The 56,438-nt window shown below is 67.2% G+C and carries 49 protein-coding genes and 4 tRNA genes (2 of these 53 running past the window's edge); 11 read left to right on the forward strand and 42 right to left on the reverse strand.

Features of this window, described 5'->3' with window-relative positions; translation table 11 throughout:
* Both tsf and rpsB read right to left on the reverse strand, forming a co-directional pair.
* Positions 1–152, reverse strand: partial view of a translation elongation factor Ts gene (tsf, locus tag ASC76_RS18800; protein ID WP_056469901.1) — the 5' portion only. It extends 766 nt beyond the left edge of the window; the window shows 152 of its 918 coding nt (coding positions 1–152); the start codon lies at positions 150–152; its stop codon lies off the left edge, out of view.
* Positions 153–247: 95 nt separating this feature from the next.
* A complete protein-coding gene (gene rpsB / locus ASC76_RS18805) occupies positions 248–994 on the reverse strand; it encodes a 30S ribosomal protein S2 (protein WP_056469903.1) in 747 nt (248 codons plus the stop codon).
* Between the two features lie 149 nt (positions 995–1,143).
* Between rpsB and ASC76_RS18810 the strand changes: the two genes are divergently transcribed.
* Genes ASC76_RS18810 through ASC76_RS18820 form a run of 3 tightly spaced genes read left to right on the forward strand, consistent with a single transcriptional unit; the run spans position 1,144 to position 5,317 of the window.
* The gene (locus ASC76_RS18810; protein WP_056469906.1) at positions 1,144–2,469 is read left to right on the forward strand and encodes an amidase; all 1,326 of its coding nucleotides are present in this window, start codon (positions 1,144–1,146) and stop codon (positions 2,467–2,469) included.
* Entirely contained in the window at positions 2,466–3,821 is a 1,356-nt protein-coding gene (locus tag ASC76_RS18815) for an FAD-dependent oxidoreductase (RefSeq protein ID WP_056469909.1), read from the forward strand. Before ASC76_RS18810 ends, ASC76_RS18815 begins: the two co-directional genes overlap by 4 nt.
* 5 nt (positions 3,822–3,826) lie before the next feature.
* The gene (locus ASC76_RS18820; RefSeq protein ID WP_056469912.1) at positions 3,827–5,317 is read left to right on the forward strand and encodes a bifunctional ADP-dependent NAD(P)H-hydrate dehydratase/NAD(P)H-hydrate epimerase; all 1,491 of its coding nucleotides are present in this window, start codon (positions 3,827–3,829) and stop codon (positions 5,315–5,317) included.
* A 19-nt stretch (positions 5,318–5,336) separates the two neighbouring features.
* On the opposite strand, the gene ASC76_RS18825 is transcribed toward ASC76_RS18820, so the two are convergent.
* Positions 5,337–6,245, reverse strand: coding sequence for an SDR family NAD(P)-dependent oxidoreductase (locus ASC76_RS18825; protein ID WP_056469915.1), 909 nt, complete (start codon positions 6,243–6,245; stop codon positions 5,337–5,339).
* Positions 6,246–6,280: 35 nt separating this feature from the next.
* Positions 6,281–8,506, reverse strand: a complete 2,226-nt coding sequence (gene rnr / locus ASC76_RS18830; protein WP_056469916.1) for a ribonuclease R — start codon at positions 8,504–8,506, stop codon at positions 6,281–6,283.
* A 73-nt stretch (positions 8,507–8,579) separates the two neighbouring features.
* Between rnr and ASC76_RS18835 the strand changes: the two genes are divergently transcribed.
* A tRNA-Leu gene (locus ASC76_RS18835) sits at positions 8,580–8,664 on the forward strand.
* A 96-nt stretch (positions 8,665–8,760) separates the two neighbouring features.
* On the opposite strand, the gene ASC76_RS18840 is transcribed toward ASC76_RS18835, so the two are convergent.
* The 20 genes from ASC76_RS18840 to ASC76_RS18935 all read right to left on the reverse strand — a co-directional run bounded on the left by ASC76_RS18840 (position 8,761) and on the right by ASC76_RS18935 (position 29,175).
* Positions 8,761–9,282 carry a phosphoribosyltransferase gene (locus ASC76_RS18840; protein WP_056469919.1) on the reverse strand — a complete coding sequence of 174 codons (522 nt, stop codon included), beginning with the start codon at positions 9,280–9,282 and terminating at the stop codon, positions 8,761–8,763.
* Between the two features lie 53 nt (positions 9,283–9,335).
* On the reverse strand, positions 9,336–10,688 hold the full coding sequence (locus tag ASC76_RS18845) for an adenylosuccinate synthase (RefSeq protein ID WP_235580514.1): 1,353 nt from the start codon (positions 10,686–10,688) through the stop codon (positions 9,336–9,338).
* 49 nt (positions 10,689–10,737) lie between these two features.
* Positions 10,738–11,901, reverse strand: a complete 1,164-nt coding sequence (locus tag ASC76_RS18850; RefSeq protein ID WP_056469925.1) for an ATP phosphoribosyltransferase regulatory subunit — start codon at positions 11,899–11,901, stop codon at positions 10,738–10,740.
* A 64-nt stretch (positions 11,902–11,965) separates the two neighbouring features.
* Positions 11,966–12,169 carry a DUF2065 domain-containing protein gene (locus ASC76_RS18855; protein WP_056469926.1) on the reverse strand — a complete coding sequence of 68 codons (204 nt, stop codon included), beginning with the start codon at positions 12,167–12,169 and terminating at the stop codon, positions 11,966–11,968.
* Between the two features lie 9 nt (positions 12,170–12,178).
* Entirely contained in the window at positions 12,179–13,072 is an 894-nt protein-coding gene (hflC, locus tag ASC76_RS18860; protein ID WP_056469928.1) for a protease modulator HflC, read from the reverse strand.
* Between the two features lie 24 nt (positions 13,073–13,096).
* A complete protein-coding gene (hflK, locus tag ASC76_RS18865) occupies positions 13,097–14,356 on the reverse strand; it encodes an FtsH protease activity modulator HflK (RefSeq protein ID WP_235580515.1) in 1,260 nt (419 codons plus the stop codon).
* A 2-nt stretch (positions 14,357–14,358) separates the two neighbouring features.
* Entirely contained in the window at positions 14,359–15,621 is a 1,263-nt protein-coding gene (gene hflX / locus ASC76_RS18870; RefSeq protein WP_056469936.1) for a GTPase HflX, read from the reverse strand.
* 28 nt (positions 15,622–15,649) lie between these two features.
* Entirely contained in the window at positions 15,650–15,895 is a 246-nt protein-coding gene (hfq, locus tag ASC76_RS18875; protein ID WP_056469939.1) for an RNA chaperone Hfq, read from the reverse strand.
* Positions 15,896–15,989: 94 nt separating this feature from the next.
* Complete coding sequence (gene der, locus ASC76_RS18880; RefSeq protein WP_056469942.1) at positions 15,990–17,321, reverse strand: ribosome biogenesis GTPase Der; 1,332 nt, start codon at positions 17,319–17,321, stop codon at positions 15,990–15,992.
* A 19-nt stretch (positions 17,322–17,340) separates the two neighbouring features.
* Positions 17,341–18,462 carry an outer membrane protein assembly factor BamB gene (gene bamB / locus ASC76_RS18885; protein WP_235580516.1) on the reverse strand — a complete coding sequence of 374 codons (1,122 nt, stop codon included), beginning with the start codon at positions 18,460–18,462 and terminating at the stop codon, positions 17,341–17,343.
* Positions 18,459–19,133, reverse strand: coding sequence for a tetratricopeptide repeat protein (locus tag ASC76_RS18890; protein ID WP_056469945.1), 675 nt, complete (start codon positions 19,131–19,133; stop codon positions 18,459–18,461). The genes bamB and ASC76_RS18890 overlap by 4 nt, the downstream gene beginning before the upstream one ends.
* A gap of 30 nt (positions 19,134–19,163) precedes the next feature.
* Positions 19,164–20,456 carry a histidine--tRNA ligase gene (hisS, locus tag ASC76_RS18895; protein ID WP_056469949.1) on the reverse strand — a complete coding sequence of 431 codons (1,293 nt, stop codon included), beginning with the start codon at positions 20,454–20,456 and terminating at the stop codon, positions 19,164–19,166.
* Between the two features lie 62 nt (positions 20,457–20,518).
* Positions 20,519–21,805 carry a flavodoxin-dependent (E)-4-hydroxy-3-methylbut-2-enyl-diphosphate synthase gene (gene ispG / locus ASC76_RS18900; RefSeq protein WP_056469952.1) on the reverse strand — a complete coding sequence of 429 codons (1,287 nt, stop codon included), beginning with the start codon at positions 21,803–21,805 and terminating at the stop codon, positions 20,519–20,521.
* A 10-nt stretch (positions 21,806–21,815) separates the two neighbouring features.
* Positions 21,816–22,715, reverse strand: coding sequence for a helix-turn-helix domain-containing protein (locus ASC76_RS18905; RefSeq protein ID WP_056469955.1), 900 nt, complete (start codon positions 22,713–22,715; stop codon positions 21,816–21,818).
* Entirely contained in the window at positions 22,708–23,544 is an 837-nt protein-coding gene (pilW, locus tag ASC76_RS18910) for a type IV pilus biogenesis/stability protein PilW (protein WP_056469958.1), read from the reverse strand. Before pilW ends, ASC76_RS18905 begins: the two co-directional genes overlap by 8 nt.
* On the reverse strand, positions 23,541–24,719 hold the full coding sequence (gene rlmN, locus ASC76_RS18915; protein WP_056469961.1) for a 23S rRNA (adenine(2503)-C(2))-methyltransferase RlmN: 1,179 nt from the start codon (positions 24,717–24,719) through the stop codon (positions 23,541–23,543). The genes pilW and rlmN overlap by 4 nt, the downstream gene beginning before the upstream one ends.
* Positions 24,720–24,749: 30 nt before the next feature.
* Positions 24,750–25,175 (reverse strand): nucleoside-diphosphate kinase, encoded by a 426-nt coding sequence (gene ndk, locus ASC76_RS18920; RefSeq protein ID WP_056469964.1) that lies wholly within the window; start codon positions 25,173–25,175, stop codon positions 24,750–24,752.
* 78 nt (positions 25,176–25,253) lie between these two features.
* Positions 25,254–27,221 (reverse strand): pseudouridine synthase, encoded by a 1,968-nt coding sequence (locus ASC76_RS18925; RefSeq protein WP_056469967.1) that lies wholly within the window; start codon positions 27,219–27,221, stop codon positions 25,254–25,256.
* On the reverse strand, positions 27,218–27,895 hold the full coding sequence (gene scpB, locus ASC76_RS18930) for an SMC-Scp complex subunit ScpB (RefSeq protein WP_056469970.1): 678 nt from the start codon (positions 27,893–27,895) through the stop codon (positions 27,218–27,220). The genes ASC76_RS18925 and scpB overlap by 4 nt, the downstream gene beginning before the upstream one ends.
* Positions 27,896–28,194: 299 nt before the next feature.
* Positions 28,195–29,175, reverse strand: a complete 981-nt coding sequence (locus tag ASC76_RS18935; protein ID WP_082549280.1) for an RluA family pseudouridine synthase — start codon at positions 29,173–29,175, stop codon at positions 28,195–28,197.
* A 56-nt stretch (positions 29,176–29,231) separates the two neighbouring features.
* On the opposite strand from ASC76_RS18935, the gene ASC76_RS18940 reads away from it, so the two are divergent.
* Complete coding sequence (locus ASC76_RS18940) at positions 29,232–30,044, forward strand: outer membrane protein assembly factor BamD (RefSeq protein ID WP_371262152.1); 813 nt, start codon at positions 29,232–29,234, stop codon at positions 30,042–30,044.
* A 13-nt stretch (positions 30,045–30,057) separates the two neighbouring features.
* On the opposite strand, the gene ASC76_RS18945 is transcribed toward ASC76_RS18940, so the two are convergent.
* Positions 30,058–31,935 carry an ATP-dependent DNA helicase gene (locus tag ASC76_RS18945; protein ID WP_082549348.1) on the reverse strand — a complete coding sequence of 626 codons (1,878 nt, stop codon included), beginning with the start codon at positions 31,933–31,935 and terminating at the stop codon, positions 30,058–30,060.
* Positions 31,936–32,030: 95 nt separating this feature from the next.
* Positions 32,031–32,234, reverse strand: coding sequence for a DUF465 domain-containing protein (locus ASC76_RS18950; protein ID WP_056469975.1), 204 nt, complete (start codon positions 32,232–32,234; stop codon positions 32,031–32,033).
* 75 nt (positions 32,235–32,309) lie between these two features.
* Between ASC76_RS18950 and ASC76_RS18955 the strand changes: the two genes are divergently transcribed.
* Positions 32,310–33,077: a PP2C family serine/threonine-protein phosphatase gene (locus ASC76_RS18955; RefSeq protein ID WP_056469977.1), complete on the forward strand. Its 768-nt coding sequence runs from the start codon at positions 32,310–32,312 to the stop codon at positions 33,075–33,077.
* Here ASC76_RS18955 and ASC76_RS18960 read toward each other — a convergent pair whose 3' ends face one another.
* The 9 genes from ASC76_RS18960 to ASC76_RS19000 all read right to left on the reverse strand — a co-directional run bounded on the left by ASC76_RS18960 (position 33,078) and on the right by ASC76_RS19000 (position 45,115).
* Positions 33,078–33,656: a hypothetical protein gene (locus tag ASC76_RS18960; protein WP_056469979.1), complete on the reverse strand. Its 579-nt coding sequence runs from the start codon at positions 33,654–33,656 to the stop codon at positions 33,078–33,080.
* On the reverse strand, positions 33,653–34,750 hold the full coding sequence (gene zapE, locus ASC76_RS18965) for a cell division protein ZapE (RefSeq protein ID WP_056469981.1): 1,098 nt from the start codon (positions 34,748–34,750) through the stop codon (positions 33,653–33,655). Before zapE ends, ASC76_RS18960 begins: the two co-directional genes overlap by 4 nt.
* A 12-nt stretch (positions 34,751–34,762) precedes the next feature.
* Positions 34,763–36,190 (reverse strand): dihydrolipoyl dehydrogenase, encoded by a 1,428-nt coding sequence (lpdA, locus tag ASC76_RS18970; RefSeq protein WP_056469983.1) that lies wholly within the window; start codon positions 36,188–36,190, stop codon positions 34,763–34,765.
* Positions 36,191–36,206: 16 nt separating this feature from the next.
* Positions 36,207–37,490: a 2-oxoglutarate dehydrogenase complex dihydrolipoyllysine-residue succinyltransferase gene (odhB, locus tag ASC76_RS18975; protein ID WP_056469984.1), complete on the reverse strand. Its 1,284-nt coding sequence runs from the start codon at positions 37,488–37,490 to the stop codon at positions 36,207–36,209.
* Positions 37,491–37,537: 47 nt separating this feature from the next.
* The gene (locus ASC76_RS18980; protein ID WP_056471132.1) at positions 37,538–40,396 is read right to left on the reverse strand and encodes a 2-oxoglutarate dehydrogenase E1 component; all 2,859 of its coding nucleotides are present in this window, start codon (positions 40,394–40,396) and stop codon (positions 37,538–37,540) included.
* Between the two features lie 171 nt (positions 40,397–40,567).
* Entirely contained in the window at positions 40,568–41,521 is a 954-nt protein-coding gene (locus ASC76_RS18985) for a nitronate monooxygenase family protein (protein WP_056469988.1), read from the reverse strand.
* 35 nt (positions 41,522–41,556) lie between these two features.
* Complete coding sequence (locus ASC76_RS18990; RefSeq protein ID WP_056469991.1) at positions 41,557–43,350, reverse strand: acyl-CoA dehydrogenase; 1,794 nt, start codon at positions 43,348–43,350, stop codon at positions 41,557–41,559.
* A gap of 78 nt (positions 43,351–43,428) precedes the next feature.
* The gene (locus tag ASC76_RS18995; RefSeq protein ID WP_056469994.1) at positions 43,429–44,364 is read right to left on the reverse strand and encodes an electron transfer flavoprotein subunit alpha/FixB family protein; all 936 of its coding nucleotides are present in this window, start codon (positions 44,362–44,364) and stop codon (positions 43,429–43,431) included.
* Between the two features lies 1 nt (position 44,365).
* Complete coding sequence (locus tag ASC76_RS19000) at positions 44,366–45,115, reverse strand: electron transfer flavoprotein subunit beta/FixA family protein (protein ID WP_056469995.1); 750 nt, start codon at positions 45,113–45,115, stop codon at positions 44,366–44,368.
* Between the two features lie 147 nt (positions 45,116–45,262).
* On the opposite strand from ASC76_RS19000, the gene murI reads away from it, so the two are divergent.
* The 4 genes from murI (at position 45,263) to ASC76_RS19015 (ending at position 47,659) form a co-directional block, all read left to right on the forward strand.
* Complete coding sequence (gene murI / locus ASC76_RS24870) at positions 45,263–46,114, forward strand: glutamate racemase (RefSeq protein WP_082549281.1); 852 nt, start codon at positions 45,263–45,265, stop codon at positions 46,112–46,114.
* Positions 46,105–46,189 (forward strand) — tRNA-Leu (locus ASC76_RS19010). Before murI ends, ASC76_RS19010 begins: the two co-directional genes overlap by 10 nt.
* Before the next feature lie 203 nt (positions 46,190–46,392).
* Positions 46,393–47,067: a DUF5343 domain-containing protein gene (locus ASC76_RS25505; RefSeq protein ID WP_157615829.1), complete on the forward strand. Its 675-nt coding sequence runs from the start codon at positions 46,393–46,395 to the stop codon at positions 47,065–47,067.
* Between the two features lie 34 nt (positions 47,068–47,101).
* Entirely contained in the window at positions 47,102–47,659 is a 558-nt protein-coding gene (locus tag ASC76_RS19015; protein ID WP_200947175.1) for a Swt1 family HEPN domain-containing protein, read from the forward strand.
* 14 nt (positions 47,660–47,673) lie between these two features.
* Here the strand turns inward: ASC76_RS19015 and ASC76_RS25510 are convergent, their stop codons facing one another.
* From ASC76_RS25510 to tig, 7 genes are all read right to left on the reverse strand, one after another.
* A complete protein-coding gene (locus ASC76_RS25510; protein ID WP_157615831.1) occupies positions 47,674–48,345 on the reverse strand; it encodes a hypothetical protein in 672 nt (223 codons plus the stop codon).
* 224 nt (positions 48,346–48,569) lie between these two features.
* Positions 48,570–48,643, reverse strand: a tRNA-Cys gene (locus tag ASC76_RS19020).
* A gap of 73 nt (positions 48,644–48,716) precedes the next feature.
* A tRNA-Gly gene (locus ASC76_RS19025) sits at positions 48,717–48,792 on the reverse strand.
* A gap of 82 nt (positions 48,793–48,874) precedes the next feature.
* Entirely contained in the window at positions 48,875–51,298 is a 2,424-nt protein-coding gene (lon, locus tag ASC76_RS19030; RefSeq protein ID WP_056470006.1) for an endopeptidase La, read from the reverse strand.
* Between the two features lie 115 nt (positions 51,299–51,413).
* On the reverse strand, positions 51,414–52,679 hold the full coding sequence (gene clpX, locus ASC76_RS19035) for an ATP-dependent Clp protease ATP-binding subunit ClpX (protein WP_056470009.1): 1,266 nt from the start codon (positions 52,677–52,679) through the stop codon (positions 51,414–51,416).
* A gap of 136 nt (positions 52,680–52,815) precedes the next feature.
* Positions 52,816–53,442, reverse strand: coding sequence for an ATP-dependent Clp endopeptidase proteolytic subunit ClpP (gene clpP, locus ASC76_RS19040; protein ID WP_056470011.1), 627 nt, complete (start codon positions 53,440–53,442; stop codon positions 52,816–52,818).
* Positions 53,443–53,577: 135 nt separating this feature from the next.
* A complete protein-coding gene (tig, locus tag ASC76_RS19045; RefSeq protein WP_056470014.1) occupies positions 53,578–54,885 on the reverse strand; it encodes a trigger factor in 1,308 nt (435 codons plus the stop codon).
* Between the two features lie 294 nt (positions 54,886–55,179).
* On the opposite strand from tig, the gene ASC76_RS19050 reads away from it, so the two are divergent.
* Positions 55,180–56,438: the 5' portion of a tyrosine-type recombinase/integrase gene (locus ASC76_RS19050; protein WP_082549282.1), read on the forward strand. 175 nt of this gene lie beyond the right edge of the window; only the first 1,259 of its 1,434 coding nucleotides appear in the window; the start codon lies at positions 55,180–55,182; the stop codon falls past the right edge of the window.

A 56,438-nucleotide genomic window follows, 5' to 3' on the forward strand; every position in this document is an offset into this window, starting at 1 on the left:
TTCCCGGCCTTGCTCCCGAGCTTGACGCGCAGCAGTTCTTCGGCCTTCTCCATGTCGCCGCCGGCCTCGGTCAGCGCCTTCTTGCATTCCATCATCGGGGCGTCGGTCTTGGCGCGCAGTTCGCCGACCATGCTTGCAGTGATTGCAGCCATCTTCAAAACTCCTTGTGTTCAGTTGGAGAAAAGGGGCCATCGGCCCCTAGTCTCTGGTGCCCGGCGCTCGCGACACGCGAGCCGGGCTCGGGGCATCAGGCGCCTTCGCTGACTTCGACGAACTCGTCGCCCTCGGCGGCCGCGGCTTGCACGACGTCGTTCGTCGCGTTGGCCTTGCCTTCGAGGACCGCGTCGGCCACAGCCTTGGCGTACAGCGCGACGGCCTTCGAAGAGTCGTCGTTGCCCGGGATCACGTAGTCGATGCCTTCAGGCGAGTGGTTCGAGTCGACGATGCCGATGATGGGAATGCCCAGCTTCTTGGCCTCGAGGATCGCGATCTTGTGGTAGCCGACGTCGATCACGAACATCGCATCCGGCAGCGCGTTCATGTCCTGGATGCCGCCGATGTCCTTCTCGAGCTTGACCATCTCGCGCTGGAACATCAGCGCTTCCTTCTTGATGCGGATCTCGGTGCCGGCCTCGACCTGCGCCTTCATGTCCTTCAGCTTCTTCAGCGAACCCTTGACGGTCTTGAAGTTGGTCAGCATGCCGCCGAGCCAGCGCTGATCGACGAAAGGCATGCCGGCGCGCTTGGCTTCGGCGGAGATGACCTCGCGCGCCTGGCGCTTGGTGCCGATCATCAGGATCGTGCCGCGCTTGGCGGCCGTCTGACGAATGAACTTCATCGCGTCGTTGAAGAGCGGCTGCGTCTTCTCGAGGTTGATGATGTGGATCTTGTTGCGATGGCCGTAGATGTACGGGGCCATCTTCGGGTTCCAGAAGCGGGTCTGGTGGCCGAAGTGGACACCGGCTTCCAGCATTTCACGCATGGTGACAGTCATGAGGACTCCAAAGGTTGGTTCTAGAATCCGGCTGGAATCGCTGCAAACCTGCCGCAACACTGCGGCGAGTCTGTCGCAACACCTTTTATCAGCCGGTTCGCGATTAACTTGACTCGGAATGAGCCAAGCCAATCAAGTATAGCACCCCCATGACACCTGACCTGACCGGCTCGCTGGAGCAAGGCAACGCACCCGCCTTGCTGGAATCCTGCATTCACGCGGCGCAATCCGCCGCCAACCGACACACCTTCGTCTCGACGTCCTTCGACGCTGCCCGGCGGGCCTCGGACGCCGCCGACGCGGCCCGCCTCGCGGGTGCCCCGATGCCCGCGCTCGGCGGCCTGGCGGTCAGCATCAAGGACCTGTTCGATGTGCGCGGCGAGATCACCGCCGCCGGTTCGACCGTGCTCGCCTCCGCCGCACCGGCCGCAGCCGACTGCCCGGCCGTCGCCCGCCTGCGCGCGGCCGGCGCCGCGCCAATCGGCCGCACCAACATGTCCGAGTTCGCGTTCTCGGGCGTCGGCATCAACCCGCATTTCGGGACGCCGGCGAATCCGGTGACGCGCCTGCTCGACGACGAACCGCGCATTCCCGGCGGCTCGACCTCCGGCGGCGGCGTGTCGGTTGCCACCGGGGCCGCGTGGGCCGCCCTCGGCTCCGACACCGGCGGGTCGATCCGCATTCCGGCGGCACTGCAAGGCCTGGTCGGCTTCAAGAACACCGCGCGGCTCACGCCGACCGAGGGCGCGATCCCGCTGTCGACGACGCTCGACACCGTCTGCGCGATCACCCGCTCGGTGCGCGATGCGGTGCTGCTGCACGAGGTGCTGGCGGATCGCCGCGTCACGCGGTCGGGTCGGCCCACAGCGTCGCTGCGCTTCGCGGTGCCCACCACATCGATGCTCGACGGACTGGACGCGACGGTGCAACGCGCGTTCGATCGCTCGCTCGCGACGCTGCGAGCGGCCGGCGCACAGATCGAGGAGATCGCCCTGCCCGCGCTCGCCAGTGTGCCGCCGAGCTTTTCGCCGCCCGAGGCCTGGGCCTGGCACCGCCATCTGCTCGCGGCGCGCGAGGCCGAGTACGACCCGCGCGTCGCGGCGCGCATCCGTCGCGGCGAGGCCTTGAGCGCGGCGGACTACATCGACCTGCTTCACGCGCGCCGCGCGTGGATCGCGACGATGGAGACGACGATGCGCGGATTCGATGCGATGCTGAGCCCGACCGTGCCGATCGTCGCCCCGGCGATAGCACCGCTGGTGGCCAGCGACGACGCGTTCTTCGCGACCAACATGCTGCTGCTGCGCAACCCGTCGGTCGTCAACATGCTCGATGGCTGCGCGCTCTCGCTGCCGTGCCACGCCGCCGGCGAGATGCCTGTCGGCCTGATGGTCTGGGCCGGTGCGTTGAAGGACGACACCGTGCTCGACGCTTCGCTCGCGATCGAGGCCGTGCTCGCGGTGGTCGGCGCATGAGGGTCGCGGTGATCGGTGCCGGCGTCATCGGGGTGACCACGGCCTACGAACTGGCTGCCGACGGCCACGAGGTGACGGTGTTCGAGCGCCGCGGCAGCGTCGCCGCGGAAACCAGCTTCGCGAACGCCGGCGTCGTGGCGCCGGGCTATGTCACGCCGTGGGCCGCACCCGGCATGCCCAGGAAGGTGCTCGGCCACCTGCTGAGTCGCCATGCGCCGGTGCGTGTGCACGCCGGCTTGAGTCTCGGCGAGATCGGCTGGATGTGGCGCTGGTGGCGAGCCTGCGAACTGGGCACGTACCAAGCCAATCGCTTGCGGATGCAGCGCCTCGCCTTCTTCAGCCGCGAGCGGTTGCACCGCCTCACGCGGGACCTGAAGCTCGACTACGAGCGTGGCAGCGGCTACCTGGTCCTGCTGCGCACCGCCAAGGACCTGGCAATGGTCCGGCCCGGTCTGGCGTCGTTGACCGAACTCAACACCCGGTACGAGACGCTCGACGCCGCGCAGTGCCGCGCCGTCGAGCCGGGCCTGTGCGACGAGACCCCGCTGCACGGCGGCGTGTACCTGCCGGACGACGAGGTCGGCAACTGCCGCCAGTTCACCACGCTGCTGCGTGCCGAGGCGCAACGCATCGGCGTGCGCTTTCGCTTCCACACCGTGGTCCAGCAGATCCTGGCCGGCGCGGCGCCGCAGGTCGTGCATCGATACGCGCCGCCTGAGGACGCCGCGACCGCGATCACGCACGCGGGAAGTGCCGAGACCGCACCCGTCGACGCGCAGGACACCCAGCCGATGGCGCTCGATCCTGTCACCGAGCGCTTCGACGCGGTGGCCGTGTGCGCGGCGCTCGATTCGGCCCCGCTCCTGCGCCCTCTCGGCCTGGGGCTGCCGATGCAGGCGGTCTACGGCTACTCGCTCACCGTGCCGCTGCGCCGCATCGATGCGCATGGGGACATCGGCCCGCGCGCCGCGCTGATGGACGAACGCTACAAGGTCGCGATCAGCCGGCTCGGGGCGCGGGTTCGCGTCGCGGGGAGCGCCGAGATCGGCGGCCCGGCCGAGCGCCACGATCCGCGTGCGATCGAGACCCTCTACAAAGTGCTGCACGATTGGTTCCCGGGCTGCACGCAACTGAACCAGGCGCAGGTCTGGAAAGGCGCGCGGCCGATGATGCCGGACGGCCCCCCGGTGCTCGGGCGCAGCGGCGTCGAAGGCGTGTGGGTCAACCTGGGCCACGGCTCGAGCGGCTGGGCGCTGTCGTGCGGTTCGGCGCGCGTGCTCGCGGACTCGATCGCCGGACGTGCTCCGGCGATCGATGTCGACGGGCTCGGCATCGATCGCCTGCGAGGCTGAACACGATGCGCCCGGTGCTGCCCCCGACCGGCGAACTCCCGCTGCTCGACGCGCCGCAGACCCGCGTGCTCGAGCAGCAGGCGAGCGCGGTGCTGCCACCGCACACGTTGATGCAGCGGGCGGGTGAGGCCGTCGCGCGGCTCGCGCTGGCGCTCGCGCCGCACGCCTCGCGGATCTGGATCGCGGCCGGCCCCGGCAACAACGGCGGCGATGGCCTGGCGGCCGCGGTCCATTTGCGGCAATGGGGCAAGCAGGTCGTGGTCTCGATGTTCGGCGACGCCGCCACGCTGCCGGCCGATGCGGCGGACGCATTCGCCCGCGCCAGGGCCGCGGGCGTGTCGATCGTGACCTCGCCCACGCCGGACGCACTGCCGCAGCTGGCGATCGATGCCCTGCTGGGCGTCGGTGCGAACCGCGCGCCGGGCGGGCTGGTGGCACAGGGCATCGGCGCGCTGAACCGGCTCGCCTGCCCGGTCCTGGCGGTCGATCTGCCGTCCGGCCTGCACCCGCGCACCGGTCAGCCACTGGGCGACGCGTGCGTCACGGCATCGGCCACGCTCGCGCTGCTGACCCTCAAGCCCGGCCTGTTCACCGGCGCCGGCCGCGACCACGCCGGCTCGGTCTGGCTGGAGACGCTCGGCGTCGATGCCGGCGCGCTCCTGCCCGACGCGTGGCTGTCCGGCGTGACGCCGGTCGCCGCGCGACGCCATGCCCAGCACAAGGGCAGCTTCGGCGATGTGGCGGTGGTCGGCGGCGCACCCGGCATGGGTGGGGCGGCGCTGCTCGCGGCGCGCGCCGCGCACGCGGCCGGCGCAGGACGGGTCTACGTGCAATTGCTCGACCGCTCCGCGGGCGCGCTGCGCGTCGATGGCGCGTACCCCGAACTGATGTTCCGCACCGACTGGCTCGCCGGCGGGGCCGACGTCCTCGCCCGCACGACCGTCGTGTGCGGCTGCGGCGGCGGCGATGCGGCGCGCGCCCCGCTGCCGCGCCTGCTGAGCGGCGCGCGCCGGCTCGTGCTCGACGCCGATGCATTGAACGCCCTGGCCAACGATGCGACGCTCGAAGCCCTGCTCGTGGCACGGGACCGCCGGGGCCTGGCCACGGTGCTGACTCCGCACCCGCTCGAGGCGGCGCGCCTGCTGCGCGCAACGGCCGCCGAGGTGCAGGCGGACCGGCTGCAGGCCGCTCGCGAACTCGCGCGCCGCTTCGCCTGCGTCGTCGTGCTGAAAGGTTCGGGCAGCGTGATCGCAGCGCCGGGCGAGACGCCGCGCATCAACGGGACCGGCAATGCGGCGCTCGCCACGGCCGGAACCGGCGATGTGCTGGCCGGCTGGCTCGGCGGCCGATGGGCGCAGCGACCGACGGGGGCCGAAGCGGCGACGGCGTTCGCGGTCGCGCGCCAGGCCGTCGCGGAGCATGGTGCCGCTGCGGAGCCGGCCCCCGCGGGCGCGCTGCGCGCCGCCGCCTTGATCGAGCGCCTCGGCGCCCGCTGACCCGGCGGTTCGACGCGGCTCAGCCGAGCGCGCGCATGGCCTTGCCGGTCTCGAGCGTGCCCTGCGCGTTGCCGCTGGCCGGCACCGTCTCGTCGCCGCGATCGGACAGCGCGTCGAACTGCGCCGCGACCTGCTCGGCGGCGTCGTCCGGCAGGCCGACGAACACGCCCTGCGTCAGCGTGACGTGCGCGCGCTCGAAAGACCCCGCGCCAGCGCACAGGATCGCGCGGGTCGGCGCGTCCTCGGCGACGAGCGCGAGCAGCCCTGGCGTGACGGCTTCCGGCTTCAGCAGGTTGAGCACCGCCTCGGGCATCAGGTTCTCGGTCATGCGCGTAGCCGCCGTCGGCGCGAGGCAGTTGACGCGGATGTCGTTCTTCGCACCCTCGATCGACAGCGTCTGCATCAGGCCCACCAGCGCCATCTTCGCGGCGCCGTAGTTCGACTGGCCGAAGTTGCCGTACAGGCCGCTCGACGACGTCGTCATCACGATGCGGCCGTAGTTTTGCGCGCGCATCACGTCCCACACCGCCTTGGTGCAGTTGACCGCGCCCATCAGATGGACCTCGACGACGAGGCGGAAATCGTCGAGCGCCATCTTCGTGAAGCTCTTGTCGCGCAGGATGCCGGCGTTGTTGACCAAGATGTCGACGCGGCCCCAGGCCTTCACCGTCTCGTCGACCATGGCCTGCACCGCGGCGAAGTCGGTCACCGACGCGCCGCTGGCAATGGCTTCGCCACCGGCGGCGCGGATCTCGTCGACCACCGCCTGCGCGGCCTTGGGCGTGCCGCCGGTGCCGTCGAGCGTGCCGCCCAGGTCGTTCACGACCACCTTGGCGCCGCGCGCCGCGAGCGCCAGGGCATGTTGCCGGCCCAGGCCGCCACCGGCGCCGGTCACGATGGCCACGCGGCCGTCAAATCGAATCGTCATCTGTCTTCTCGGTTGTGGATGGATCGCGGATGGGGTCAGCGGCGCGTCGACGACTTGCCGCCGGAAGCACGCCCGCCCGACTTGCGCGCCACGGCCTTGGCCGCACGCACCGGATGCGTCGCCGGGCCGCCGCGCGCCTTCTGCGCCTTTTTCTTGGTCACCGCCTTGACGGCGCGATCGGTCTCCTTGACGTGGGCCAGTTCGCTGGCGGCCGTCGCATTGGCCTTGTCGCGCTTGGAGCGCAGCAGGGTGGCGTCGTCATCGCCATCGCGGACCATGCGGAAGTCGATCTTGCGCCCGTCGAGATCGACGCGGCTGACCTGCACCCGCACGCGCGAGCCGACCACGTAGCGCACGCCGCTGCGCTCGCCGCGCAGCTCCTGGCGCACCTCGTCGAAGCGGTAGTACTCGCCGCCGAGCTCGGTGATGTGGACCAGGCCTTCGACGTACAGCCCGTCGAGCTGCACGAACAGGCCGAAGCTCGCCACGGCGCTGACGGTGCCGCCGTATTCCTCGCCGAGATGCTCGCGCATGTAGCGGCACTTCAGCCAGGCTTCGACGTCGCGAGAAGCCTCGTCGGCACGGCGCTCGTTGACGCTGCAATGCACGCCGGCGACTTCCCACTTTTCTTCTTCGGCGGTGGCCTGGCGCGCGGGCTTGGTCGTCTTGCGGTTGCTCGGCGCCGGGTTGCTGGCGCCGGTGACGAGGTGGTAGCGCTTGCCGCCCAGCAGCGCCTTGATCACGCGGTGCACCAGCAGGTCGGGATAGCGCCGGATCGGGCTCGTGAAGTGGGTGTAGGCCTCGTACGCGAGACCGAAGTGGCCGCTGTTGATCCCGGTGTAGATCGCCTGCTGCATCGAGCGCAGCAGCATGGTGTGGATCTGCATCGCGTCGGGGCGGTCCTTGGTCGCGTGCGCGATCGCCTGGAACTCGCCGGGCTTCGGGTCGTCGCCGATGGACAGGCCCAGGCCGAGCGCGCGCAGGTAGTTCTGCAGCAGCGTCTTCTTTTCCGGCGTCGGCCCTTCGTGCACGCGGTACAGCGACGGGTGCTTGGAGCGCTCGATGAAATCGGCCGAGCAGACGTTGGCCGCAAGCATCGCCTCTTCGATCAGCTTGTGGGCCTCGGTGCGGGTGCGCGGGACGATCTTCTCGATCCGGCCGTTCTCGTCGCAGACGATCTGCGTCTCGGTGGTCTCGAAATCGATCGCTCCCCGCTTGTTGCGCTCCTTGAGGAGTGCACGGTAGACCTCGTGCAGGTTCAGCAGGTCGGGCACCAGCTCCTTGCGCTTCGCGGCTTCGGGGCCGCGGGTGTTCGCAAGGATCGCGGCGACCTCGTTGTAGGTGAAGCGGGCGTGCGAGCAGATGATCGACGGATAGAACTGGTACGCATGGATCTCGCCGCTGGCGGTGATCAGCATGTCGCAGACCATCGCGAGGCGGTCTTCGTACGGGTTCAGCGAACACAGGCCGTTGCTCAGCTTTTCAGGCAGCATCGGGATCACGCGGCGCGGGAAGTAGACCGACGTGGCGCGCTCGTAGGCGTCGTCGTCGATCGGCTCGCCGGGCTTCACGTAGTGGCTCACGTCGGCGATCGCGACGATCAGGCGCCAGCCGTTGTTGTTCTTGACCCGGCCGATCTTGGCGGGCTCGCAGTACACGGCGTCGTCGAAGTCGCGTGCGTCCTCGCCGTCGATCGTGACCAGCGCGACGTCGGTCAGGTCGATCCGGCCCTTGCGGTCGACCGCACGGATCTTGTCCGGCAAGCCGGCCGCCTGCGCCAGCGTGGCCGGCGAGAACTGGTGCGGCACCTCGTACTTGCGCACCGCGATCTCGATCTCCATGCCGGGGTCGTCGATCTCGCCGAGCACCTCGGTCACGCGGCCCACAGGCTGCGAGTACATCGAGGGCGACTCGGTCAGCTCGATGGCGACCACCTGCCCCGCGGTTGCATTCGCGATCGCGTTCTTCGGGATCAGGATGTCCTGCCCGTAGCGCTTGTCTTCGGGGGCGACGAGCCAGACGCCGCTTTCGTGCAGCAGCCGGCCGATGATCGGCGCCTTCTTGCGCTCGAGGATTTCCAGCACGCGGCCTTCGGGGCGGCCTTTGCGGTCGTAGCGCACGATGCGCGCCTTGACGCGGTCGCGGTGCAGCACCGCGCGCATTTCCTGTTGCGACAGGTAGAGGTCGGCCTGGCGGTCGTCGCGCACGACGAAGCCGTGGCCGTCGCGGTGGCCTTGCACCGTGCCCTCCACTTCGACCATCAATTCGTTGCCGACGGGGTTGGTTGTTTTCAATGTGTTTGTTTTGATGATATAGTCCGAGACTTCCTGAAATGCCCAGGTGGCGGAATTGGTAGACGCACTAGTTTCAGGTACTAGCGGGTAACTCCGTGGGGGTTCGAGTCCCTTCCTGGGCACCAAGATGGATCAGTGAAATAGAAGTCGATACGTGATGAAGGCCGCCGCAAGGTGGCCTTTTTCATTGGCTCGTCGAGGTGTTGGTTCAGAACCGGGGTTCAGATGACGAATTTCTTGGCGAGCGCGTCGGGCCGCATGTCGTCGTACTCCTCGAACGGCTGGTGGATCCACGGGCTCGTGGCCAGCAATTCGACGAAGTAGTCGGGCGTGTAGCTCGAGACGCCTTTGGTCCAGATCACCGCCGAGCGCAGTTCGCTGATGGACGGCATGCCGCGCAGCCGGTCGACCACCGCGCGCAGCGTCACGCCGGAGTCGGACAGGTCGTCGACCAGCAGCACGCGCCCGGCGAGTTCGCCCTTGGGCATCGTGATGTACTTCGCCAGGTCCAGACGGCCCTGGATCGTGCCGGCCTCGGCGCGGTAGGAACTGGTCGACATGATCGCCAGCGGCTTGTCGAACACCCGCGAGAGCACGTCACCCGGGCGCATGCCACCGCGCGCCAGGCACAGGATCTGGTCGAACTCCCAGCCCGAACCGGCGATCTTCAGCGCCAGGCGCTCGATGAGCATGTGGTACTCGTCCCAGCTCACGTACAGGTGTTTGCCGTCGTCGGTCAGCATGCGTCGGGTCCTTCAGACTGAGGTTGATTCGGTCGGAGCATAAGGGGTGCGCATCAGTCCTTGTACGGATGCCGCAACAGGATCGTGTGCTCGCGGTCGGGGCCGGTCGAGACCATGTCTATCGGCGCACCGATCAGGCCCTGCACGCGCTCGAGATAGCGCCGCGCGTTCACCGGCAGCTTGTCCCATTCGGTGATGCCGAAAGTGGTTTCGGTCCAGCCCTCGAAGGTGTCGTAGATCGGGACGCAGGCGACGATGTCGTCGGCGTCGAGCGGCAGGATGTCGATGCGCTCGCCGTGCAGTTCGTAGCCGACGCAGACCTTGATCTCCGGCAGGCCGTCCAGCACGTCGAGCTTGGTGATGCACAGCCCCGAAATGCCGTTGATGATGACCGAGCGCTTCAGCAGCGCGGCGTCGAGCCAGCCGCAGCGGCGCGGCCGGCCGGTGACGGTGCCGCGTTCCTGGCCGACGGTCGACAGGTGGTGGCCGACGCTGCCCGGCACGTCCATGTCGAGCTCGGTCGGGAACGGGCCGCTGCCGACCCGCGTGGTGTAGGCCTTGGTGATGCCGAGGATGTAGTGCAGCAGGTCCGGGCCGACGCCGGCGCCGGCCGCCGCGTTGCCGGCCACGCAGTTGCTCGACGTGACGTACGGGTAGGTGCCGTGGTCGATGTCGAGCAGCGTGCCTTGCGCGCCCTCGAACAGGATGTTGGCGCCGTTGCGGTTGGCGTTGTGCAGGATGTAGCCGACGTCGGCCATCATCGGCTTGAGCTGCTCCGCCACCGCCATCGCGTGATCGAAGATCGGCTGGAATTCGAGCGGCTTCGACTTCAGGTAGCCCGACAGCGCGTAGTTGTGCAGTTCGACGAGCTCGCGCAACTTCTTCGCGAAGCGCTCGGGGTGCTTCAGGTCCTGCACGCGCAGCGCGCGGCGCGCGACCTTGTCCTCGTAGGCCGGGCCGATGCCCTTGCCGGTGGTGCCGATCTTGCCGGCGCCGCTGGTCTCGCGCAGCGCCTCGCGGGCCTTGTCGACCTCGACGTGGAACGGCAGGATCAGCGGACACGATTCGCTGATGAACAGCCGCGAGCGCACCTCGACGCCGATCTTCTCGAGCCGCTCGATCTCGCCGAGCAGGTGCGTCGGATCGACAACAACGCCATTGCCGATGTAGCAGGCGACACCGTCGCGCATGATCCCGGACGGAATCAGCTGCAGCGCCGTCTTGATGCCCTTGATCACGAGCGTGTGGCCCGCGTTGTGGCCGCCCTGGAAGCGCACCACGGCCTGCGCGTGGTCGGTCAGCCAGTCGACGACCTTGCCCTTGCCCTCGTCGCCCCATTGGGTGCCGACGACGACGACGTTGTGGCCAGCCGCTTTCGTGCCGGTACCGGAGTTCATTGCTTGCATGTCGGATCGTCCAGGAAACTGATTCTTGTGGGGGCGTGCGGTGCCGCGCTCAGAGCGCGCGCACCACCCATTCGCCCTGGGCCAGCACGAGTTCGCGATCGCACGCGAACTCCTGCGCTTCGTCTTCATGACCGGGCAGCACGCGCGACACGGTCTCGCCCTGCTCGCGCAGGCTGCGCACCTTGGCGCGCAGCGCCGCGTCCTCGGCCCACGGCGCGCGGATCGCGGCGTGCAACGGCCGCGCCGGCGCGATCGCGGCCAGGCTTTTCAGATCGAGGCTGAACCCGACGGCCGCGCGGTTGCGCCCGAACGCCGCGCCGACTTCGTCGTAGCGACCGCCGCGCGCCACCGCATCCGGCGACCCTGCCGCGTACGCCGCGAAGCGCACGCCGCTGTAGTAGCCGTTACCGCCGATGTCGGCCAGGTCGAAGCCCAGCGTCACTTCGGGATGCGATTGCGTGACCCGCTGCGCGAGCCATTGCAGGTCGTCGAGCGCGGCCTGCACCAGCGGGCGCGCCGGCAACGTGCGCCGCGCCAGGTCCAGCACCTCGATGCCGCCGTACAGCGACACCAGGGTCTGCAGCGCCTGCCGCACCTCGGCCGGAAACCCGCGCGCCAACTCGCGCAGCGCCGCGGCATCCTTCGCGGCCAGCGCCGCGTAGACCTCACCGAGCTGCTCGGCACCGACCATCACACCGGACAGCAAGCCGCGCAGGATGCGCGCGTCGCCGAGATCGAGCATCACGCCCGCCAAACCGGCACTGCGCAGGCAGTCGAGCGTCAGGTCCTGCACCTCGAGGTCGGCCTCGAGACCGCCATGGCCGTAGATCTCGGCGCCGAACTGGAGCGGCTCGCGGGTCGCGTGCAGCCCGTCGGGCAACGCATGCAGCACCGGGCCGCAGTAGCACAGGCGCGTCACACCGGCCCGGTTCAGCAGGTGCGCGTCGATGCGCGCGACCTGCAACGTGCTGTCCGAGCGCAGCCCGAGCGTGCGGCCGCTGAGCTGGTCGACGAGCTTGAAGGTCTTCAGGTCCAACGTGCGGCTCGCGCCGGACAGCAGCGACTCGACGTGCTCCAGCAGCGGCGGCATCACGAGCTCGCAGCCATAGCTGCGAGCCACGTCGATCAGCCCGCGACGGAGCTCTTCGATGTGCCGCGCCTGGGCGGGCAGGACATCGGCAATGTGCTCGGGCAGCAGCCAAGCAGAGGACATGTGGAAACGCCGGGGGGTTAAAAACGGCATTGTACCGGCGCCCTCCACGCCCGGACGGGCCGGCTCAAGTCAGGAACACGTAGAGCATCGCGATCCCGGCGAGCATGCTCGACAGACCGATGAAGCGGATCTGGCCATCGCTCATCTGCAGCGCCTTCTCGAACACCGAACGCCAGCGTGGCGGGCTGATGAACGGCAGCAGGCCTTCGATCACCAGCATCAGCGCGAACGCGCCGAACAGCAGGTCGGCCAGGCCCGGCGACCCCACGACGGCCGCCTACTTCTTGGCCGCAGCCGCCGGCGCCGTGGCGCTGCCGCGCATCGACTGGAAGAAGTCGCTGCTCGGGTCGACCACCATCACGTCCGACTTGTTGCGGAAGCTCGCGCGGTAGGCCTCGAGGCTGCGGTAGAACTTGGCGAATTGCGGGTCGCGGCCGAACGCGTCGGCGAAGATCGCGGAAGCCTTCGCATCGCCCTCGCCCTTGATCTTCTGCGCGTCGCGGTAGGCCTCGGCGACGATCACTTCGCGCTGCCGATCGGCGTCGGCGCGGATCTTCTCGCCTTCGGCGCCACCGGTCGCACGCAACTGGTTGGCGACCTGCTTGCGCTCGGACGCCATGCGGCTGTAGATCGAATCGGTGATGTTCGCGACGAAGTCGACCCGCTTGATGCGCACGTCGAGGATCTCGATGCCGAACGACTTGGCCTCGTCGGTCAGGCGGCCGCGCACGTCCTGCATGACCTTGTCGCGCCCGCTGGACAGCACCTCGCCGACGGTGCGCTTGGTCACTTCCTCGTTGAAGGCGGCGTGCACGATCGGGCTCAGCCGCGTCTCCAGGCTCTTCATGTCGGAGCCGTTGTTGCGGATGAACTGGCGCGGGTCGGTGATGCGCCACTTGACCAGCCAGTCGATCACCAGACTCTTCTTCTCGGCGGTGAAGATCGGGCGGGTCTCCGGGCTGTCCATGGTCTGGATGCGGCGGTCGAGGAAGACGACGTTCTGGAACGGCGGCGGCAGCTTCCACTTCAGGCCCGGTTCCTGGATCACTTCCTTGATTTCACCGAGCGCATAGACCACCGCCACCTGGCGCTGGTCGACGACGAACAGCGTCGACGACAGCAGCATCAGCGCGAGCAGCAGGCCACCGACGATCAGGACGAGACGATTCATGTTCTTGTTCTCCTTCTTCGCGACTCAGCGGCTCTCGCGGTCGCGGCTGCGCGCGTTGTCACGCGAGCGCGAATCGGCGGCGGCGGGCGGCGGTGCGGTTTCCGGGGCGGGCACGGCTGTCGCACCGGTCGGCGTGGCCGCCGTCTGCTGCAGCAGCTTGTCGAGCGGCAGGTACAGCAGGTTCGAGTTGTTGCGCACGTCGATCATGACCTTGCTGACGTTCGAGTAGACCTGCTGCATGGTGTCGAGGTACATGCGGTCGCGCGTCACGGCGGGCGCCTTCTGGTACTCGGTCAACACGCTGGCGAAGCGCTGCGCATCACCTTCGGCCTTGGACGTCATGCTGGCCTTGTAGCCCTGGGCTTCCTCGCGCAGCCGCGCGGCGGTGCCCTGCGCCTTCGGAATCACGTCGCTCGCGTAGGCCAGGCCCTCCTTCTTCAGGCGGTCGCCGTCCTGGCCGGCCTTGAGCGTGTCCTCGAACGCGGCCTGCACCTGCTCGGGCGGCTGCACGCTCTGCACGTTGATGTTGACCACGACGATGCCGGCCTTCAGCCGGTCGAGCTGGCCCTGCACCGACTTGGCGAGCTCGGTCGCAATCGCGTCGCGTTGCTCGTACAGCACCGAATCGATCTTGCTCTTGCCGACAATCTCACGCACCGCGGACTCGGCGGCCAGCGTGACGGCCGATTCCGGATCCCGGTTCTCGAACAGGAAAGCGCGCGCGTCCTTCAACCGGTACTGCACGGTGAAGCGGATGTCGACGATGTTCTCGTCCTGCGTCAGCATCGACGAGTCGCGCAGGCCGGTGGCCGCGATCACCGCGTTGCGGCCGACTTCGGTCGAACGCAGCTGGGTGAAATTGACGATCTCGTTGGCCTGGAACGGGTACGGCATGCGCCACTGGAAGCCGGCGTCGGCCGTATGGCTGTACTTGCCGAACGAGGTGACGACCGCCTGCTGCCCTTCCTGCACGATGAAGAAGCCGCTGCCGAGCCAGATCAGCGCGACGACGCCGGCCACCAGGCCGACGCCGATGCCGGCGCTCTTCATGTCGGGCTGGAAGTTGGGGCCGCCGCCGTTGCCGTTGTTGTCGCCCGAGCCGTTGCCGCGCGGCGTGTTGCCGCCACCCTTGCCGCCGAACAGGCCGCTGAGCTTGCGGTTGAAGTCACGCCAGAGTTCGTCGAGATCCGGCGGACCATCGCCGCGGCCGCCGCTGTTGAGAAGCCAGCCTGCAGCGTGCGTGCGCAGGCGCCGGAAGCGGCCTGGGGGAGTCGTGTCGCTCATGGTCATGCAAGGGTGTGATGAGGGGCCGATGGCGCCGGGTCGGTCGGTTCGCCTTCGTCGTCGGCCGCGTGCGACAGGCGGATGTCACTTGGGGCTGCTTCGCGGCTATTCAAGAAGCCCTCGAGCGTGCCGCCGATGGCTTCGGTCAGGATCTGGCGCAACAGCGGCAGTCCTTCGCCGGTGCGCGAGCTGACGAACACGCGGGGCACGCGCCGGCCCGCGCCGAGCTCGAGCACGTCGCGCAATTCGCGCGGGCGCTGGGTGTCCTCGAGGCGGTCGAGCTTGTTGAAGACCAGCACCTGCGGGATGTCGGCGGCGCCGATCTCGGCCAGCACGCGCTCGACCTCGGCCATCTGCTCGGCGAGCACCGGGCTGGCGCAGTCGACCACGTGCAGCAGCAGGTCGGCATCGTTGGCCTCCTGCAAGGTCGCTTCGAACGCTTCGATCAACTTGTGCGGCAGCTCGCGGATGAAGCCGACCGTGTCGCTGAGCGAGATCGATCGCGACACGCCGTCCAGGTGCAGCTGCCGGGTCGTCGTGTCCAGCGTCGCGAACAACTGGTCGGCGGCATAGGCCTTGGCATTGACGAGCACGTTGAACAAGGTCGACTTGCCGGCATTGGTGTAGCCGACCAGCGAGACGCGGAAGGTCTGGTTGCGCTCGCGCGAGCGGCGCTGGGTGCTGCGCTGCTTCTTGACGCGCTCCAACTGCTTCTTCACCGCCTTGATGCGCTCGCCAATCATCCGCCGGTCGAGCTCGATCTGCGCCTCGCCCGGGCCGCCGCGCATGCCGATGCCGCCGCTCTGGCGCTCCAGATGGCTCCAGCGGCGCACCAGGCGCGTCGACAGGTACTGCAGGCGCGCAAGTTCGACCTGCAACTTGCCCTCGTGGCTCTGCGCGCGCTCGCCGAAGATTTCGAGGATCAGCATCGTGCGGTCGGCCACGGCCACACCGAGGTGCTTCTCGAGGTTGCGCTGCTGGGCGGGTGACAAGGCCTGGTCGAACAGCACCGCGTCGGCTTGGTGCGCCTGCACCAGCGCCTTGATCTCGTCGGCCTTTCCCGAGCCGACGAACAGCGCGGCGTCCGGCGCCTTGCGGCGCGCGATCACGCGCTCCACCGCAATGTCGCCGGCCGATTCGGCCAGCAACGCGAGTTCGTCGAGGGTGTCGTCGAACGCCTTGCCGCGACCGAAGTCCACGCCCACCAGGATCGCCCGGGCAGGGTTGTCCAACCCCTTGGGGGCAGTCGAATCGGTCGAACTCAAGGGGATGCGAGGATGGCGGTTGTCGCGCTCAAGCGGCCGGATCCGTCGGCTCGGCGGCGTGGAAGTTCACCGCGCGGCCCGGCACGACGGTCGAGATCGCGTGCTTGTAGACCATCTGCGTCACGGTATTGCGCAACAGCACCACGTATTGATCGAACGACTCGATGTGGCCTTGCAATTTGATCCCGTTGACGAGGTAGATCGAAACCGGAACGTGCTCCTTGCGCAGCAGGTTCAGGAATGGGTCTTGTAGGAGTTGCCCTTTGTTGCTCACGATATTCTCCGTGATGAAGCTTCAGAAGAGGTCACGTTAACACAGCGATGACGCGGCGCAGCAAGTTTGGGGGCTTTGCCCCGGGCCGCCGCGGTCAGTCCTTGTCGAACGGATTTTTCGACGACCGCAACTCGATGCGCATCGGCGTGCCGGTGAGCTTGAAGTGCTCGCGGAACCGCCCTTCGAGGAAGCGCTTGTAGGTCTCGGTGATGTGGTCCAGCGAGTTGCCGTGGATCACGATCAGCGGCGGATTCATGCCGCCCTGGTGCGCGTAGCGCAGCTTCGGGCGGAACGCCCCTGCCCGCTTCGGCGCCTGATGCTCGACGGCCTCCTGCAGCAGCCGGGTGAGCACCGGCGTGGGCATCTTCTTGATCGCCGACGCGTGCGCATCGGCAATCGCCTTCCAGACCGGACCGAGGCCTTGCCGCTTGATCGCCGAGATGTGCAGCACCGCGGCGAACTTCAGGAAGGACAGGCGCTGCTCGATCGAGCGCTGGAGCGTCTCCTTCTGGTATGCGTCGACCGCGTCCCACTTGTTCACGGCCACCACGACCGCGCGTCCGCTCTCGAGGATGTAGCCGGCGATGTGTGCGTCCTGGTCGGTCACGCCCTGCGTCGCGTCCAGCAGCAGCAGCACGACGTTGGCATCCGCGATCGCCTGCAGCGTCTTGACGACCGAGAACTTCTCGATCGCCTCGAACACCTTGCCGCGACGGCGCAGGCCCGCGGTGTCGATCAGTTCGAATTTCTGGCCGCCGCGCTCGAACGGCACCGTGATCGCATCGCGCGTGGTGCCGGGCTGGTCGAACGCGACCAGGCGCTCCTCGCCGAGCCAGGTGTTGATCAGCGTGGACTTGCCGACGTTCGGCCGCCCCGCCACCGCCAGGCGGATCGGCCCGCCGTCCTCCGGCGTCGCCTCGTCCTCGTCCTCGAACTCGAATTGCGCCAGCGCCGCCTCGGTCAGGCTGCGGATGCCCTGGCCGTGCGCCGCCGAGATCGGGTGCGGCTCGCCGAGGCCGAGCTCGTAGAACTCGCCGAGCAGCGGCGACTCCTGCATGCCCTCGGCCTTGTTGACCGCGAGGATCACCTTCTTGCCGACCGTGCGCAGGTAGCGCGCGATGTCGTGATCCTGTCCCGAGACCCCCGAGCGCACGTCGACGACGAAGATCACCGCATCGGCCTCGGCGACGGCCTGGCGCGTCTGCTTGGCCATCTCCTTGACGATGCCGGTCGTGCTGTCCGGCTCGAAGCCGCCGGTGTCGACGACGATGAACTCGTGTTCGCCACTGCGCCCGTCGCCGTAATGACGATCACGGGTCAACCCGGCGAAGTCGGCCACGATCGCATCGCGGCTCTTCGTCATCCGGTTGAACAGGGTGGACTTGCCGACATTGGGCCGGCCCACCAGGGCGATGACGGGTTTCATCGGGCGCGGCGTCGTGCGCTTACTGGCGGAAGGCGAACAGGCCGCCCTTGCGCGTGACGACCAGCATCGTGGTGCCCGAGACCACGGGCTGCACGCTGATCGGGCCCCCGTCGGTCGTCGAGCGCAGCTGCGCCTCGCCGGTCTCGCGGTTCAGCCAATGCAAGGTGCCGTCCTCGTCGCCGAACACGACCGACTTGTTGAAGACCGCCGGCGCGCTCAGCGTGCGATACAGCAGCTTGTCGCTGGACCAGGCGGTTTCACCGCTCTCGGCCTTCCACGCGGTCAGGCGGTCGGAGGCGTCGCCGCCGAACAGGAACTGCGCATCGCCGCCGATCGCATCGGTGCCGCCGCCGTTGCGGCTCCAGCCGAGCAGGCCGCGCTCCGCGTTCACGCAGCCGACCGCCGCCTGGAACGAGCGCGCACAGACCATGTCGCCGTTGCGCACCGGAGGGCCGACCAGGTCGGCCAGGCGCTCGATCTCGTTCGCGCCGCGCGGCGAGCCGACCGCCACGTCCCAGCGCACCGTGCCGCGCAGCGGATCGACCCCGGCCATGCGCGGGCCTTGCCCGACGATCAGCGTGTCCTTGAACGCGGCCAGCACGCCGGACTGCGCCAGCGTCAGCGGGTCGCCGGGGCGTTGCAGCACCCAGAGCTTGCGGCCGTCGAGCACGTCGAAGGCCTGCACACCGCGGTCGACACCGAGCACGAAAACGCGCTCGCCAGCCACGAGCGGCGCGGTGGTGACGCGTCCGCCCATCGGCTTGCGCCACTTGACCTGACCCTGGTCGAAGACGACCAGCTCGCCGTCGCGGGTCACGACGGCGGCGTAGCGCCCATCGCTGCCCACGCCGGCGCTGAGCTTCGCGCCGGCCGTGCCGCGCCAGATCTCGCGTCCGCTGTCGGCGTCGAGCGCCATCACCGTGCCGTCGTTGCCGGCGACGGTGAATTGGCCCTTGGTCGCCGCCACGGTCAAGGGGAACTGAACGCCATCGACACGCTGCGTCCAGGCGACCGTCGCGGCGATCTTCGGCGTCAACGCTTCCAGGGGCTCCGGCTTGGGCTTGCCGCCGCCGGCGCAAGCCGCGAGCAAGGTCACCAGCGCGAGCGCTGACGCACGGATCAGCAGGCGGGCGGCGCTCACTTGACGCTCCCGGCGCTGGCCGCGGTGTCGACTGGCGCCGCCCCGAGCGCGGTTAGCTTGGCGTCGATCAGGCGGCGGTAGCCCACGGTCGCGTCCATCGCCTGCCAGGCCTTCGCATAGGCCGCCTTGGCCTCCTCGGGTTTGTTCTGCGCGATCAGGACATCGCCGCGTCGGTCGCTGACCAGCGCCGCGAACTCGGGCGAGGTGGCGCTGTCGAGTTGCTTCAAGGCCTCGTCGTATTTCTTCTGGTCGAGCAGCACGCCGGCGGCGCGCAGTCTGGCGATCGTCTGGTATTCGACCTCGTTGGCATTGGCGGCGACCCAGGCCAGCGACGCCAGCGCGGCATCGGGCTTGCCCTTCTCGAGTTGCACCTTGGCCGCCAGCAGCCCGCCCTGCTCGGTGAAGGCCGTGCGCGGGTAGCGCGCCTGCATGTCGGCGAAGACGCGCGTCGCCTGGTCGACATCGCCCGCCTGAGCGGCCTTGTCGAGCTGGTCGAACATCGCGCCCGACTTTTCGGCCTGGTCGCGCTGGTAGAGACCCCAGCCGTTCCACGCCGCATAGGCGCCGAGCACGACGATGAGCACCCAGGTCAGCAAGGTGCCGTAGCGTTTCCAGAAGGCTTTCAGCTGGTCGAGCTGTTCTTGTTCTTCGAGGTCGAGATGGGTGGCCATTGGACGGGTTGCTTTCCAGTGAAGGCGGGATTATGCGTTGCGCAGGTCGGCGCCCCACGCGGCGACATCGGCCAGCGCCAGCGTGCGCTGCGGGGCCTGGGCGTCGCGCAGGTTCTTGAGTGCGACCTCGCCGCGGGCGAGCTCGTCTGCACCGAAGATCAATGCATGGCGCGCGCCGCTTGCGTCGGCGCGCTTGAACTGGCTCTTCATGCTGCCCCACGATTCGGCGCCTGCGGCATGCATCTGCACGCTGACCCCGGCGCTGCGCAGCGTCTCGCACAGCGCCACCGCGACCGGCATCGCCTCGGCTGCAGGCACCACGGCGAAGACATCGGGCGCGCCGGCCGGCACGGCCACGCCGACCGCCTCGAGCAGCAGCAGCATGCGCTCGATGCCCATGCCCCAGCCGACCGCCGGCGTCGGCTTGCCGCCGAGCTGCTCGAACAGCCCGTCGTAGCGACCGCCCCCGCAGACGGTCCCCTGCGAGCCGAGCAGGTCCGTGACCCACTCGAACACGGTCAGGTTGTAGTAGTCCAGGCCGCGCACCAGGCGCGGGTTGATCCGGTAGGTCAGTCCGACCGCGTCGAGGATCGCGCGCACCGCGTTCAGGTGCGCGAGCGAGGCCTCGCCGAGGAAGTCCATCAGCTGCGGCGCCGACTCGACCATCGCCTGCATCGCCGGATTCTTGGTGTCGAGGATGCGCAGCGGGTTGCTGTGCAGGCGGCGCTTCGCGTCCTCGTCGAGGATGTCGGCATGCGCCTCGAAGTGCTTGACCAGTGCGGCGCGGTGCGCGAGACGCTCGTCGGCCTGGCCGAGGCTGTTGAGCTGGAGTTCGACGTTCGCCATCGGGATGCCGAGGTCGACCAGCAGCGCGCGGCACATCAGGATCTGTTCGGCATCGACATCCGGACCCTTGAACCCGAGCGCCTCGACGTCGATCTGGTGGAACTGGCGATAGCGCCCCTTCTGCGGCCGCTCGTGCCGGAACACCGAGACCTCGGACCAGACCCGCATCGGCCCGTTGTAGAGCGCGTTGTGCTCGACCATCGCGCGCACGATGCCGGCGGTGGCCTCCGGGCGCAGCGTGAGCTTGTCGCCGTTCATCGCGTCGGTGAACGAGTACATCTCCTTCTCGACGATGTCGGTCACCTCGCCGATGCCGCGCACGAACAGCGCGGTGGGTTCGACGATCGGCGTGCGCACGTTGGCATAACCGTAGCGCGCCATCAGCGCCCGCACCTTCGATTCGAACCACTCCCAGCGCGCCGACTCGGGCGGCAGGATGTCGTTCATGCCTTTGACGGCGCGCAATGATTCAGCCATGTTCGGAGGTTCGTGAAGAGACAGGCAGATTCACCGCGCCGGCGCGGTGAATCCCGAGGGCGTCAATGCGACGCCGCTGCAGCCGCGCCGAAGCGCTTGTCGATGTAGCGCTCGACCAGCGCGTGGAACTCGGCGGCGATGTTGTCGCCGCGCAGGGTCAGCGCCTTGTCGCCGTCGATGAAGACCGGCGCGGCCGGCGCTTCGCCGGTACCCGGCAGGCTGATGCCGATGTCGGCGTGCTTGCTCTCGCCGGGACCGTTGACGATGCAGCCCATCACCGCGACCTTCATCTTCTCGACGCCCGGGTACTTGGCCTTCCAGACCGGCATCTGCGCGCGCAGGTAGTCGTCGATTTCCTTGGCCAGTTCCTGGAACGTCGTGCTGGTCGTGCGCCCGCAGCCGGGGCACGCGGTGACGCTCGGATTGAACTGGCGCAGGCCGAGCGCCTGCAGGATCTCGAGCGCGACCACGACCTCCTGGGTGCGCGCCTCGCCCGGCTGCGGCGTCAGCGACACACGGATCGTGTCGCCGATGCCCTCCTGCAGCAGCACGCCGAGCGCCGCGGTCGACGCGACCGTCCCCTTGGTGCCCATGCCCGCTTCGGTCAGCCCGAGGTGCAGCGCGTAGTCGCAGCGCTTGGCCAGCGCCCGGTAGACGCTGATCAGGTCCTGCACGCCGCTCATCTTGCAGGACAGGATGATCTGGTCGGCGCGCAGCCCCAGCGATTCGGCGCGCCGTGCCGACTGGATGGCCGACGTGAGGATCGCGCGGTACATGATCTGCTGCGGCTCGAACGGCTCGGCAAGCTGGGCGTTCGCGTCCATCAGCTCGGTCAGCAGTTCCTGGTCGAGGCTGCCCCAGTTGACGCCGATGCGCACGGCCTTGTCGTACTTCGCGGCAACCTCGATCATCTGCGCGAACTGGCGGTCGTGCTTGTCGCCCTTGCCGACGTTGCCGGGGTTGATACGGTACTTGCTCAACGCCTCGGCGCAGGCCGGGTAGTCGGTCAGCAGGCGGTGGCCGTTGTAGTGGAAATCGCCGATCAGCGGCACGTCGATGCCCATGCGGTCGAGCTGCTCGCGGATGTACGGCACCTGCGCCGCGGCCTCGGGCGTGTTGACGGTGATGCGCACCATCTCCGAGCCGGCGATGGCCAGTTCCTTGACCTGGATCGCGGTGCCGATCGCGTCGACCGTGTCGGTGTTGGTCATCGCCTGCACCCGCACCGGCGCGCCGCCGCCGATCGTGACGACCCGCGAACCCCAGCGCACCAGCGCCTGGCGCGAGCGGTGTGCGGCCGGAACGGCGGGTTCGATGAAGTCGTCGAGGGTGGGAATCCGTTCGCTCATGGGGTCACGCTCACTTGAGTTCGAACCGCGCGACGTTTTCGCGCGTGCTGGCGAGTTCGTAGGGCTGGCCGCGGAACACGACCTGCGTGCCGGCCACGTTGCCGATCCGCACCTTCATCGGCAACGCGCCGTCGAGCCCGACGTTCTCGCCGGGTTGAAGCGTGCGCGAGATCAGCGACTGACCGCGCGCATCGACGACGTCGACCCAGGTTTGCGCGGTCGCGCGGAACTGGAGCACGCCGGATGCGGCCGCCACGGCGACGGCGTCCGGCTCGGCCGGCGCCACGGCGGTCGGTTCAGCCGCCGCGGGCACAGCCACTGCGGCCGATGCCGAAGCGGCCGGTTCCGCCGATAAGGCGGCGCTGGCCGCGGGCGGGGCGACGACCGCGACGGCCGGCGCTGTGGACACTCCCACCGGTTCGACCTTGCCGATGGGCTGCGGTCGGGTCGCTGCGGTGTTCGAGAAGCTCAGCCAGCTGGCCGGCGCCGCATAGACCGCCAGCGTCATGGCGACGATCACGCCGAGGATCCAGAGCACCGGGTTGGCCACGTGGGCCCAATCCTTCGGGGCCAGATGGCCGGGCCGGTCGTGGAACGGCGTGTTCAACCCCGCCGCCACCTGCTCGAGCCGGTGCCCGCGCGGCAGTGGCAGCAGCGCCAGGATCGGCGTCGGGTCGATCTTCAACGTGCGGCAGACCGTTTGGGCCAGCGCGCGCGTGAAGGTCGCATCCGGAAGCTGGTCGAACTGGTCGGACTCCAGCAGCTCGAGCTTGCGCGGCACGACCTTGATCGCCGCGGCGAGCGCGGCGATATGCAGGCCCTGCGCCTGGCGCGCCTGGCGAAGCAGGCCGCCGGCGGTGGTCGCGCGAACGGCGTCCGCGCCTCTTGCATCCGCGGTCGCGTCACTCATCGAACTGGCCTCGCTCGTACGAGCTCGCTTCACGTGAATTGGGGAAACGGCTGCGCAGCTGCTCGCCGTACTCCTGCGCGCCGGCGCGATTGCCCAGGCGCTGCTCGATGCGCGCCGCCAGCCACAGCGTCTGCGAACCGGTGAACGCCGGCACCGCGTTGACGCGCCGGATGTAGAAGCGCGCACGCTCGTAGTCGCCGCGGCGGTACAGCACTTCCGACAGGTTCACCGCAGTCGCCGGGTTCGACGGATCGAGCTGGTATGCCTTGGTCAGCGTGGCCTCCGATTCGGCCAGTTGCCCTGCGAACGCCTCGCACACGCCCTTGGTCAGCAGCGTGCGCGACTGGTCGCGGTACTGCGGCACGGCCAGCGCGCGGTCGAACATCGCGCTCGCCTCGGGGTAGCGCTTCTTCTGGCACAGGTAGTAGCCGAAGTTCTGCATCGCGTCGGCGTCGCGCGAGTTCAGCTGCAACGCGCGGCGGAAACTCTCTTCGGCCAGCTTGTCGTCGCCCAGGTTCGCGTAGATCAAACCGCGCAGGCTGTAGGCCTCGGACAGGTTGGGATCGGCCTGCAGCGCGAGCTTGACCTGATCGAGTGCCGTCGTCATCTGACCGCGGCCGAAGTAGCCGGAGGCCAGTTCCATGCGCAGCCTGGCGCGCTTGCTCGCATCGGTCTCGTCGGACGCGGTGACCAGGTCCTTGCCGTCGCCGACCGACCCGATCACGGTGGTCTGGGTCGTGCACCCGGCGGCCAGCGCGAGCAACGTCGCCGCCAGCCAGAAGGTGGGCGCCCGGCGCCGCGAACGGCCCGGGATCGAGTACAGCGTCATCGGCGAGTCTCCTGGGGATCGGCGCGGCCGGCGGCGATCGCCACGGCAACGTCCGAGCCGCTGCGGTGCACCGTCATGGGCGCACGCGTCATGCGGGCTTTGGCATTCGTCCGGTCCTGCACCTCGCCGGCGAGCTGACCGCAGGCGGCGTCGATGTCGTCGCCGCGCGTCTTGCGCACCGTCGCGACGACGCCGCCCTCCTGCAGCACGTGCAGGAACGCGGTGACGCGTTCGTTCGGCGAGCGCTTCAGGCCCGATTCGGGGAACGGGTTGAACGGAATCAGGTTGAACTTGCACGACACGCCCGAGCGTGCGACCAGCGCGAGCAGCTCGCGGGCCTGCGCGTCGCTGTCGTTCACGCCGTCGAGCATGCAGTACTCGAACGTGATGAAGTCTCGCGGCGCCTTGTCGAGGTAGTGATTGCAGCTGGCGAGCAGCTCGGCCAGCGGGTACTTGCGGTTCAGCGGCACGAGGTCGTTGCGCAACGCGTCGGTCGGCGCGTGCAGCGAGACGGCGAGTGCCACCGGCAGGTCGTCGCGCAGCCGCTCGATCATCGGCACCACGCCCGAGGTCGAGACCGTCACCCGGCGGCGCGACAGGCCGTAGCCGTGGTCGTCGAGCATCATGCGCAGCGCCGGCACAAGCGCCGCGTAGTTCTGCAGCGGCTCGCCCATGCCCATCATCACGACGTTCGTGATCGCACGCTGCCCCTCGGGCAAGTTCAACCGTTGGCGAAGGTGGTGCTCGGCGAACCAGAGCTGGCCGATGATCTCGCCGGTCGTCAGGTTGCGGCTGAAGCCCTGGTGGCCGGTCGAGCAGAACCGGCAACCGACCGCGCAGCCGGCCTGCGACGAGATGCACAGCGTGCCGCGATCGTCTTCCGGAATGAACACCGTCTCGATCGCGTTGCCGGCGCCGGCGTCGAACAGCCACTTGATCGTGCCGTCGCTGGACGCCTGCTCGCTGATCACCGGCATCGTCGCGATCACGGCACGACCGGCGAGCTTGTCGCGCAGCGACTTCGCCAGATCGGACATCTGCGCGAACTCGGCGGCGCCCTTTTGGTGGATCCAGCGGAACAGCTGGGTGGCGCGAAAGCGCTTCTCCCCGAGCTGTTCGCAGAACGCGGCCAACCCTTCCCTATCGAACTCGAGCAGATTGGTGGCGGCGTTCATGCGATGCCTCTCGAACGAGGCCTGCGCTTTTCAGCGGCTGTAGACGTTCATGCCCGGGAAGAAGAACCCGATCTCGACCGCAGCCGTCTCGGCCGCGTCGGAACCGTGCACGGCGTTCGCGTCGATGCTGTCGGCGAAATCGGCGCGGATCGTGCCCTTCTCGGCCTTCTTCGGGTCGGTGGCGCCCATCAGGTCGCGGTTCTTGAGAATCGCGCCCTCGCCTTCGAGGGCCTGGATCATCACCGGGCCGGAGATCATGAAGTCGACCAGGTCCTTGAAGAACGGGCGGGCCTTGTGCACCGCATAGAAGGCCTCGGCCTCGCCGCGCGACAGATGCGCCATCTTGGCGGCAACGATCTTCAGACCGGCGCCTTCGAAGCGGGCGTAGATCTGACCGATCACGTTCTTGGCGACGGCGTCGGGTTTGATGATCGACAGAGTGCGTTCGATGGCCATGTTTTTCTCTCCTGGATTCAAGTCTGGCAAAGCCTTAGATTGTACCGTGCAGCCTTGGCGGGACCGTGACAGCGGTACTCAACGTCCGCCGCGACGGCCACCGCCGCCGCCGCCACCGCCGCCGAACCCCCCACCGCCGCCGCCGCGATTGCCGCCACGCCCGCCGCCCTGGCCTCCGCCGCCGCCGCCACCGCGGTTCTTGCGGTGGAAGGCATCGGCGCCGAACACGCCGAGCGAGGTCTGCAAGGGATCAGGCTGCTTCGGACCGCCCTGGCCGCCACCGCCACGCTTGGGTCCCGGCGCCGGGCCGCTGCCGCCGGCACCGAAGCCGCCGCCGCCACCGTTGCGGAAGCCGCGCCCGCCCACGGGGCTGCGCGGGTTCGAGACGAAGCGCTTGTCGAAGGTCTGCTCGAGCGGATTCGGGATCGAGGACGGATCGAAGTCCAGGTCCTCGTCGCCATCGTCGCGCGGGCTGCGTTCGAAGTTGTCCGCCGATTGCTGCGCCGGCATCGGCATCGGGCTGTCGCGGCGCGGGCCGCGCTGGCGGTCACCGCCCTGGCGATCGCCTTGGCGGTCGCCAGGGCGGCCGCCCTGGCGCTCGCCGCGCGGGTTGTTGCCCTGCCGCGGCTCGTTGCCGCGTGCGTTCGGGTTCGGTCCGCGCGCGTCGCGCTGGCCGTTGTCGCCGCTCGCCAGGCGCCGGATCATGCGCACGTCGCCTTCTTCGAGGTCGACCCACACGCCGCGCTTCAGGCCGAGCGGCAGCACCACGGTGCCGTACCGGATGCGGATCAGCCGGCTGACCGTCAGGCCGACCGTGTCGAACAGCTTGCGCACCTCGCGGTTGCGGCCTTCGGTGATGACGACGCGGTACCAGTGGTTGGCGCCGTCGCCGCCGCCTTCGGTGATCGACTTGAAGCTGGCCTTCTGGCCTTCGACGTCGACGCCTTCCAGCAGGCTCGCCTTGTTCGCCTCGGTCAGGGTGCCCAGAAGGCGCACCGCGTACTCGCGCTCGACGCCGAAGCGCGGGTGCATCAGCTGGTTCGCGAGCTCGCCCGAGTTCGTGAACAGCAGCAGGCCCTCGGTGTTGATGTCGAGGCGGCCGACCGACTGCCACTTGCCCTGTTGCAGGCGCGGCAGGCGCCGGAACACGGTCGGTCGGTTCTGCGGATCGTCGTGCGTGACGATCTCGCCGACCGGCTTGTGGTACGCGATGATCCGCGGCGGCGGCGGCACGATGCGCAGTTTCACGGGCTTGCCGTTGACCTGCACACGATCGCCGAACGAGACGCGCTGGCCGACATGCGCCGGCTCGCCGTTGACCATCACGTGGCCATCGGCGATCAGGTCCTCCATGTCGCGCCGCGAACCGATGCCGGACTGCGCCAGCACCTTGTGCAGCTTGGGGGCGTCCGGTTCCGGCAGCAGCACGCGCTTGGTCGCGGCGGGGTCCTCTTCCTCGGCGGGCTCGGGATCGGGCTCGCCGCTGACGTCGAACTCGCCGGACAGCACTTTCTCGAACAGTTCGCCGGCTTCCGGCGGCGGCACGGCGGGAGCGGCTTCGGTGCCGCCTTCGGCGGCGACGCCGTCGCGCGGCTCGCCCCGTTCACCGCGCTTGCGATCGCGGCGGCCACGACGGCGGCCGCGCGGGCCGTCGCCGGCTTCCTCGTCCGAGCCGGCGGCTTCGCCGGCGTCGGCCGTCGCTTCGGCGCCCTGCGGCGCGTCGCCGGTCGAAACGGATTCGGCAGGCGCCGCCGCGACGACCGGCGCTGCGGCGGGCTCGTCGACTCGTGCCGGCATGACCTCGACCGGCGCGGCGACCGGTGCGTCGGCGGACGCGTCCACGGGGGCCGCGGCCGCGCGACGTCGCTTCGGCTTCGGCGCCGGTTCGGCGGCGGCTTCCTCGGTCACCGCGACCGCAGGCGCCGCTTCGTCCGCAGCCGGCTTCGCGACCCGACGCTTGCGGGCCGGCTTCGTCGGTGCCTCACCGCCTTCGACAGCGGGCACGTCGGCGTCGACCGGCGACGAGGATTCAGGATGGACGTTCATGCTTGGGGTTCCATGGGCGCGGCGTCAGCCGCTGGCTCGTCGGGAGAGTCGGAGGGAGGGGGATCGAGGGGAGGATCGAGAGGGAGCTCGGGCGCGGCATCGCCGGCTTCGAGGAGTGAACCTTGTTCCGGTCCGGCGGGCGTCAGCAACCCGGCATCGGGCAAGCCCGTCGCCAGCACCGGCAACTGTTCGAGGCTCGCCAGGCCCAGGTCGTCGAGGAACTGCTTCGTCGTCGCGAGCAGCGCCGGGCGCCCGGGCGACTCGCGGTAGCCGATCGCCTCGACCCAGCCGCGGTCCTCGAGCTGCTTGATGATCTGGCTGGCGACCGTGACGCCCCGGATGTCCTCGATGTCGCCGCGGGTCACCGGCTGGCGGTACGCGATGATCGCCAGCGTCTCCATCACGGCACGCGAGTACTTCGGCGGCTTCTCGGGATTCAGGCGATCCAGGTACTCGCGCATTTCCGGCCGGCTCTGCAGGCGCCAGCCGGTGGCGAGCGCGACGAGCTCGACACCACGGCCCTCCCATTCGCGCGTCAGCTCGTCGAGCAGCGAGCGCAGCGTGTCGGGACCGACCTCGTCGGCGAAGAGGACACGCATGTCGCGCAAGGGCAGCGGCTGGCTGGCGCAGATCAGGGCGGTCTCGAGGACGCGCTTGGCATCCTGGCTATTCATGGGCTTCGTTCACATCCTCGGCCGGATCGCTCCCGGCTGGTATCGACTGACAGTTCAGTGCAGTGGCCGCTCAGCGCTCACGGTGAACGCCCGGCCGGTGGCTCGGGCAGACGCGTCTTGCGGCTGGCAGGTGGCTGACGCTTCTCGCGTCATGCCGGTTTTGGGGCACCTTCGGTGCGCAACTCTCTCGCCGCTGGGCTTCGTCGTGGACCGGGGGCACCGTGAGGCGCCGCCGCGAGGGTCGGCTTCGGCGAGGGCTGGACGCATTGTAACCGCCACAGATGACCGCGCCAGCGGAATCAGCCAGTCGCCCCTTCCACGTTGCGCCAGGCCGACGCCAGGTCGGGCGGTGGCGCGGCATCGAACGCCAGCGGGTCGCCGCTGATCGGATGCGCGAAGCCGAGTCGCGTCGCGTGCAGCGCCTGGCGCGTCATCCCCAGCGCCGATCGGCCGCCATAGACCGCGTCGGCCACCAGCGGGTGCCCTTGCGCCGCCAGGTGGACGCGGATCTGGTGGGTGCGCCCGGTGTGCAGCTTGCAGCGCAGCGCGCTGCAGGCCGCGCCGGTCGCGACCACGGTCACGTCGGTGCGCGCCGCGCGGCCCGACGGCACAACGGCCATCTTCACGCGCGACTGCGGATCGCGTCCGATCGGCGCCTCGATCGTGAAGGTCTGCCGGGCGCGCATCTCGCCGTGCGCGATCGCGAGGTACTCGCGATGCACCTCGCGCGCCGCGATCGCGCGCGAGAGTGCCGTCACCGCCGCCAGGGTCTTGCCGACGACCATCAGTCCCGACGTGTCCTTGTCGAGGCGGTGAACGATGCCGGCACGCGGCAGCGCGGCCGCGGCAGCGTGATGCGACAACAGGGCGTTGAGCAGCGTTCCGGACCAGTTGCCGGCCGCCGGATGGACGACCATGCCGGCCGCCTTGTCGACCACGAGCAAGTGCGCGTCCTCGAACACAATCGCGATCGGCAGCGCCTCGGGCCGAAACGCTCGGCTCTCCTCGGTGGGCACCAGGTCGACGACCACGCGCTCGCCGGCCCGCACCTTGCGCGAGGCGCTGCGTGCCGGTACGCCGTCGACGCTGACGTGGCCTTGCTCGATCAACCCCTGCAGGTGCGTGCGCGAGAACTCGCCGGCCATCGCGACGACCGCCTTGTCCAGCCGCTGCGCATGCAGTGCGGTCGGCACCTCGGCCTCGCGGCGCTCGGGCTGCGCGGACCAGGGCGCCTCGAACTCGGTGTCGTCGCTCGCCGCGGGCGCCGGGGGCTCAACCATATAATCGCGACTCGTTTTTGACAGGACGGCACCGCTGTCGCGGATGCCCCAGGCCGATGATTCAAAAGAATGTGCTGCGACGGCCACTGGCTCTCGCGCTGGCCATGTCGATGGCCCTGCTCGCGGGCTGCGGATCGACTCCCAAGGAGCCCGAGTCGCAGTGGAGCGCGGAACGATTGTATGCAGAGGCCAAGGAAGAGGCCTCGCAGGGCAACTTCGAGCGCGCCGGCAAGCTGTACGAACGCCTCGAAGGCCGCGCCTCCGGCACGGCGCTGGCGCAGCAGGCACAGATCGAACGCGCCTACATGCTCTACAAGGGGGGCGACAAGGCCCAGGCGCTGTCGACGCTGGAGCGCTTCATCAAGCTGCACCCGACCAGCGCGGCAATCGACTACGCGCTCTACCTGCAGGGCCTGATCAACTTCAACGACAACCTGGGGCTGCTCGGCAGCCTGGCGCGCCAGGACCTGTCCGAGCGCGATCAGCAGGCGGCGCGTGATTCGTACCAATCGTTCAAGCAGCTCGTCGACCTCTACCCGCAGTCGCTGTACGCCGACGATTCGCGCGTGCGCATGAACTACATCGTCAACTCGCTGGCGGCGTACGAGGTGCACGTGGCGCGCTATTACTTGAAGCGCGGCGCCTATGTGGCCGCGGCCAACCGGGCACAACAGGTGGTGGTCGAGTTCCAGCAGTCACCGTCGACGCAGGAGGCGCTCTACATCATGTCCGAGAGCTACGACAAGCTCGGCCTGACGCAGTTGCGCGACGACGCGAACCGCGTGATGCAGAAGAACTTCCCCGGCGCCGCCGTGCCGGCCGAGGGATTCGGCGCACCGGCCAAGCGCCCCTGGTGGCAGCTCTGGTGAGCCGCGCAGCGGCCTAGTACGGTCGCACCGCGCTCGCAAGCGTGGCGAGCCAGTCCATCGCCTCGGCCTCGTTCGCCACCAGCGACATCGGCGGCAAGGCCTCCCGCAGGCGCTTGCCGTAGTTCATGCCGGCCATGCGCGGGTCGCACACGACCAGCAGGCCGCGGTCCGTCTCGCTGCGGATCAGCCGGCCGGCACCCTGCTTCAGCGACACGGCCGCCTCGGCGACGAAATAGTCCGCGAACGGATTGCGGCCCTCGCCCTCCAGCCGCTTGACGCGCGCTTCGACCAGCGGATCGTTCGGCGGCGGGAACGGCAGCTTGTCGATCAGCACGCACTGCAGCGCGTCGCCCGGCACATCGATGCCTTCCCAGAAGCTTTGCGAGCCGACCAGCACCGAGCGCGGCTGGGCCAGAAACTGCTGCATCAGCTGCCGCTTGGGCACCTGGCCTTGCACGAGCACTTGCAGCGAATCGCCGTTCGCGTCGAACTCGGCCTTGAGGCGTTCCCCGATCGTCTGGAGCGCGCGCAGCGTCGTCGTCAGCACGAAGGTCCGTCCGCCGAGCGCACGCGCGCAGCGCGACGCCAGGACCGCGACGGCTTCGGGATGCCCGGGTTCGTTCGGCTTGGGAAACCCGCGCGGCACGTACAGCCGCGCATGCGTCGCGTAGTCGAACGGGCTGCCCAGGCGCAGCGTGCGCGCCTCGGTGAGCCCGGCCGACTCGGTGAACCACGACAGGCGATCGTCGTCGCCCAGCGTGGCCGACGTGAACACCCAGGCCTTCGGCGCCAGCGCCATCTGCTCGCGCAGCGCATCGCGGATGTCGAGGGGCGACTCGATCAGCCGCGCCTGGTGCGGCGAGACGTCGATCCAGCGCACCTGGCCGTCCTCTGCCGGCGCAGCGAAGCGCTCGGCCAGGGTCGCGAACTGCTGGGCGCGTTCGCCGAGCTTGACGAAGTCGGGCGAGCTGTCGGCGACGACCTTCAGGGCCGCGCCGGCGGCGTCGCACGCCTGCCGCACGCCGGCCAGCGCCTCGATGAAATCGGCCTGCGCGCCGCGTTCGTTCCAGCGAAGCTTCAAGGTGCCCCGCAGATCGCGCAGCCGCCCGGCTGCCGCGATGCGCAGGTCGCGCGCCGCGCGGTCGCACGCGCCGGCGATCTCCTGCCAGGGCTGCAGCCCGCGCGCCTGCTGCAGGCCGGCGCCCAGCACGTCGCGCGCAAAGTCGATCACCTGGCCGGTGCCAAGCGTGGTGCCGAGGAACTGCACGCCCGCCTCGGTCAGTTGATGGGCTTCGTCGAACAACGCGACCTCGACGCTGGGCAGCAGCTCCGCCACGCCGCTGTCGCGCAGGCTCATGTCGGCGAAGAACAGGTGGTGGTTGACGACCACGATGTCCGCGAGCATCGCCTCGCGCCGGGCCTTCACGACATGGCACTGGCGAAACTGCGGGCACTCCTGGCCAAGGCAGTTCTCGCGCGTCGAAGTCACGAGCGGGATCACGCTGCTGCGCTCGTCGAGCCCGTCGAGCTCCGCCAGATCGCCGCTGACGGTGACGTGCGACCACTGCTCGACCTTGGCCAGGGTGCGCACGGCCCAGCGGTCGGGCAGCGTCTCGGCCTGTCGCGCCTGGTTCAAGCGGTGCAGGCACAAGTAACTGCTGCGCCCTTTCAGCAGCGCGACCGCCACGGGCAGCTGCAGCGCCTCGCGCAAGCGCGGGATGTCGCGCAGGAAGAGCTGGTCCTGCAGGCTCTTGGTGGCGGTGCTCACAAGCGCCCGCGCGCCGCTGAGCAGCGTGGGCACCAGGTAGGCGAAGGTCTTGCCGACGCCGGTGCCCGCCTCGGCGACCAGCGCCGTGCGGGTGTCGATGGCCTGCGCGACGCCAAGCGCCATGCGCAACTGGACCTCGCGCTCGACGTGGTTTGCATCGGCCCGGGCGAGCGCACCGTCGCGGGCGAATGCCGCGGCGACGGCCTCCTCGAGCGCGCTCACGCCGGCTCGGGCGGATCGATCTCCGCTTCGAGCCGCGCGATCTGGTCGCGCAGCAGCAGGCGGCGTTTCTTGAGGCGGCGCAGGCTGAGTTCGTCGTCCGGCAGGCTGAGCGCCGCCTGGTCGATCAGGTTGTCGAGGTCGGCGTGCTCCATCCGCAGCTCGATCAGCCGGCGCGGCGGGGAATGCAGGTTCAGGTCCATTGGGGGTGCCGTCGCGGAGTCTTCTGTGCGTTTTTCGGCAGGGTGAGCTCGAGCAAACCGATTATAGTTTTCTACATGAGCACAGCGACCTTGGCGTATCGCCTGACAGGCACCACCGGGTTGCACCGGGGCGATCGCGCCTACCAGCAGGACCAGGTCGAAATCCTCCCGCACGACCGCACGCCCGGCTGCCTGCTCGCGGTCCTCGCGGACGGCATGGGCGGCAAGAGCGGCGGGCGCAAGGCGGCGGACCAGGTGCTGCTGACCGCGAACCAGCTGTTCGAGCGCTATTCGCCGAGTCGCGACAATCCGGGCGAGGCGCTGAAGCAGCTGGTGCTGGAAGCGCACCTGATGATCAAGCTGACCGCGATCACCTCCGAGGAGGAGCCGCACAGCACGGTCGCCGCGTTCATCGTCAGCCCGTCACGCGACTGCGACGTGATCCATGCCGGCGATTCGCGCGTGTACCACTTCCGCGGCGCCGATCTCGTCAGCCGTACGATCGACCATTCGTACGTCCAGCGGCTCGTCGACGAGGGCCAGATCACCGAGGACGAGGCCAATGCGCATGCCCAGTCCAACCTCTTGACGGGCTGCCTCGGCACCAATGCCGACCCGCCGCTGTCGCACAAGCACCTGGGCCAACTGGAGATCGGCGACAGCCTGCTCGCCTGCAGCGACGGGCTGTGGCACTACTTCACGCCGCGCGAACTCGGTGCGATCGTCCAGGCCCTGCCGGCGCGCGAGGCTGGCGAAATGCTGGTCAGCAAGGCCCGTCAACGGGCCCGCGGCGGTGGCGACAACCTGTCGCTGGCGCTGGTGCGGGTCGAAGCGCTGGACTGATCAGCGCGGCGCCGAGGCGCCCGATGGCACCGGCAGCGGCGCAGCCGCCCTGCCCTGTGCGGCCCGCTCCGCATTGCGACGCTCGACGCTGTCGCGGTGTTCACGCGCTGCCCGCGCCCGCGCCTCGAACTTGTTGGCGTTTTCTCGCTCTTGCGAAGCGCTCAGCATCGGCGCGCGCGGCTCTGAAGTCTTGCCTGCCGACGTGGGGGGCGGCGGTTCGGCCGCACGCCGCAGACGCACACCCGGCGGCCCGGATGCCGCGTCGCTGGCGCGACCCTGCTGCGCTTCGAGGCGTTCGGCGATGGCCTTGCGGCGCGCCGCGGCCGTTTCGCGCCGGCGCGCCTCGTCGAGCTGGAGCTGCGCCTGCCGCAGGCTCGCCGTCTTCTCGCGGTGCGCGCGGCGCGCCTCTTCGAGACACGGAGCGACCAGGAAACGGGTTTCGCACTCACGCTCCTGCTCGGCCAGGCGCGCGTTGGCGGCCGCACGCTCGCCGGCAATCCGGTCGTGCGCCGCATCGGCGGCCAGCGCCCAGGCCGGCAGCGCAAGCGCCAACACGGCGAGGACGGGACGGATGTTCATGTCAGCGAAGTATCCACATCGCGCCGGGCGAGTGCGAGAAACTCGGCCGACTGCATCTCGCGCAAGCGTGACACCGTGCGCGGAAACTCGTGGGCCATCGGCCCTTCGGTGTAAAGCCCCTCGGGCTCGGTCTCGGCCGACATGATCAGCTTGACGCGACGGTCATAGAGCACGTCGACCAGCCACGTGAAGCGCCGCGCCTCCGAGGCCATTCGCGGCGACATCGCCGGCACACCCGACAGCAGCAAGGTGTGGAACTGGGTCGCGATCTCGAGGTAGTCGTTCTGTGAACGCGGACCGCCGCACAGCTCCTTGAAATCGAACCAGACCACCCCGCCGGCACGCCGCCGCGCCAGGATCTCGCGGTGCTCGATGTGCAGCAGCGGCGACTCGTCCTTCGCCTCGGCGAGGCGCTCGAACGCGTGCGTCATCGCCGCCTCGGCGGCGGCGTCGAGCGGGGTCTGGTAGAGCCCGACCTGCGCCAGCGTGATCTGCCGGTAGTCGTTGCCGTTGTCGACGTTGACCACCTCGAGCTGCGCGTTCAGCAGCGCGATCGCCGGCAGGATGCGGTCGCGGTGCAGGCCGTTCGGGTACAGGTCATCGGGCTTGAAGTTCGACGTGGTGACGATGCTGACCCGGTTGGCGAACAGCGCCTCGAGCAATCGGTACAGGATCATCGCGTCGGTCACGTCGGCGACGTGGAACTCGTCGAAGCAGATCAGCCGGTAGCGTCGCGCCATGCGCTGGCCGAGCTCGGCCAGCGGGTTGACCGTGCCCTGCAGTTCGGTCAGCTCGCGGTGCACCTCGCGCATGAATTCGTGGAAGTGCAACCGGGTCTTGCGCTGCAACGGCACGGCATTGAAGAAGCAGTCCATCAGGAAGCTCTTGCCGCGCCCGACGCCGCCGTACATGTAGACGCCGCGCGGGATCGGCGGGCGCGCGATCAGCTTGGTCAGCGCGTTGCGGCGCCTCGCCTTGTACGCGATCCACTCGTTTTCGCAGCGCTCGAGCGAGTCGACCGCGCGCAGCTGCGCCGGATCGGCGGTGTAGCCGCGCTCGGCGAGCGTCTGGAGGTAAAGCGCGCGGACGCCCACGGGTGCCGCGCGTCAGAAGTTCAGCGTGCGCTTGTCCACCGCGAGCGCGGCTTCCTTGGTCGATTCGCTCAGGCTGGGATGCGCGTGGCAGATGCGCGCGATGTCCTCGCTCGACGCCTTGAACTCCATCGCGACGACCGCCTCGGCGATCAGCTCCGAGACCATCGGCCCGACCATGTGCACGCCGAGAATCTCGTCGGTCTTGGCGTCGGCGATCATCTTCACCATGCCGGTCGTGTCGCCGAGCGCGCGCGCGCGGCCATTGGCCATGAACGGGAACGTGCCGGCCTTGTACGCGCGGCCGGCGGCCTTGAGCTGCTGCTCGGTCTGGCCGACCCAGGCGATCTCGGGCGAGGTGTAGATCACCCACGGCACGGTGTTGAAATCGACGTGCGGGTGCTGGCCGGCGATGCGCTCGGCCACCGCGACGCCCTCCTCCTCGGCCTTGTGCGCGAGCATCGGGCCGCGCACGACGTCGCCGATCGCCCAGACGTTGGGCAGATTGGTCTTGCAGTCGCCGTCAACCGCGATGAAGCCTCGTTCGTCGAGCTTCAGCCCGACCGCTTCGGCGTTCAGGCCGTTCGTGTTCGGCACGCGACCGATCGAGACGATCAGTTTCTCGCATTCCAGCTTCTGCTCTTTGCCGGCCGCGTCGGTGTAGGCGACCGTCACGCCGTTCTTGGCGGACTTGACGTCGCTGATCTTCACGCCGAGCTGGATCTTCAGGCCCTGCTTGGTCAGCGCCTTGTGTGCCTCCTTGGCGATCTGCTCGTCGACCGCACCGAGGAAGGTCGGCAGCGCCTCGAGCACGGTCACGTCGGCGCCGAGGCGGCGCCAGACCGAGCCCATCTCCAGCCCGATCACGCCCGATCCGATCACACCCAGGGTCTTGGGCACCGCCGGAATGCGCAACGCGCCGTCGTTCGACAGGATCGAGGTCTCGTCGAACGCGGCGCCGGGCAAGGCGCGAGCGTTCGAGCCGGTCGCGACGATCACGTGCTTGGCAGTCAGTGCATCCGGCTTGTCGCCGGCCACCGCGATCTCGTAGACGCCCCCGCCAGACTTGGTGAACGAGGCACGGCCGTGGAAGAACGTGACCTTGTTCTTCTTGAACAGATAGAGGATGCCGTCGTTGTTCTGCTTCACGACGGTGTCCTTGCGACCCAGCATCTTCGCGACGTCGATGCTCAGGTTGCTCAGGCCGATGCCGTGGTCCTTGAAGCCGTGGCCGGCGTGCTCGAAGTGCTCGCTCGACTGCAGCAGCGCCTTCGACGGGATGCAGCCGACGTTGGTGCAGGTGCCGCCCGGTGCCGGCCCCCCCTTCTCGTTCTTCCACTCGTCGACGCAGGCGGTGTTGAAGCCCAGTTGCGCGGCGCGGATGGCCGCGATGTAGCCGCCCGGGCCGCCACCGATGACGACCACATCAAATGCTTTGCTCATGATTCGAAGGTGCCGTTCAGATGTCGAAAAGCAAGCGGGCCGGATCTTCCAGCGCTTCCTTCATCGCCACCAGGCCCAGCACGGCTTCGCGGCCGTCGATGATGCGGTGGTCGTACGACATTGCGAGGTAGTTCATCGGGCGTACCACGACCTGGCCGTTCTCGACCATTGCCCGGTCCTTGGTCGCGTGCACACCGAGGATCGCCGACTGCGGCGGGTTGATGATCGGCGTCGACAGCATCGAGCCGAAGGTGCCGCCGTTGCTGATCGAGAAGGTGCCGCCGGTCAAGTCGTCGAGCGAGAGCTTGCCCTCGCCGGCCTTCTTCGCGAACTCGGCGATCTTCTTCTCGATGTCGGCGAAGCTCATCTGGTCGGCGTTGCGCAGGATCGGCACGACCAGACCGCGCGGCGAGCCGACCGCGATGCCGATGTCGAAGTAGCCGTGGTAGACGATGTCGTTGCCGTCGACCGAGGCGTTGATGATCGGGTACTTCTTCAGCGCTGCGACCGCCGCCTTCACGAAGAAACTCATGAAGCCGATCTTGACGCCGTGCTCCTTCTCGAACTTCTCCTGGAAGCGCTTGCGCATTTCCATCAGCGGCGCCATGTTCACTTCGTTGAACGTGGTGAGGATCGCGTTGGTCGATTGCGACTGCACCAGGCGCTCGGCGATGCGAGCGCGCAGGCGGCTCATCGGCACGCGCTGTTCGGGGCGCTCGCCCAGCGACTGCGCCGGCGGTGCGGCCACGGTGGGCAGCGCCGCCTTCGGCGCGGGCGACGGCGCGGCCACGACCGGCGGCGTCATCGCGACCGGCTTGGCGCCACCCTCCATCGAGGCCAGCACGTCGCCCTTGGTCACGCGGCCGTCGCGGCCGGTGCCGGGCACCGAGCCGGCCGGGATGCGGTTGTCGGCCATGATCTTCGCGGCGGCCGGCATGGCTGGCGCGGCGTTGGTCGCCGCATCCAGCACGGGCGGCGGCGTGACGCCGGGCGTCGCGCCCGGGGCGGGCTCGGCCGCCGGGACGGGCTTGACGTCGAGCGGGCTGACCGCCTCGGTACCTTCGGTATCGATCTTCGCGATCACTTCGTCGGCGATGCAGGTCTCGCCGTCGTTCTTGACGAGTTGCGCCATGACGCCGGCAGCCGGCGCCGGCACTTCGAGAACGACCTTGTCGGTTTCGATCTCGACCAAGATCTCGTCCATTTCGACCCGTTCACCGGGGCGCTTCTTCCACTGCAGCAGCGTCGCTTCGGCGACGGATTCGGACAGCTGCGGACACTTGACTTCAACGATTGCCATTTTGATTTCTTCTCGATGTTCTGGGGAGCGCGCGGTTCAGCGCAGCATCACTTGGTCAGCACGAAGCCCTTGAGCTTGCCGTAGGCCTGCTCGAGCAGCGCCTTCTGCTGTTCCTGGTGGAGGTGCGCATAGCCGACGGCGGGGGACGCCGAGGCGGGGCGTCCCGCGTAGCCGAGTTTCTGCCCGTCGACCATGTTCTCGTGGATGTAGTGCTGGACGAAGAACCAGGCGCCCTGGTTCTGCGGCTCGTCCTGGCACCACATGACCTCGGTCGCGTTCGGGTACTTCTTCATCTCGGCCGCGAACGCCTTGTGCGGGAACGGGTACAGCTGCTCGACGCGCACCAGCGCCACGTCGCCGTTCTTGCGCTCGGCGCGGGCCTTGACGAGGTCGTAGTAGACCTTGCCGGAGCAGCAGATCACGCGCTTGACCTTTTGCGCATCGACCTCGGCGCTGACCTCGCCGATCACGGTCTTGAACTCACCCTTGGTGAACTCGGCGAGCGGCGACGTCGCGTCCTTCGCGCGCAGCAGCGACTTCGGCGTCATGATGATCAGCGGCTTGCGGAACATGCGCACCATCTGGCGACGCAGCACATGGAAGATCTGGCTCGCCGACGTCGGCTGCACGATCTGCATGTTGTTGTCGGCGGCCAGCTGCATGAAGCGCTCGAGGCGCGCCGACGAGTGCTCCGGGCCCTGCCCTTCATAGCCGTGCGGCAGCATCAGCGTGATGCCGTTGGCGCGGCCCCACTTGACCTCGCCGGAGGCGATGAACTGGTCGATCACGACCTGCGCGCCGTTGACGAAGTCGCCGAACTGCGCTTCCCAGATCACCAGCGTGTTCGGCTCGGCCGAGGCATACCCGTATTCGAAACCGAGCACCGCTTCTTCGGACAGCAGCGAGTCGATCACGACGAACGGCGCCTGGCCATCGGCCACGTGCTCGAGCGGCTTGTAGGTGCCGACGTCCCACTTCTCCCGGTTCTGGTCGTGCAGCACCGCGTGGCGGTGCGTGAACGTGCCGCGACCCGAGTCTTCACCCGAGAGGCGCACCGCGTAGCCGCTCGCCACCAGCGACGCGAACGCCAGGTGCTCGCCCATGCCCCAGTCGACGTTGATCTCGCCGCGGCCCATCGCGGCCCGGTCGGCCAGCACCTTCTCGACCAGCGTGTGGACCTTGAAGTTGGCCGGGACGGTCGTGATGCGTTCGGCCAGGCGCTTGATCTCGGACAGCGGCAGCGCGGTGTCGGCCGCGTCGGTCCACTTCTTGCCGAGGAACGGCGCCCAGTCGACCGCGTACTTGCTCTTGTAGTTGGTGAGCACCGGGTCGTAGGTGTTCTTGCCCGCGTCCATCGCGGCGCGCAGCGCCTTGACCATCGAATCGGGCCCGTCGGTCGGCAGCACGCCCTGGACCACCAGCTTCTCGCCGTACAGCTTGCGCGTGCCGGGGTGCTGGGCGATCTTCTTGTACATCAGCGGCTGGGTCAGCGCCGGCGTGTCCTGCTCGTTGTGGCCGAGCTTGCGGAAGCAGACGATGTCGACGACGACGTCCTTGTTGAATTCCTGGCGGTAGTCGAGCGCGAGCTGGGTGCACAGCACGACCGCTTCCGGATCGTCGCCGTTCACGTGCAGCACCGGGGCCTCGATCATCTTGACCACGTCGGTGCAGTACAGCGTCGAGCGCGAATCGCGCGGGTCGCTGGTCGTGAAGCCGATCTGGTTGTTGATGACGATGTGGACCGTGCCGCCGGTGTAGTAGCCGCGCGTCTGCGCCAGCGCCAGCGTCTCCATCACGACGCCCTGGCCGGCGAAGGCCGCGTCGCCGTGGACGATGATCGGCAGCACCGAATCGCCTTCGGTGTCGCCGCGGCGGTCGAGGCGGGCCTTGACCGAGCCTTCGACCACCGGGTTGACGATCTCGAGGTGCGACGGGTTGAACGCCAGGCTCAGGTGAACCGGGCCGCCGGCGGTGGTGATGTCGGACGAGAAGCCCTGGTGGTACTTCACGTCGCCGGACGGCAGGTTCTCGGGCGCGGTGTGGTCGAACTCGGCGAACAGGTCCTTCGGCATCTTGCCGAGGGTGTTGACGAGCACGTTCAGGCGGCCGCGGTGGGCCATGCCGATCACGATCTCCTGCACGCCCTTGGCGCCGGCGCGCTGCACCAGTTCGTCCATCGAGACGATGAAGCTCTCGCCGCCTTCGAGCGAGAAGCGCTTCTGACCGACGTACTTGGTGTGCAGGTAGCGCTCGAGACCTTCGGCCGCGGTCAGGCGGTCGAGGATGTGCTTCTTCTGCTCGGCGTTGTAGTTCGGCTTGCTGCGGATCGACTCGAGCCGCTCCTGCCACCAGCGCTTCTCGGTCGGCTCGGTGACGTGCATGTACTCGGCGCCGATCGAGCCGCAGTAGGTCTCGCGCAACGCCTGCACGATCTCGCGCAGCGTCATGTTCTCGGCGGTCGAGAAGAAGGTGTTGGTGGCGCTGAACGCGATGTCCATGTCGGACTCGCTCAGGTCGTAAAACGCTGGCTCGAGCTCGGGGATCTTCGGGCGCTCCTGGCGCTTCAGCGGGTCCAGATCGGCCCAGCGCGAACCGAGGAAGCGGTACGCCGCGATCAGCGACTGGACGTGGACCTGCTTGCGCGCGATCGCCAGGTCGGTGCTGCTGGCCTTGCTGCCGAAGGTGCCGGCCTTGGCGCGTTGCGAGAAGGATTCGATGACGGGCGCATGGGCCACGTCGCGGGCGTTGGTGCCATCGACCGCCGGCACGTGCTGCAGCGCGTCGAAGTACTTGCGCCAGTTCTCGGGCACCGAGCCCGGGTTGTCGAGGTAGGCCTCGTACATCTCTTCGACGTACGGGGCATTGCCGCCGAACAGGTACGAGTTCGACCGGGATTCCTGCATCATTTCGCTCACCTTTCGCACCGGTTTCCGGCGCTGAGTGTGGGTTGAAAAACCTTCCGCGACGCGGCTAGACCACTTTGCGGAGAAGCGACCCGCCTCGGTCAGAAAGCACCGAGGGGACGGGAAGGATCTGTAACGTTCAAGCGCAGGACTTTACCACCGCGCCGCTGCCCCTCATGCCAGCGCGACGCGCTGGCGGGCGGATTGGTACTCGCGCCGCAGGCGACCGATCAGGTCGGCGGCCGGCTGCACGCTCTTGATCGCACCGATGCCCTGGCCGCAGCCCCACACGTCCTTCCAGGCCTTGGCGCCGGTGCCGCCGAAGTTCATCTTGCTCGGGTCGCTCTCGGGCAGGTTGTCCGGGTCCAGGCCGGCCGCCTTGATCGAGCCCTTCAGGTAGTTGCCGTGCACGCCGGTGAACAGGTTGCTGTAGACGATGTCATCGCTGCTGCTGTCCACGATCATCTGCTTGTAGCCTTCGACCGCACGCGCTTCCTCGGTCGCGACGAAGGCCGAGCCGATGTACGCGAAGTCGGCGCCCATCGCCTGGGCTGCGAGCACCGCGCCGCCGCTGGCGATCGAGCCGCTCAGCGCCACCGGGCCGTCGAACCACTCGCGGATCTCCTGGATCAGCGCGAACGGGCTCTTCACGCCGGCATGGCCGCCGGCACCCGCCGCGACGGCGATCAGCCCGTCGGCGCCCTTTTCGATCGCCTTCTTCGCAAAGAAGTTGTTGATGATGTCGTGCATCACCACGCCGCCCCAGGCGTGAACCGCGTCATTCACATCGGTGCGCGCGCCCAGCGAGGTGATGATGATCGGCACCTTGTACTTGGCGCATACCGCCATGTCGTGATCGAGGCGGTCGTTGCTCTTGTGGACGATCTGGTTGATCGCGAACGGCGCGGCCGGCTTGTCCGGATTCGCCTTGTTGTACGCGGCAAGCGTCTCGGTGATCTCGGCGAGCCAGTCGTCGAGTTGTTCGGCCGGGCGCGCGTTGAGCGCCGGCATCGAGCCGACGACGCCGGCCTTGCATTGCTCGATCACGAGCTTCGGGTTGCTGATGATGAATAGCGGCGCGCCGATGATCGGCAGCGGCAGGGTGGCGAGGACTCCGGGCAGGGACATGGGCTGGTCTCGGTGGAAAAAGTCGGTGGCAAGGTTCAGAACGAGTCGAGCGCGAGCGCAGTGACGCTGTCGCCGCCCTCGACGATCGAGTCGCGCACGCCCGGCACCTTGTTCAGCAGGTGCTCGGCGTAGAAATGCGCGGTCGCGACCTTGGCCTTCAGGAACGCGGCATCGCCTTCGCCCTTCGCCAGTTGGTCTTCGGCGACGAGCAGCGCGCGCGCCATCTGCCATCCGGCGACCACGTTTCCGGCGAGCATCAGGTAGGGCACCGAGCCGGCGAAGACGGCGTTCGGGCTGGCCTTGGTGTTTCCGGCGACGAAGTCGACGGCCTGCTCGAAAGCGATGCGCGCGGCCGTGAGCCGCTTCAGCATCGACTTCGCCGCGGCGCTGGTGTGCTTCGCGAGGTCGGCCTCGGTCGCGGCGATCTGCGCCGCGATCGCCTTCGGCGTGCGGCCGCCGTCGCGCGCGGTCTTGCGACCGACCAGGTCGTTCGCCTGGATCGCGGTCGTGCCTTCGTAGATCGGCAGGATGCGCGAATCGCGCAGGTACTGCGCCGCGCCGGTCTCCTCGATGAAGCCCATGCCGCCGTGCACCTGCACGCCCAGGCTCGCGACCTCGACGCTCATCTCGGTGCTGTAGCCCTTCACGAGCGGCACCATGAATTCGTAGAAGGCCTGGTTCTGCTTGCGCACCTCGGCATCGGGGTGGTGGTGCGAGGCGTCGAACGCGGCCGCCGCGGTGATCGCCATCGCGCGGCAGCCTTCGGTGTACGCGCGCATCGTCATGAGCATGCGCTTGACGTCCGGGTGGTGGATGATCGGGCCGCTGCCGGGCAGCGAGCCGTCGACCGGGCGCGACTGGATGCGCTCCTTTGCGAAGGTCGCGGCCTTCTGATAGGCGCGCTCGGCCACCGCGATGCCCTGCATGCCGACCGCGTAGCGCGCCGCGTTCATCATGATGAACATGTACTCGAGGCCGCGGTTCTCCTCGCCGATCAGCTGACCGACCGCGCCGCCATGGTCGCCGAACTGCAGCACCGCGGTCGGGCTCGCCTTGATCCCGAGCTTGTGCTCGATGCTGACGCAGTGCGCGTCGTTGCGCTCACCGAGCGAGCCATCGGCGTTGACCACGAACTTCGGCACGATGAACAGGCTGATTCCCTTCACGCCCTCGGGTGCGCCGCTCACGCGCGCGAGCACCAGGTGCACGATGTTCGACGCCATGTCGTGCTCGCCGTAGGTGATGAAGATCTTCGTGCCGAAGAGCTTGAACGTGCCGTCGGGTTGCGGCTCGGCGCGGGTGCGCACGAGCGCCAGGTCGGAGCCGGCCTGCGGCTCGGTCAGGTTCATCGTGCCGGTCCACTCGCCGGAGATCATCTTCGGCAGGTACAGGGCCTGCTGCTCGGGCGAGCCGGCGGTCAGCAGCGCCTCGATCGCGCCGTCGGTCAGCAGCGGGCACAGGGCGAAGCTCAGGTTCGCGCTGTTGAGCATCTCGATGCAGGCGGCACCGATCGTCTTCGGCAGGTTCTGGCCGCCGAAGTCGCTCGGGTGCTGCAGGCCTTGCCAGCCACCCTCGCCGAACTGGCGGAAGGCCTGCTTGAAGCCGGGTGTCGTCGTGACGACGCCGTCTTTCCACGACGACGGGTTCTTGTCGCCTTCCCAGTTCAGCGGCGCGACCACGCCTTCGTTGAACTTCGCGCACTCCTCGAGCACGGCCTGCGCGGTCTCCGGGCCGGCCTCCTCGAAACCCGGCAGCGCCGCGACGGCTTCGAGGTTGGCCAGTTCCTTCATGCAGAACAGCATGTCGTTGACGGGGGCGCGGTAGGTCATGGTCTTGTCTCCAGGAATAGAAAAGGCGCGTCAACTCGCGTTGCGCGCCTGGGGTCTGCGTTGCCGGCTGAACGCCGATCAGCCGAGGGCCTTCACGAGTTCGGGCACGGCGGTGAACAGATCGGCCTCGAGGCCGTAATCGGCCACAGAGAAGATCGGCGCTTCCGGGTCCTTGTTGATCGCGACGATCACCTTGCTGTCCTTCATGCCGGCAAGGTGCTGGATCGCGCCGCTGATGCCGGCCGCGATGTAGAGCTGGGGCGCCACGATCTTGCCGGTCTGACCGACCTGCCAGTCGTTGGGCGCATAGCCCGCGTCGACCGCCGCCCGGCTCGCGCCGAGCGCGGCACCGAGCTTGTCCGCCAGCGGCGTCAGCACCTCGTTGAACTTCTCGCTGCTGCCCATCGCCCGGCCGCCTGAGACGATGATCTTGGCGGCGGTCAGCTCGGGGCGGTCGTTCTTGGCGATCTCGCTGCCGACAAAACTCGACTTGCCGGCGTCGGCCGTGGCCGTGAGCGTCTCGACCGCGGCGCTGCCGCCGGTCGCCGCGGCCGGGTCGAAGCCGGTGGTGCGCACGGTGATCACCTTGATCGCGTCCAGACTCTGCACTGTGGCGATCGCGTTGCCGGCGTAGATCGGGCGCTCGAAAGTGTCGGCCGCGTCGACCTTGGTGATGTCGGAGATCTGACCGACGTCGAGCTTGGCCGCCACACGCGGCGCCACGTTCTTGCCGGCGGCGGTGGCCGGGAACAGGATGTGGCTGTAGTCCTTCGCAAGCGCCAGCACTTGCGCGGCGATGTTCTCGGCCAGGCCGTGTTCGAAATACGCGGCGTCGGCGTGCAGCACCTTGGCCACGCCGGCGATCTGGCTCGCGGCCTGCGCCGCGGCGGCGGCGTTGGCGCCGGCGATCAGCACGTGGACATCGCCGCCGCACTGCATGGCAGCAGTCACGGTGTTGAGGGTCGCCCCCTTGACGGTGGCGTTGTCGTGTTCAGCAATAACCAGGGCAGCCATCTCAGATCACCTTCGCGTCGTTCTTCAGTTTGGAGACCAGCGTGGCCACGTCGGGCACCTTGATGCCGGCGCTGCGCTTGGGCGGGTCGCTGACCTTGAGGGTCTTCAGGTGCGCCTTCATCTCGACGCCCAGGTCGGACGGCTTGAGCACCTCGAGCGTCTTCTTCTTCGCCTTCATGATGTTGGGCAGCGTGACGTAGCGCGGCTCGTTCAGGCGCAGGTCGGTCGTGATGATCGCCGGCAGCCCGAGCTTCAGGGTTTCGGCACCGCCGTCCACTTCCCGGGTGACGCTGACGGAGTCCGCCGCCAGTTCGACCTTGGAGGCGAACGTGGCCTGCGGCAGGTCGGCGAGCGCGGCGAGCATCTGGCCGGTCTGGTTGCAGTCGTCGTCGATGGCCTGCTTGCCGAGGATCACGAGGCCGGGCTGTTCCTTGTCGACCAGCGCCTTGAGCAGCTTGGCGACGGTCAGCGGCTGCAGTTCGTCGCTGGTCTCGACCAGGATCGCGCGGTCGGCGCCGATCGCCATCGCGGTGCGCAGCGTCTCCTGGCACTGGGTGACACCGCAAGAGACAGCGATCACCTCGGTGACGATGCCCTTCTCCTTGAGCCGCACCGCCTCTTCGACGGCGATCTCGTCGAACGGGTTCATGCTCATCTTGACGTTGGCGATGTCCACGCCGGTGCCGTCGCTCTTGACGCGCACCTTGACGTTGTAGTCGACGACGCGTTTGACCGGGACGAGGATTTTCATTGCAGCTGTCTCCTGAAAGCGGGATTCCGGGTTGGGCGCATTCTAGTTGGCGAGGTGTCGGCTCCCTGCCGCCAAGGTGACGCCAGCCCATAAAAACGAACGATCGTGCTATTTTAGACCGAAGTCGCGTCTAGACTGCCGGCATCCATGACCGACGCTCAGGAATTGTTCGAGATCGATGCCGCCTTTCGCGGGCCCTGCATCGGTGTTTTCGACTCGGGCGTCGGCGGCCTGTCCATCCTTCGCGCCCTGCGCGAGCGCCTGCCCGATGCATCGATGCTCTACGTGGGCGATGTCGCGTGCGCGCCTTACGGCGATCGCCCTGGCGAGTTCGTCGTGGAGCGCAGCTCGCGCCTCGTCGCCTGGCTGATCGCACAAGGCGCGACGATGATCGTCGTGGCCTGCAACACCGCGACGGTGCTGGCGATCGAGGCGCTGCGCGCGCGCTGGCCGACGATCGTGTTCGTCGGCGTCGAGCCGGGCGTGAAGCCGGCCGCGGCCCGGTCGCGCACGCGACGGATCGCCGTGATGGCCACAGTGGCCACGGCGGGCAGCGCGCGGCTGCGTCATCTGGTCGCTCGCTACGCCGGCGACGCCCATGTGCACGTTCAGGCGTGTCCCGGGCTCGCCGATGCGATCGAGCGCGGCGTGCTGGATGGCGCCGCGTTGGTTGAAGCGCTGGCGCCGTACTGCGAAGCGGTGCGCGCCGAACGGGTCGACACGGTCGTACTCGGTTGCACGCACTATCCGTTCGTGGAACCGACGATTCGCGAGTTGCTCGGGCCCGACATCACGGTGGTCGATACGGCAAGCGCCATCGCCGAGCGCACGGCCTCGCTTTGGGACGGGACGGAGCCCGTGTTCGACGCGACGCCGCACGTGCGCGTCGTCAGCACCGGCGCGAGCGACACCATGGCGCGGTTGCTGCCTCGATGCCCGGGCCTGGAACAGACCCCGGTCGAAGTTCTGACTATCATCCCGTGCCAACTGCCCGGGTGACGAAATTGGTAGACGTAGCGGACTTAAAATTCGCGACCGAAAGGTGTGCGGGTTCGATTCCCGCCCCGGGCACCAGGTCGCCACAACGACAAAAGCCTCGCATCGCTGCGAGGCTTTTTCGTTTGGAGGCGCGATCCGGAGTCGAACCGGACTGACCGGATTTGCAATCCTGTGAAGCCCTTGTAGATCAACAGGTTACCTAAAACCGATCGCAATACCGACGTGTCCAAAGGCGCGATACATTCCGTCACCGCACTAGATTTAAGGAATGCATCGAGATGCCGGCACACCTCCCCTACCTTTATCGTCCGGGGTCACTCAAGACCATACTTGACCGCCTCAGAACCGCCGCCACCCCTGATCGCGTCACAGGCGATTTCGTCAATGGCGCGCTAAATCTAAAGGGTGGGACCGGCTCGGCGGTCATACCCTACCTAAAGAAGATCGGCTTCGTAGCAAGCGACGGCACGCCGACCGACATCTACAAGAGCTTTCGGAATCCATCGAAAGGTGGAGCGGCTGCGGCTGCAGCCGTCTTAAATGGCTACCGACCGCTTGCCCAAGTCAACGAAACCTTCTACAAGCTGCAAGATCAGGAGCTGCGGAATCTGATCTTCCAGGTCACCGGCGCTGCATCTGACAACTCGGCAGCAAAGTTGACGTTCAGCACTCTCAAGGTCTTGCTCTCATATGCCCAGTTTGATGGCACTCCGGTCGCAGACGCTCCGAGAACCGATGAGGCCGAGTCACTTGAGGGACTTCGACAAATCGTAAATCCCACGCGACCGCATGATGGTCCTCAAGAGTCAGGCGAGTCTAAGAGCGTGGCTACAAGGGTGGGTCTCAACCTCTCTTATACGATCAACTTGAACTTGCCGGCCACGTCCGACGTGGCCGTGTTTAACGCAATCTTCCGCAGCCTCAAAGAGCATTTGCTCTCCGACAATGACTAAGGCCCAAGTTCTTAGTCGCATAAAGGCTTTCGGAATGACCAACCAAATGGTCACCGAAGACCTCAGTCGCATCGCGTCGACTCAGGACATCGATCTCGGGCACTTACCTCCCACACCGCCTGCAACGGTCGAGGCCGTCTACTACCCGCAGTTCAATGCGCAGGTGAGACGTGAGGCGGCCGAGATGAGTGGGCACTATGAAGTCTTCTATTGCTTGGAAAAGACAATTCGTGAACTTGTCTCCGAGACAATCGAGTCCGCCGAAAAGACAGCGGATTGGTGGGCCTCAACAAGGGTGCCACAGAACGTTCGTGCGGAAATCACTGCTCGAATCCAAAAAGAAGTCGATGCCGGCGTCACCAGAAGGTCTGACGCTGAACTCGACTACAGCACGTTTGGCGAACTGGCTGTGATCATTACATCCAATTGGGACATCTTTGGCGGGATATTTAGTAGCCGCCGAGCTGTCGAAAAAGTGATGTCCAGTCTCAACACGCTTCGAAACCCAATCGCGCATTGCTGTCCGTTGGCGGAGGATGAGCAGCTGAGACTCCAATTGACTGTGCGAGACTGGTTTCGCTTGATGGAGTGAGACGTGAACGCTCTCTACTCTGCGGTCTTTCGCCTCTCGTCTGTAGACAGAACCTTCTTGAAGGCAACGTCCCTTAGCGAGACTTTTCCGCTGGCGATTAATCGCATGTCAGCCTGCTCGCACAGCTCAAAATTTTCAGCGACTTCAATGTGATCAGCGATCCGCCTCCGTTTCGACGCAGAGAGGGACTTTAGGTCCTTGTATGACATTTGGGAGTGATCGAGCAGCAAGGTTGCGACCCGGCGCCTCATCTGCCGGGGTGACAGTTGAGCACTCTCGGCAGCCGAGATAAAGTTTGAAGACCCATCGATCACCTCGATGGCGCACTTCTTGTGGAGTTCCCATTTGATCTTTGTCGCAGCCCTGTCGATCCGATAGGCTTTGATCGGGCGCAGGACATTCCATGACTCTTGAAGTTTGTTGACTTGACGTGGCGACACACCAAGCTGCTCTGCAGCTTCCGCACGCGAGACGGTGTCTGCACAAATCTTGTCTAGCACCTTTAGCAGTCGCGGCAAGCGACGTCCCCATACAGTTAAACGGAACCTTAGGTCCGTCTCGGTCAGGCCGAACCGTTTGGCAGCTTCCTCAAAGGTGATCTCGCTTGACTGCAACGAGGTATAGATTCCGAGAAGACTCACACTCACTCCCATCAACGCCTTTTCGTAGTGTGTGCATTTCTTCAATATGTGTCAAAACCAAACGGCGGCTTCAAATTGTAAGCAGGCATAGCCCGGAGCTATGTAGTTGGGTTCTTATATTTTATTTATGGCAATCCACAGTCCGATTAAGCGAGTTCGGGTGATCGGTTTTGGAGCCATTTGGAGCAGTCTTTGACGCTACCTGCACGGTAGGAAGAACAACGCCTCGGGAGCCCGAGGCATCTAAGTCTTTGATTTACAAAGAAAAATGGAGGCGCGAAGCGGAGTCGAACCGCTCTGACCGGATTTGCAATCCGGGGCATAACCGCTTTGCTATCGCGCCGTTTCTTGTTCCGATCCCTCGGAATTCTAGACAAGAAAAAGGGAAGCGCTCGGCTTCCCTTTTTCTTCGAGTTTGGAGCGGGAGAAGAGTCTCGAACTCTCGACCTCAACCTTGGCAAGGTTGCGCTCTACCAACTGAGCTACTCCCGCATTTTCTGCGGACTTCGAATATCTGCAGAGCCCGCATTATAGGCTGAGAAATGCCGGCTCTGCAAGCCGGCTCGAACAAAGTTCAGTGCGTCAGCAGTTCGGACCCGGCCGGGGGCACCGCGGGCTTGGCCGCCTCTTCGGCGGGCTTCGCCGCTTCCTCCTCCGGCAAGGCTTCCGGCACCCGCTCCAACGCGACCTCGAGCACACGATCGATCCACTTGACGGGCACGATCTCGAGCTTGTTCTTCACGTTCTCAGGAATGTCCTGCAGGTCCTTGACGTTCTCTTCCGGAATGATCACGGTGGTGATGCCGCCGCGATGCGCCGCGAGCAGCTTCTCCTTCAATCCGCCGATCGCCGTCACCTCACCGCGCAACGTGATCTCGCCGGTCATCGCGACATTGGCCTTGACCGGGATGCCGGTCAGCGCCGACACGAAGGCCGTCGTCATCGCGGCGCCCGCGCTCGGGCCGTCCTTCGGCGTCGCGCCATCAGGCACGTGGATGTGCACGTCGCGCTTCTCGAACATCTCGTCCTTGATGCCCAGGCGTCGTGCGCGGCTGCGCACGACGGAACGTGCGGCCTCGACCGATTCCTTCATCACGTCGCCGAGTTGGCCGGTGCGGATGATGTTGCCCTTGCCAGGCATCACGGCCGCCTCGATCGTCAGCAGATCGCCGCCGACTTCGGTCCACGCGAGACCGACGACCTGCCCGACCTGGTTCTTCTTCTCGGCCTGGCCGTAGTCGTACTTGCGCACGCCCAGATAGTCGTTGAGGTTGTCCTCGGTCACGACGACCTTGTCCGTCACCTGCTTCAGCTGGATCGACTTGACCACCTTGCGGCAGATCTTGCTGATCTCGCGCTCGAGCGAACGCACGCCGGCTTCGCGGGTGTAGTAGCGGATGATGCCGCGCACCGCCGATTCGGTGAGCTCCATCTCCTCGTCCTTCACGCCGTTGTTCTTCGCCTGCTTCGGCGCGAGGTACTTCAGCGCGATGTTCAGCTTCTCGTCTTCGGTGTAGCCCGACAGGCGGATCACTTCCATCCGGTCAAGCAGCGCCGGCGGGATGTTCATCGAGTTCGAGGTCGCGATGAACATCGTGTCGCTCAGGTCGAAATCGACCTCGACATAGTGGTCGCTGAACGTGTGGTTCTGCTCCGGATCGAGCACTTCGAGCAGCGCGCTCGACGGGTCGCCGCGGAAGTCCATGCCCAGCTTGTCGATCTCGTCGAGCAGGAACAGCGGGTTCTTCGTGCCGACCTTGGTCAGGCTCTGCAGCACCTTGCCCGGCATCGAGCCAATATAGGTCCTTCTGTGTCCACGAATTTCGGCCTCGTCGCGCACGCCGCCCAGCGCCATGCGGACGAACTTGCGCCCGGTCGCGCGCGCCACGCTCTGGCCGAGCGAGGTCTTGCCGACACCCGGAGGGCCGACCAGGCACAAGATCGGCGACTTGACCTTGTCGACCCGCTGCTGCACCGCGAGGTACTCGAGAATGCGGTCCTTGACCTTGTCGAGGCCGTAGTGGTCTTCGTTCAGAACGGCCTCGGCGAACGCCAGGTCGTGCTTGATCTTGGTCTTCTTCGCCCACGGCAGATTGACCAGCGTGTCGATGTAGTTGCGCACGACGGTCGCCTCGGCGGACATCGGCGACATCAGCTTGAGCTTCTTGAACTCGGCGTCGACCTTCTTGCGCGCGTCCTTCGGCATCTTCGCGGCAATGATCTTCTTCTCGAGCTCTTCCATGTCGGCGCCGTCTTCGCCGTCGCCGAGCTCCTTCTGGATCGCCTTGACCTGCTCGTTCAGGTAGTACTCGCGCTGGCTCTTCTCCATCTGGCGCTTGACGCGGCCACGGATGCGCTTCTCGACCTGCAGGATGTCGACTTCATGCTCGAGCTGCTCGAGCAGCTTCTCGAGCCGCTTGTCGACCGCGTAGAGGTCGAGCACCGACTGCTTGTTCTCGAGCTTCAGCGGCAGGTGGGCCGCGATCGTGTCGGCCAGCCGGCCGGCATCGTCGATCCCGGCGATCGAGGTCAGGATCTCGGGCGGAATCTTCTTGTTGAGCTTGACGTACTGGTCGAACTGTTGCGTCACGGCGCGGCGAAGGGCCTCGATCTCCGGCTTGGTGTCGGCCTCGGGCGGCACCGGCGTCACGTCGGCGACGAAATACTCGCCGTTGTCGCTGATGCGGTGGGTGTTGGCGCGCTGGATGCCTTCGACCAGCACCTTCACGGTGCCGTCGGGCAGCTTCAGCATCTGCAGGATCGACGAGACGCAGCCGACTTCGAACATGTCGTCGGGCTTGGGCTCGTCCTTTCCGGCGGCCTTCTGGGCGACCAGCATGATCTGGCGGCCGGCTTCCATCGCGACCTCGAGCGCCTTGATCGACTTGGGGCGACCCACGAACAGCGGGATCACCATGTGGGGGAAGACGACCACGTCGCGCAGCGGGAGCAGCGGCAGGGTGATCTCTTCGGCGGGCAGGATGGGGTGTCCGGACATGGGGTGTTCCTCTCTTTCTCAAGCCGATCTGAGGGCTCGAGCCTTCATTTGCAAGACGCCGCGCGGCATGCACTGCCCTCGCGGCGAACCCGGACTGATCGCAGGCGGCGACTCGCTAGGCACTCGCCTTCTGCTCTCGGTAGACGAGCAGCGGTTTCGCGTCGTCTTCGATCGTGTGCTCGTCCAACACCACCTTGGCCACGCCGTCGAGCGTGGGCAGGTCGAACATCGTGTCGATCAGCGACTGCTCCATGATCGAGCGCAGGCCGCGAGCGCCGATCTTGCGCGCCAGCGCCTTGCGGGCGATCGCCTGGAGCGCCGACGGGCGGATCTCGAGTTCGACGCCGTCCATCGCGAACAGCTTCTGGTACTGCTTGACCAGCGCGTTCTTCGGCTCGGTCAGGATGCGCACCAGCGCGTCGTCGGTCAGCTCGCCGAGCGTGGCGACCACCGGCAGGCGGCCGACCAGCTCGGGGATGAGGCCGAACTTGATCAGGTCTTCGGGCTCGACATCGCGGAACACCTCGGAGACGCGCTTCTCGCTCTTGCCGTGCACCGTCGCACCGAAACCGATGCCCGACTTCTCTGAGCGGTTCTGGATGACCTTTTCGAGCCCGTCGAACGCGCCGCCGCAGATGAACAGGATGTTGGTCGTGTCGATCTGCAAAAAGTCCTGATTCGGGTGCTTGCGCCCGCCCTGCGGCGGCACGCTCGCCATCGTGCCCTCGACGAGCTTGAGCAGTGCCTGCTGCACGCCCTCGCCCGACACGTCACGCGTGATGCTGGGGTTGTCGGCCTTGCGGCTGATCTTGTCGATCTCGTCGATGTAGACGATGCCGCGCTGCGCCTTGTCGACGTCGTAGCCGCAGTTCTGAAGCAGCTTCTGGATGATGTTCTCGACGTCCTCGCCGACATACCCGGCTTCGGTCAGCGTGGTCGCATCGGCGATCACGAACGGCACGTTCAGGAGCCGCGCGAGGGTCTGCGCCAGCAGCGTCTTGCCCGAGCCGGTGGGCCCGATCAGCAGGATGTTGCTCTTGGCGAGTTCGATCTCGTCCTTCGTGCGGCTCATGTGCTTGAGCCGCTTGTAGTGGTTGTAGACGGCCACCGACAGGGTGCGCTTGGCCACGTCCTGCCCGATCACGTACTGATCGAGGCTGGCCTTGATCTCGCTGGGCACCGGCAGGTCGGATTTGGCGGCCTTCGGATCGGCGCCTTCGGCAGGCACTTCATCACGGATGATGTCGTTGCACAGCTCGATGCATTCGTCGCAGATGAACACGCTCGGGCCGGCGATGAGCTTCTTCACCTCATGCTGGCTCTTGCCGCAAAACGAGCAGTACAGGACCTTCTCGCTGGAGGCGCCTTTTTTGTCAGCCATAGAGTGGATTTGTCGAGGCGTAGGGGAAGGGACTGGCCAATGATAGTTCAAAAGAAATCGGGGCCTTCACAGTGAAAAAGGCCCCGTTTTCCGTGTTGTTGCTGGCACCGCGCCGGCTTCTCGCCGGTCGCGGGCGTCAGCCCGCGTTCGGCGGCGTCGCGCGGTGCTCCAGCACCTGGTCGATCAGGCCGTAGGCCTTCGCCTCGGTCGGGTCCATGAACATGTCGCGCTCCATGTCCGAGCGGATCTTCTCGATCGTCTGGCCGGTGCGCTCGGCGTAGATCTTGTTCAACTGCTCGCGCGTCTTCAGGATCTCGCGGGCGTGGATCTCGATGTCGGTCGCCTGGCCCTGCGCGCCGCCAGAAGGCTGGTGGATCATCACGCGCGAGTTCGGCAGCGCCATGCGCTTGCCCTTGGCACCGGCCATCAGCAGGAACGAGCCCATGCTGGCGGCGATGCCCATGCACAGCGTCGAGACGTCGGGCTTGATGAACTGCATCGTGTCGAAGATCGACAGGCCGGCGCTGACCGAGCCGCCCGGCGAGTTGATGTACAGCGAGATGTCCTTGTCCGGGTTCTCCGACTCCAGGAACAGCAGCTGCGCCACGACCAGGTTCGCGGTCTGGTCGTTGACCGGCCCGACCAGGAAGATGACCCGCTCGCGCAGCATGCGGCTGTAGATGTCGTAGGCCCGCTCGCCGCGGCCGGAGGTTTCGATGACCATGGGAACCATGCCCAGGCCGGTGGTTTCAAGCGCGCTCATGGCACTCCTTCAAAGGGATTCCGCAGATGTTGGGGCCGATTATGTCGCCACAAGGTCGACGCGGCAGATTCGGCCCGGGCACGAAAAAGGGCGCCGACCTCGCGGCCGCGCCCTCGGAGGGATTCGGAACGACGATCAGCCCGTCATCAGTTCGTCGAACGGCAGCACCTTGTCGGTGACCTTGGCCTTGCCGAGCACGAATTCCGCGACGTTGTTCTCGACCACCACGGCCTCGACTTCGGCCAGCCGCTGGCGGTCGCCGAGGTACCAGCGCACCACTTCCGACGGCTTCTCGTAGCTCTGCGCCATCTCCTCGATGTGCTTTTGCAGCTGGTCGGGCTTGGCCTGCAGGTTATTGGCACGGACCAGTTCGCCGACCACCAGACCCAGGCGCACGCGCTTCTCGGCCTGCGGCTGGAAGATCTCGGCCGGGATCGGCGCGGTGTCGGCATCCTTCACGCCACGCTTCTTCAGGTCGGCACGGGCGGCCTCGACCATGCGCTCGGTCTCGCCGGCGACCAGCGCCTTCGGCACGTCGAGTTCCGACGCGGTGACCAGCGCATCCATCACGCTGGCCTTGTTGCGCGCCAGGACGCGGAACTTCACTTCGCGCTCGAGGTTCTTCTTGACGTCGGCGCGCAGGCCTTCGACCGTCGGTTCGGCGATGCCGAGCGACTTGGCGAACGCCTCGTTCACTTCCGGCAGGTGCTGCGCCTCGATCTTCTTCAGCGTGACCATGAAGTCGGCTTCCTTGCCGGCCACGTCCTTGCCCTGGTAGTCCTCGGGGAACTGCAGCGGGAAGGTCTTCGACTCGCCCGACTTCATGCCGCGCACGGCCTGGTCGAACTGTTCGAGCATCTGGCCCTCGCCGATCAGGAACTGGAAGCCTTCCGCCTTGCCGCCGTCGAACGGCACGCCGTCGATCTTGCCCTCGAAGTCGATCGTCACGCGGTCGCCCTCGACGGCGCCCTCGGCAGCCGGGCGCTGCGCGAACGTGCGGCGCTGCTTGCGCAGGATGTCGATGGTCTTGTCGATCGCCTCTTCGGTGACCTCGGTCGACACGCGCTCGACTTCAGCGGTGCTCAGGTCGCCGAGCTTGACGTCGGGGTAGACCTCGAAGGTCGCATCGAACGCGACCTGGCCTTCCGGGGCGCCTTCCTTCTCGGCGATCTTCGGGGCACCGGCCACACGCAGCTTGGCCTCGTTGACGGCCTCGCTGAACACCTGGCCGACCTTGTCGTTCATCACCTCGTAGTGGACCGAGTAGCCGTAGCGCTGGGCGACCACGCTCATCGGCACCTTGCCGGGGCGGAAGCCGTCGGCCTTGACGGTGCGCGAGAGCTTCTTCAGGCGCGACTCGACTTCGGTGCTGATCGCGGAGGTGGGCAGCGTGAGCGTGATGCGACGCTCGAGCTTGTCGAGGGTTTCAACTTGGACGGTCATGGTGTGTGAACTCTGTGTGTATGAATAGCTGGTGCGCGGGGCGGGACTCGAACCCGCACACCATCGCTGGCGTCAGGACCTAAACCTGTCCCTACTTTTTATGCGATTCAGGCTGTTTAGCCTTTTTCTCATATAAAACAATGACTTGGCGGCGATGTGTATAAGGAGTGCCGACCGGTAGACAGCGGCAGATTGAGAAAAACGCGTTGGTTTCCGGTCGACGCATGCCCGGTAGCGGTAGACCAGGCGGTAGACTCGGAGGTAGATGAGCCGTCTACCGGAAACGAGCACCACATGCCAAGCGCACTACTGACCGAACAAAACATACACACCCTGGACTGCCCCGCGGGCAAAAAGGCTGAATTGTACCGAGACGAAGCCATCAAAGGCCTGGTGCTCCAGGTCACGCGCTTGGGCACCCGCGCCTTCATCGCCGAGTTCAGGCAGGCGAATGACTCGAAGACCCATGTGCGCCTCGGCACGCCGGCGACCAACCTGGACAAGGCCGACCCGGACAAGCTGACCCTGGCCGCGGCGCGCAGTGCAGCCCAGCGCCAGCTGGACAAGCTCCGGGACTCCGACGTGCGGGAGAACCGACAGAAGGGGGCCGACCTACTGCAGGACGTCTTCCTGAACTACGTGAGAGCCAAGAACATCATCAGCGAGAACTCGCGGCGCTACGAACAAGTGCTACGTATGTATGGCGGGCCACTGTGGGAGATGCCGACGGCCCGCATCACGCCGCAGGCAGTGCTCGACCAGCGAGACAAAGTAGCAAACGGGACCTTCCTGAGCTGGCACACGGCCAAGGGCAGCGCAAGCACCGCGCGCGGCGGGCCAGGCAGCGCCAACGACTTGGTCGAATACGGGTCCATGGTGTGGAGCTGGCACCGTCCAAAGCAGCCCAACCCGTTCGCCGGCATCGAGCCCTTCCCGACCGGCCCAGCGCGCGAGAAGCACGTGTTCGAGCCAACGGACCTGCCGCGCATCTACACCGCCGTGCAGCGCCTCCAGGCTGACCGCCGGACCTTGTTCTGGACCTTGCTGCTGACCGGTGGCCGGCCGCTCGCGGTGCTCCGCATGAAGTGGTCCAGGTTGAACTTGGACGACGGCTATTACACATTGACGAATGACAAAACCGAGTGCGCCGGATGGAAACCCGCGTCGTCCCCGGAATGGAACTACCCGTTGGACAACTGGTTGCTCGAGATTCTCCGGGAACACCGCATGTTTGCCCCGGATGACGCGGTTTATTTATTCGAGTCCAACCAGATGAAACGCCGGGGGCAACCGATGTCACATACGGCGCTCGACACGATATTCAACGAGCTTCGCGAACAGTGCGGTTTGCCGCGGACGTGCACGCCCTACGCCGCCAGATATACCCGGGCGACATACTGCGAGATTTTATTCGGCGACACGCTCCTGACGCAACGGATGCTCAACCACCAGAGCGACTACGGTAAGGCTGGCCAGCAGATTCGCGGCACGCGCATGGGCGCCACCGGGGGCTACGTCAAGACGCTGACAGAGCAGGTCCGCAGCAAGTGCGA

The sequence above is a fragment of the Rhizobacter sp. Root404 genome (assembly GCF_001425865.1).
Classification (GTDB): domain Bacteria; phylum Pseudomonadota; class Gammaproteobacteria; order Burkholderiales; family Burkholderiaceae_C; genus LMDS01.

Excerpts from the sequence above, each read along its gene's own strand:
- rpsB (WP_056469903.1), bottom strand. The coding sequence starts at position 994 with ATGACTGTCACCATGCGTGAAATGCTGGAAGCCGGTGTCCACTTCGGC.
- ASC76_RS18810 (WP_056469906.1), top strand. The coding sequence starts at position 1,144 with ATGACACCTGACCTGACCGGCTCGCTGGAGCAAGGCAACGCACCCGCC.
- ASC76_RS18815 (WP_056469909.1), top strand. The coding sequence starts at position 2,466 with ATGAGGGTCGCGGTGATCGGTGCCGGCGTCATCGGGGTGACCACGGCC.
- ASC76_RS18820 (WP_056469912.1), top strand. The coding sequence starts at position 3,827 with ATGCGCCCGGTGCTGCCCCCGACCGGCGAACTCCCGCTGCTCGACGCG.
- ASC76_RS18825 (WP_056469915.1), bottom strand. The coding sequence starts at position 6,245 with ATGACGATTCGATTTGACGGCCGCGTGGCCATCGTGACCGGCGCCGGT.
- rnr (WP_056469916.1), bottom strand. The coding sequence starts at position 8,506 with ATGGTCGAAGTGGAGGGCACGGTGCAAGGCCACCGCGACGGCCACGGC.
- ASC76_RS18840 (WP_056469919.1), bottom strand. The coding sequence starts at position 9,282 with ATGCTGACCGACGACGGCAAACACCTGTACGTGAGCTGGGACGAGTAC.
- ASC76_RS18845 (WP_235580514.1), bottom strand. The coding sequence starts at position 10,688 with ATGCAAGCAATGAACTCCGGTACCGGCACGAAAGCGGCTGGCCACAAC.
- ASC76_RS18850 (WP_056469925.1), bottom strand. The coding sequence starts at position 11,901 with ATGTCCTCTGCTTGGCTGCTGCCCGAGCACATTGCCGATGTCCTGCCC.
- hflC (WP_056469928.1), bottom strand. The coding sequence starts at position 13,072 with ATGAATCGTCTCGTCCTGATCGTCGGTGGCCTGCTGCTCGCGCTGATG.
- hflK (WP_235580515.1), bottom strand. The coding sequence starts at position 14,356 with ATGAGCGACACGACTCCCCCAGGCCGCTTCCGGCGCCTGCGCACGCAC.
- der (WP_056469942.1), bottom strand. The coding sequence starts at position 17,321 with ATGAAACCCGTCATCGCCCTGGTGGGCCGGCCCAATGTCGGCAAGTCC.
- ASC76_RS18890 (WP_056469945.1), bottom strand. The coding sequence starts at position 19,133 with ATGGCCACCCATCTCGACCTCGAAGAACAAGAACAGCTCGACCAGCTG.
- hisS (WP_056469949.1), bottom strand. The coding sequence starts at position 20,456 with ATGGCTGAATCATTGCGCGCCGTCAAAGGCATGAACGACATCCTGCCG.
- ispG (WP_056469952.1), bottom strand. The coding sequence starts at position 21,805 with ATGAGCGAACGGATTCCCACCCTCGACGACTTCATCGAACCCGCCGTT.
- ASC76_RS18905 (WP_056469955.1), bottom strand. The coding sequence starts at position 22,715 with ATGAGTGACGCGACCGCGGATGCAAGAGGCGCGGACGCCGTTCGCGCG.
- pilW (WP_056469958.1), bottom strand. The coding sequence starts at position 23,544 with ATGACGCTGTACTCGATCCCGGGCCGTTCGCGGCGCCGGGCGCCCACC.
- rlmN (WP_056469961.1), bottom strand. The coding sequence starts at position 24,719 with ATGAACGCCGCCACCAATCTGCTCGAGTTCGATAGGGAAGGGTTGGCC.
- ndk (WP_056469964.1), bottom strand. The coding sequence starts at position 25,175 with ATGGCCATCGAACGCACTCTGTCGATCATCAAACCCGACGCCGTCGCC.
- ASC76_RS18925 (WP_056469967.1), bottom strand. The coding sequence starts at position 27,221 with ATGAACGTCCATCCTGAATCCTCGTCGCCGGTCGACGCCGACGTGCCC.
- scpB (WP_056469970.1), bottom strand. The coding sequence starts at position 27,895 with ATGAATAGCCAGGATGCCAAGCGCGTCCTCGAGACCGCCCTGATCTGC.
- ASC76_RS18935 (WP_082549280.1), bottom strand. The coding sequence starts at position 29,175 with ATGGTTGAGCCCCCGGCGCCCGCGGCGAGCGACGACACCGAGTTCGAG.
- ASC76_RS18940 (WP_371262152.1), top strand. The coding sequence starts at position 29,232 with ATGATTCAAAAGAATGTGCTGCGACGGCCACTGGCTCTCGCGCTGGCC.
- ASC76_RS18945 (WP_082549348.1), bottom strand. The coding sequence starts at position 31,935 with ATGGCGCTTGGCGTCGCGCAGGCCATCGACACCCGCACGGCGCTGGTC.
- ASC76_RS18950 (WP_056469975.1), bottom strand. The coding sequence starts at position 32,234 with ATGGACCTGAACCTGCATTCCCCGCCGCGCCGGCTGATCGAGCTGCGG.
- ASC76_RS18955 (WP_056469977.1), top strand. The coding sequence starts at position 32,310 with ATGAGCACAGCGACCTTGGCGTATCGCCTGACAGGCACCACCGGGTTG.
- ASC76_RS18960 (WP_056469979.1), bottom strand. The coding sequence starts at position 33,656 with ATGAACATCCGTCCCGTCCTCGCCGTGTTGGCGCTTGCGCTGCCGGCC.
- lpdA (WP_056469983.1), bottom strand. The coding sequence starts at position 36,190 with ATGAGCAAAGCATTTGATGTGGTCGTCATCGGTGGCGGCCCGGGCGGC.
- odhB (WP_056469984.1), bottom strand. The coding sequence starts at position 37,490 with ATGGCAATCGTTGAAGTCAAGTGTCCGCAGCTGTCCGAATCCGTCGCC.
- ASC76_RS18980 (WP_056471132.1), bottom strand. The coding sequence starts at position 40,396 with ATGATGCAGGAATCCCGGTCGAACTCGTACCTGTTCGGCGGCAATGCC.
- ASC76_RS18985 (WP_056469988.1), bottom strand. The coding sequence starts at position 41,521 with ATGTCCCTGCCCGGAGTCCTCGCCACCCTGCCGCTGCCGATCATCGGC.
- ASC76_RS18990 (WP_056469991.1), bottom strand. The coding sequence starts at position 43,350 with ATGACCTACCGCGCCCCCGTCAACGACATGCTGTTCTGCATGAAGGAA.
- ASC76_RS18995 (WP_056469994.1), bottom strand. The coding sequence starts at position 44,364 with ATGGCTGCCCTGGTTATTGCTGAACACGACAACGCCACCGTCAAGGGG.
- ASC76_RS19000 (WP_056469995.1), bottom strand. The coding sequence starts at position 45,115 with ATGAAAATCCTCGTCCCGGTCAAACGCGTCGTCGACTACAACGTCAAG.
- murI (WP_082549281.1), top strand. The coding sequence starts at position 45,263 with ATGACCGACGCTCAGGAATTGTTCGAGATCGATGCCGCCTTTCGCGGG.
- ASC76_RS25505 (WP_157615829.1), top strand. The coding sequence starts at position 46,393 with ATGCCGGCACACCTCCCCTACCTTTATCGTCCGGGGTCACTCAAGACC.
- ASC76_RS19015 (WP_200947175.1), top strand. The coding sequence starts at position 47,102 with ATGACCAACCAAATGGTCACCGAAGACCTCAGTCGCATCGCGTCGACT.
- lon (WP_056470006.1), bottom strand. The coding sequence starts at position 51,298 with ATGTCCGGACACCCCATCCTGCCCGCCGAAGAGATCACCCTGCCGCTG.
- clpX (WP_056470009.1), bottom strand. The coding sequence starts at position 52,679 with ATGGCTGACAAAAAAGGCGCCTCCAGCGAGAAGGTCCTGTACTGCTCG.
- clpP (WP_056470011.1), bottom strand. The coding sequence starts at position 53,442 with ATGAGCGCGCTTGAAACCACCGGCCTGGGCATGGTTCCCATGGTCATC.
- tig (WP_056470014.1), bottom strand. The coding sequence starts at position 54,885 with ATGACCGTCCAAGTTGAAACCCTCGACAAGCTCGAGCGTCGCATCACG.